At 71.6% G+C, this 49,022-nt stretch carries 40 protein-coding genes and 1 pseudogene; 13 read left to right on the plus strand and 28 right to left on the minus strand.

What is annotated here, in order from left to right; all coding sequences use genetic code 11:
- Positions 1 to 46 precede the first annotated feature (46 nt).
- A complete protein-coding gene (locus AB0D48_RS31095) occupies positions 47 to 2,602 on the minus strand; it encodes a discoidin domain-containing protein (protein ID WP_362404411.1) in 2,556 nt (851 codons plus the stop codon).
- 373 nt (positions 2,603 to 2,975) lie between these two features.
- Here AB0D48_RS31095 and AB0D48_RS31100 point away from each other — a divergent pair, with 373 nt between their 5' ends.
- Both AB0D48_RS31100 and AB0D48_RS31105 read left to right on the plus strand, forming a co-directional pair.
- Entirely contained in the window at positions 2,976 to 3,974 is a 999-nt protein-coding gene (locus tag AB0D48_RS31100; protein ID WP_362404529.1) for a zinc-dependent alcohol dehydrogenase family protein, read from the plus strand.
- A gap of 195 nt (positions 3,975 to 4,169) precedes the next feature.
- Positions 4,170 to 4,445: an isoamylase early set domain-containing protein gene (locus tag AB0D48_RS31105; protein WP_362404414.1), complete on the plus strand. Its 276-nt coding sequence runs from the start codon at positions 4,170 to 4,172 to the stop codon at positions 4,443 to 4,445.
- 157 nt (positions 4,446 to 4,602) lie between these two features.
- Here the strand turns inward: AB0D48_RS31105 and AB0D48_RS31110 are convergent, their stop codons facing one another.
- From AB0D48_RS31110 to AB0D48_RS31130, 5 genes are all read right to left on the minus strand, one after another.
- Positions 4,603 to 4,854, minus strand: coding sequence for a DUF6213 family protein (locus AB0D48_RS31110; RefSeq protein ID WP_362404417.1), 252 nt, complete (start codon positions 4,852 to 4,854; stop codon positions 4,603 to 4,605).
- A gap of 128 nt (positions 4,855 to 4,982) precedes the next feature.
- A complete protein-coding gene (locus AB0D48_RS31115) occupies positions 4,983 to 5,387 on the minus strand; it encodes a hypothetical protein (protein WP_362404420.1) in 405 nt (134 codons plus the stop codon).
- A gap of 103 nt (positions 5,388 to 5,490) precedes the next feature.
- Positions 5,491 to 7,581: a protein kinase gene (locus AB0D48_RS31120; protein WP_362404423.1), complete on the minus strand. Its 2,091-nt coding sequence runs from the start codon at positions 7,579 to 7,581 to the stop codon at positions 5,491 to 5,493.
- 189 nt (positions 7,582 to 7,770) lie between these two features.
- A complete protein-coding gene (locus AB0D48_RS31125) occupies positions 7,771 to 8,028 on the minus strand; it encodes a hypothetical protein (protein WP_362404427.1) in 258 nt (85 codons plus the stop codon).
- Positions 8,015 to 8,323, minus strand: a complete 309-nt coding sequence (locus tag AB0D48_RS31130) for a DUF6400 family protein (protein ID WP_362404430.1) — start codon at positions 8,321 to 8,323, stop codon at positions 8,015 to 8,017. Before AB0D48_RS31130 ends, AB0D48_RS31125 begins: the two co-directional genes overlap by 14 nt.
- A gap of 43 nt (positions 8,324 to 8,366) precedes the next feature.
- Here AB0D48_RS31130 and AB0D48_RS31135 point away from each other — a divergent pair, with 43 nt between their 5' ends.
- Positions 8,367 to 8,687: a hypothetical protein gene (locus AB0D48_RS31135; protein ID WP_362404433.1), complete on the plus strand. Its 321-nt coding sequence runs from the start codon at positions 8,367 to 8,369 to the stop codon at positions 8,685 to 8,687.
- Positions 8,688 to 8,746: 59 nt separating this feature from the next.
- Here AB0D48_RS31135 and AB0D48_RS31140 read toward each other — a convergent pair whose 3' ends face one another.
- Positions 8,747 to 9,139 (minus strand): hypothetical protein, encoded by a 393-nt coding sequence (locus AB0D48_RS31140; protein WP_362404435.1) that lies wholly within the window; start codon positions 9,137 to 9,139, stop codon positions 8,747 to 8,749.
- A 186-nt stretch (positions 9,140 to 9,325) separates the two neighbouring features.
- Between AB0D48_RS31140 and AB0D48_RS31145 the strand changes: the two genes are divergently transcribed.
- Both AB0D48_RS31145 and AB0D48_RS31150 read left to right on the plus strand, forming a co-directional pair.
- On the plus strand, positions 9,326 to 9,946 hold the full coding sequence (locus AB0D48_RS31145; RefSeq protein WP_362404437.1) for a hypothetical protein: 621 nt from the start codon (positions 9,326 to 9,328) through the stop codon (positions 9,944 to 9,946).
- A gap of 9 nt (positions 9,947 to 9,955) precedes the next feature.
- Entirely contained in the window at positions 9,956 to 12,898 is a 2,943-nt protein-coding gene (locus tag AB0D48_RS31150) for a M48 family metalloprotease (protein ID WP_362404440.1), read from the plus strand.
- Between the two features lie 41 nt (positions 12,899 to 12,939).
- Here the strand turns inward: AB0D48_RS31150 and AB0D48_RS31155 are convergent, their stop codons facing one another.
- The 3 genes from AB0D48_RS31155 to aceA all read right to left on the minus strand — a co-directional run bounded on the left by AB0D48_RS31155 (position 12,940) and on the right by aceA (position 16,856).
- Positions 12,940 to 13,818: a 3-hydroxybutyryl-CoA dehydrogenase gene (locus tag AB0D48_RS31155; protein WP_362404443.1), complete on the minus strand. Its 879-nt coding sequence runs from the start codon at positions 13,816 to 13,818 to the stop codon at positions 12,940 to 12,942.
- Positions 13,815 to 15,407, minus strand: a complete 1,593-nt coding sequence (gene aceB / locus AB0D48_RS31160) for a malate synthase A (protein WP_362404446.1) — start codon at positions 15,405 to 15,407, stop codon at positions 13,815 to 13,817. Before aceB ends, AB0D48_RS31155 begins: the two co-directional genes overlap by 4 nt.
- 159 nt (positions 15,408 to 15,566) lie before the next feature.
- Positions 15,567 to 16,856, minus strand: coding sequence for an isocitrate lyase (gene aceA / locus AB0D48_RS31165; RefSeq protein ID WP_362404449.1), 1,290 nt, complete (start codon positions 16,854 to 16,856; stop codon positions 15,567 to 15,569).
- A 286-nt stretch (positions 16,857 to 17,142) separates the two neighbouring features.
- Here aceA and AB0D48_RS31170 point away from each other — a divergent pair, with 286 nt between their 5' ends.
- Entirely contained in the window at positions 17,143 to 18,555 is a 1,413-nt protein-coding gene (locus AB0D48_RS31170) for a short-chain fatty acyl-CoA regulator family protein (protein WP_362404451.1), read from the plus strand.
- A gap of 78 nt (positions 18,556 to 18,633) precedes the next feature.
- Here AB0D48_RS31170 and AB0D48_RS31175 read toward each other — a convergent pair whose 3' ends face one another.
- Complete coding sequence (locus AB0D48_RS31175) at positions 18,634 to 19,362, minus strand: WHG domain-containing protein (RefSeq protein WP_362404454.1); 729 nt, start codon at positions 19,360 to 19,362, stop codon at positions 18,634 to 18,636.
- Between the two features lie 169 nt (positions 19,363 to 19,531).
- Here AB0D48_RS31175 and bla point away from each other — a divergent pair, with 169 nt between their 5' ends.
- On the plus strand, positions 19,532 to 20,452 hold the full coding sequence (gene bla / locus AB0D48_RS31180; RefSeq protein WP_362404457.1) for a class A beta-lactamase: 921 nt from the start codon (positions 19,532 to 19,534) through the stop codon (positions 20,450 to 20,452).
- 26 nt (positions 20,453 to 20,478) lie between these two features.
- Here bla and AB0D48_RS31185 read toward each other — a convergent pair whose 3' ends face one another.
- The 7 genes from AB0D48_RS31185 to AB0D48_RS31215 form a co-directional block, all read right to left on the minus strand.
- On the minus strand, positions 20,479 to 21,618 hold the full coding sequence (locus AB0D48_RS31185) for a substrate-binding domain-containing protein (RefSeq protein ID WP_362404460.1): 1,140 nt from the start codon (positions 21,616 to 21,618) through the stop codon (positions 20,479 to 20,481).
- Positions 21,619 to 21,661: 43 nt separating this feature from the next.
- Positions 21,662 to 22,723 carry an ABC transporter permease gene (locus AB0D48_RS31190; protein WP_362404462.1) on the minus strand — a complete coding sequence of 354 codons (1,062 nt, stop codon included), beginning with the start codon at positions 22,721 to 22,723 and terminating at the stop codon, positions 21,662 to 21,664.
- On the minus strand, positions 22,720 to 24,270 hold the full coding sequence (locus tag AB0D48_RS31195; RefSeq protein WP_362404465.1) for a sugar ABC transporter ATP-binding protein: 1,551 nt from the start codon (positions 24,268 to 24,270) through the stop codon (positions 22,720 to 22,722). The genes AB0D48_RS31190 and AB0D48_RS31195 overlap by 4 nt, the downstream gene beginning before the upstream one ends.
- Before the next feature lie 166 nt (positions 24,271 to 24,436).
- Positions 24,437 to 27,241, minus strand: a complete 2,805-nt coding sequence (locus AB0D48_RS31200) for a SpoIIE family protein phosphatase (protein ID WP_362404468.1) — start codon at positions 27,239 to 27,241, stop codon at positions 24,437 to 24,439.
- 103 nt (positions 27,242 to 27,344) lie between these two features.
- Positions 27,345 to 28,310 carry a cyclase family protein gene (locus tag AB0D48_RS31205; protein ID WP_362404471.1) on the minus strand — a complete coding sequence of 322 codons (966 nt, stop codon included), beginning with the start codon at positions 28,308 to 28,310 and terminating at the stop codon, positions 27,345 to 27,347.
- A gap of 213 nt (positions 28,311 to 28,523) precedes the next feature.
- Positions 28,524 to 29,054, minus strand: a complete 531-nt coding sequence (locus AB0D48_RS31210) for a GNAT family N-acetyltransferase (RefSeq protein ID WP_362404474.1) — start codon at positions 29,052 to 29,054, stop codon at positions 28,524 to 28,526.
- A 61-nt stretch (positions 29,055 to 29,115) separates the two neighbouring features.
- Positions 29,116 to 29,850, minus strand: a complete 735-nt coding sequence (locus tag AB0D48_RS31215; RefSeq protein ID WP_362404477.1) for a DUF899 domain-containing protein — start codon at positions 29,848 to 29,850, stop codon at positions 29,116 to 29,118.
- Positions 29,851 to 30,231: 381 nt separating this feature from the next.
- Here AB0D48_RS31215 and AB0D48_RS31220 point away from each other — a divergent pair.
- Positions 30,232 to 30,929: pseudogene (locus tag AB0D48_RS31220) on the plus strand (DUF5954 family protein).
- Here the strand turns inward: AB0D48_RS31220 and dacB are convergent.
- The 5 genes from dacB to AB0D48_RS31245 all read right to left on the minus strand — a co-directional run bounded on the left by dacB (position 30,908) and on the right by AB0D48_RS31245 (position 36,696).
- Positions 30,908 to 32,539, minus strand: coding sequence for a D-alanyl-D-alanine carboxypeptidase/D-alanyl-D-alanine-endopeptidase (gene dacB, locus AB0D48_RS31225; RefSeq protein WP_362404480.1), 1,632 nt, complete (start codon positions 32,537 to 32,539; stop codon positions 30,908 to 30,910). The pseudogene AB0D48_RS31220 and the gene dacB overlap by 22 nt on opposite strands.
- Positions 32,540 to 32,923: 384 nt before the next feature.
- Complete coding sequence (locus AB0D48_RS31230) at positions 32,924 to 34,165, minus strand: globin domain-containing protein (protein ID WP_362404483.1); 1,242 nt, start codon at positions 34,163 to 34,165, stop codon at positions 32,924 to 32,926.
- Between the two features lie 317 nt (positions 34,166 to 34,482).
- A complete protein-coding gene (locus tag AB0D48_RS31235) occupies positions 34,483 to 35,358 on the minus strand; it encodes an alpha/beta fold hydrolase (RefSeq protein WP_362404486.1) in 876 nt (291 codons plus the stop codon).
- Positions 35,355 to 36,146: a TetR/AcrR family transcriptional regulator gene (locus AB0D48_RS31240; protein ID WP_362404490.1), complete on the minus strand. Its 792-nt coding sequence runs from the start codon at positions 36,144 to 36,146 to the stop codon at positions 35,355 to 35,357. Before AB0D48_RS31240 ends, AB0D48_RS31235 begins: the two co-directional genes overlap by 4 nt.
- Before the next feature lie 193 nt (positions 36,147 to 36,339).
- Entirely contained in the window at positions 36,340 to 36,696 is a 357-nt protein-coding gene (locus AB0D48_RS31245) for a CU044_2847 family protein (RefSeq protein WP_362404493.1), read from the minus strand.
- Between the two features lie 249 nt (positions 36,697 to 36,945).
- Between AB0D48_RS31245 and AB0D48_RS31250 the strand changes: the two genes are divergently transcribed.
- Complete coding sequence (locus AB0D48_RS31250) at positions 36,946 to 37,407, plus strand: YbhB/YbcL family Raf kinase inhibitor-like protein (RefSeq protein ID WP_362404496.1); 462 nt, start codon at positions 36,946 to 36,948, stop codon at positions 37,405 to 37,407.
- A gap of 40 nt (positions 37,408 to 37,447) precedes the next feature.
- Here the strand turns inward: AB0D48_RS31250 and AB0D48_RS31255 are convergent, their stop codons facing one another.
- Together AB0D48_RS31255 and AB0D48_RS31260 are read right to left on the minus strand one after the other, a co-directional pair.
- Positions 37,448 to 38,107 (minus strand): hypothetical protein, encoded by a 660-nt coding sequence (locus tag AB0D48_RS31255; RefSeq protein WP_362404499.1) that lies wholly within the window; start codon positions 38,105 to 38,107, stop codon positions 37,448 to 37,450.
- Between the two features lie 192 nt (positions 38,108 to 38,299).
- On the minus strand, positions 38,300 to 41,161 hold the full coding sequence (locus AB0D48_RS31260) for a peroxidase family protein (RefSeq protein ID WP_362404502.1): 2,862 nt from the start codon (positions 41,159 to 41,161) through the stop codon (positions 38,300 to 38,302).
- 616 nt (positions 41,162 to 41,777) lie between these two features.
- On the opposite strand from AB0D48_RS31260, the gene AB0D48_RS31265 reads away from it, so the two are divergent.
- Together AB0D48_RS31265 and AB0D48_RS31270 are read left to right on the plus strand one after the other, a co-directional pair.
- Entirely contained in the window at positions 41,778 to 43,484 is a 1,707-nt protein-coding gene (locus AB0D48_RS31265) for a thiamine pyrophosphate-binding protein (protein ID WP_362404506.1), read from the plus strand.
- Positions 43,485 to 43,606: 122 nt separating this feature from the next.
- The gene (locus AB0D48_RS31270; RefSeq protein WP_362404509.1) at positions 43,607 to 44,998 is read left to right on the plus strand and encodes a hypothetical protein; all 1,392 of its coding nucleotides are present in this window, start codon (positions 43,607 to 43,609) and stop codon (positions 44,996 to 44,998) included.
- A 77-nt stretch (positions 44,999 to 45,075) separates the two neighbouring features.
- Here the strand turns inward: AB0D48_RS31270 and AB0D48_RS31275 are convergent, their stop codons facing one another.
- The 3 genes from AB0D48_RS31275 to AB0D48_RS31285 are packed head-to-tail and all read right to left on the minus strand — an operon-like array spanning position 45,076 to position 47,799.
- On the minus strand, positions 45,076 to 45,975 hold the full coding sequence (locus tag AB0D48_RS31275; protein ID WP_362404512.1) for a DUF5995 family protein: 900 nt from the start codon (positions 45,973 to 45,975) through the stop codon (positions 45,076 to 45,078).
- Entirely contained in the window at positions 45,972 to 46,547 is a 576-nt protein-coding gene (locus tag AB0D48_RS31280; protein ID WP_362404516.1) for a hypothetical protein, read from the minus strand. The genes AB0D48_RS31275 and AB0D48_RS31280 overlap by 4 nt, the downstream gene beginning before the upstream one ends.
- Positions 46,548 to 46,599: 52 nt before the next feature.
- Positions 46,600 to 47,799: an erythromycin esterase family protein gene (locus AB0D48_RS31285; protein ID WP_362404519.1), complete on the minus strand. Its 1,200-nt coding sequence runs from the start codon at positions 47,797 to 47,799 to the stop codon at positions 46,600 to 46,602.
- A 58-nt stretch (positions 47,800 to 47,857) separates the two neighbouring features.
- Between AB0D48_RS31285 and AB0D48_RS31290 the strand changes: the two genes are divergently transcribed.
- Together AB0D48_RS31290 and AB0D48_RS31295 are read left to right on the plus strand one after the other, a co-directional pair.
- A complete protein-coding gene (locus AB0D48_RS31290; RefSeq protein ID WP_362404522.1) occupies positions 47,858 to 48,592 on the plus strand; it encodes a TioE family transcriptional regulator in 735 nt (244 codons plus the stop codon).
- Positions 48,593 to 48,748: 156 nt separating this feature from the next.
- Complete coding sequence (locus tag AB0D48_RS31295; RefSeq protein WP_362404526.1) at positions 48,749 to 48,910, plus strand: hydrophobic protein; 162 nt, start codon at positions 48,749 to 48,751, stop codon at positions 48,908 to 48,910.
- Positions 48,911 to 49,022 lie beyond the last annotated feature (112 nt).

Raw genomic sequence — 49,022 nt, forward strand, 5'->3', positions numbered from 1 at the left:
CCGGCATCCGGTGCCGGGGCCACCGGCCCGCGCGGCCTTCCGGCAGTCAGGAGATGGTGACGAACCGGGCGATGCTCGGCACCCCCTGGGAGTCGAGGGCGAAGAGCATGTAGGTGCCCGGCAGGACCACGCCGGGGTCGGCGGGTATGGACACCGTGTACGCGCCGGTTCCCGTGGCCGTGGACACGAGGGGGACCCGCCGCTGGTCGTTGTCGGTGGAGTGGGTCGCGGCTGCGGCCCGCATCAGGACGAAGGACGCCACCGGAGTCTGGGTGCTCACCGTGAGCGACGCGCCGGGGGCGGTCCTGGAGGGCACGCCCCCCGTGATGGCGGGACGCGGCTTCGGCGATCCGTCCGCGTTGAGCAGGTACGGCGGTGTGAAGACGGCCCCGTCCGGGTGGTTGGTCGCGCAGTCACCGCACAGGCCCCCGCCACCGGAGAATATCCGCCCGTCCGGCAACAGGTTGGCCACGCTGTGGTAGTTGCGCGGGATGGCCATGGTGGCGAGAGGGGTGAAGCGGCCGGTCGACGGGTCCCACAGCTCGGGCGTCAGCACCGAGGTCGCGTCGCTGAACGGCACCGGATAGGCCTGTCCGCCGAAGACGGCCACTTTGCCGTCGGGCAGGACGACGCTGTTGCTGAATCCGCGGGCGTACTCCATGTCGCCTGTACGGGCGGCCTGCACCTGGCTGCTGCCCGAGATGCCCACCGTGTAGGCACGCCGGGTGGCTGGGGTCTTCTCGTACGCGGGTGAGCCGCCCAGGGTGAGCAGCTTGCCGATGTCGTAGGAGACGGCGTTGCCGGTCATGGCGTCCGGACTGTCGGCCCGGGTGCCGGCGGCGGTGATGCTGCCCCGGCCGCTGGTCGAGATCCAGTTCATCTGCTTGCTCGGACCCAGTTGCAGTACCTTGCCGCCCGAAGTGGCGTGCAGCCACATGTGGTTGTCGGCGCGGTAGGGTCCGGCGGGGTCGGCGGTCAGCGCCGGGGTGGCGGGAACGCCCGGGAGCGTCCGCCAGGTGCGGGTGTCCGGCGACCAGACCTCACCGGCCTTGTCGCCCGCGGTGCCGCTCCAGGATCCGCCCAGGACGAAGGCCTCACCGGTGGAGAGCAGCGTCATGGCCTGGTAGCCGCGGGCGATGTTCATGCTGGTGGTGGCGGACCAGTCGTCGGTGGCCGGGTCGTAGATGCTCGCCTTTTCCGCGTTGCTGCCGCCGGTGACCAACACACGGCCGTCGGCCAGCATCGCTATGCCGGGACAGAACATGTCGTGGCCGGTGTTGTCGATGCGGCGCTGGGTGACCTTGCCGGTCTTCAGGTCCAGGATCGCGGTCTGGGTGTAGCCGTTGCTTCCCCCGAAGCGGTCGACCGCGTAGGCGGACCAGGCCAGCAGCTTGTCGCCCGGCAGGGCGGCGGTGGCCACGGGCACCAGGGGGAAGCCGGTGATCCGGTCCCAGGATCCGTGGACGGCCGGACTGGCCGGTCCGCTCAGGCGTATCTCACCGGCCGAGGTCCACGGACCGCGTCCGCCGGCCTCCGTGGTCACGGTCAGACGTATGAAACGTGCGTTCTCGGCACGGGTGAACGTGGCGGTCTTGACGGTGTCGTCGTCCCGCCAGGTGCCGGCGGCGACCGGCGTGCCGAAGACGGTGCCGTCGGTGCTGGTGGTGATGGAGTACGCGCCTGCCCGCCCGTTGGCCCAGTCGGTGCGGGGGTGGTAGACGAGTGCGGAGACGACTGCCGTGCGGTGCATGTCGATGGTGATGCTGTGCGGCAGGGGAGCCGGGGTGCCGCTCCATTTGCTGTGCCAGATGGTGTTGGCGTTGCCGTCGAGCACGTTGGCCGCGCGACCGTTCTCGCCGCTGGTCTCCTCGTCGCTGGCCGCGGCCGTCCATCCGGTCCGGGACAGGTCGACGGTGGCTTGCGGGGTACCGGGGTCGCCCAGCAGGTTGATCTCGGAGGCAGAGGTCCAAGGTCCGCGGCCACCGGCCTCGGTGAGGGCCGTCAAGCGTACGAACCGGACACCCTGCGGGGCGAACCCGAGCGTCTTGGCGCTGCCGTCGTCCGCGAGCGTGCCGGAAGCGACCGGGCTCGCCCAGCTCTGTCCGTCCGTACTGACGCTGATGCTGTACTCACCGACGCGCCCGTTGCCCCAGTCGGTGCGGGGGTGGTAGACGAGTGCGGAGACGACTGCCGTGCGGTGCATGTCGATGGTGATGCTGTGCGGCAGGGGAGCGGGGGTGCCGCTCCATTTGCTGTGCCAGATGGTGTTGGCGTTGCCGTCGAGCACGTTGGCCGCGCGGCCGTTCTCGCCGCTGGTCTCCTCGTCGCTGGCCGTGGCGGTCCATCCGGTCCGGTCGAGAACAGGGGCCGTAGGTTCCATGGCGTTCGCCGGGGCGATGCCGTGGTGCGGTGACTGCTGCGCCGGCTGCTGGTCGAAGGGCACGGGCGCGGGTCGGGGCCCCGGGGCGCGGCCGGCCGCTGCCTGGCTCGGGACCCCGAGCCACGGCGTCAACCCGATCAGCAGCGAGCCGATGCCGAAGGCGATGAGCAGGTAGGAACGGCGTGGCAGGCGTAGAGAGGCGAAGAAGCGCCTGGACTGCAATCTGACCTCCTGGGGCGATCTGGTGTGCCCCGTAGAAGATAGGTCAGAGCAGTAGCAACTTACCCATAGTCAAAGAGAGTTGGCATGAAATGGCGTGGCTGGCCGGTGGCCGGTGACACTGGGGCGAAGACATGGCTCCCTTGTTCTGACGCTCACTCAATCCGCGGCGTCGCAGGCCGTCGCCAACCACAGTGATGCGGCCGGTCGCGCTGCCGGAGCGCGGTGAACGGCGGTCGCCGCTCAGGCAGCGCTCCGACAGCCCGACACGCAGCCGGCAGGTCCGACGCCCGCGCAGAGGGCCGTGTCACGGTGCATGGGTGTGAAGGAGGTGGCGTGAATGGCCGACAGCCGCAGTACCGGGATTCCCGAGACGATGCGGGCCTGGGTGGCTCCCGCCGGCCGTCCCGGGACGGTCGAATGCGTCGAGCTGCCCGTCCCGGTGCCGGAGGCGGACGAGCTGCTGGTCGAGGTACGTGCGTGCGGGGTGTGCCGGACGGATCTCCACGTCCGTGACGGAGACCTGCCGCCTCGCCTGGAGCGGGTCGTGCCCGGCCACGAGGCGGTGGGCGACGTCGTCGCGGTCGGCGACGCGGTCACCGCTCCCGTGGTCGGCACCCGGGTCGGCGTCCCCTGGCTGCGCAGGACGTGCGGAGCGTGCCGGTACTGCTTGCGGGGCCAGGAGAATCTGTGTCCCTCGTCCCTCTACACCGGCTGGGACGCACACGGCGGCTACGCCGAGTACGCGACCGTGCCCGCGCGCTACGCCTACGAGATGCCGGCCGGATACAGCGCGGAGGAGCTGACCCCGCTGCTGTGCGCGGGGATCATCGGCTACCGGGCCCTGAACCGCGCCGAACTTCCCCAGGGCGGCCGGCTCGGCATCTACGGTTTCGGCGCGTCCGCCCACCTCACCGCACAGCTCGCCCTCGCCCGAGGCGCCGTCGTCCACGTACTCACCCGTGCCCCGGCCGCCCGGACGCTCGCCCTGGACCTCGGTGCCGCCTCAGCGGGCGACGCCCGCACCGGCCCGCCCGAGCCGCTCGACGCCGCGATCCTCTTCGCCCCGTCCGGGGCCCTCGTCCCCGCAGCCCTGGAGGCACTGGACAGCGGCGGCACACTCAGCATCGCGGGCATCCACCTCTCCGACATCCCCTCGCTGAACTACCAACGCCACCTCTTCCGCGAACGGACCGTCAGGAGCGTCACCGCGAACACCCGCCGGGACGGACGCGATTTCCTCGCCGCCGCGGCCGCGCAGCGACTACGCCCGACACTGACCGTGTACGACTTCACCCATGCCGCGACCGCCCTGGACGACCTCGCGGCCGGCCGGGTCGAGGGAGCGGCGGTGCTGCGCATGCCCGCCCGCTGAGGATCACCCGGCGCACTTCGCCGGCCGGCGACCCGTGGGGCGGAAGGGACCGCCCCGCCCGGATGCGCAGCCCCCAGGGCCAGCACGTCACTCTGGTGTGTCACGCCGTGTCGCCGGTTGGCCGTGTCGGCGTGCGCCGGGACGGGGGCCAGGAGCAGGATGGGCTCCCCTTACCCCTTTCCGCAGGAGGCACCCGTGCTTGAACGCAAGCAGCGCAAGGACCGGACCGAGGTCACCTTCGTCCTCCCGGCGGACGTCCCGCCCGGGCCGGTCAGCGTCGTCGGTGACTTCAACGACTGGGACCCGCACGCGCACCCCCTCGTGCCGCGGAGGGACGACGCGCGAGCCGTCACGGTCGCCCTGCCCCCGAAGACCAGTCATTCCTTCCGGTACCTGGCAGCAGGTGACTACTGGTTCAACGAGGACTCCGCCGACGGTCAGGACGGCCCCAACAGCCGCCTGCACACCTGACCGGACCCCGGACCCCGCACCTGACCGGGTGCGGGGCGCAGGCAGGGCGGGCGGCGGCCAGCAGGTCACTGTGCGGGCTCCGGACGGCGGCCTGTTCACCCGACGAGTTACCGGCCGCCCAGTGAGTGGCCCCGTCGGCCCCTGACGGCCGGTCCGCTCAGCGCGGCGGCGAGCCGCCCTGGGCGCTCCGGACCGGCATGAAAGCGATGCACTCGACGTCGATCTGATCGGCGACCTCGCTCAGCGCACCGGCCAGGGCCATGACCGTCCCGGGATCGAGATCCGCCTCCCCGGCATCCGTCGACTGCAGCCAGCCGGCCGCGAGGCGCCGCAGCAGGCTGGTGACCTGTTCGGCGGGCATCAGCAGATGGCCGCCGACGACCCAGACCAGTGGGACCGGCGCGTTCATCGTCCACCACCTCCGCCGATCGGCCGGCGGTTCGTTCCTCTGGCCGCGCCTGCCCGCTGTGGAGCGGGCCACCCGTGTGACCGCGTGCATTTTCGGCGAGCGCCACCGCGCGCGCCGGGCGGTTCGGGTCAGGAGGCGCGGGAGACGAGCTCGTCGTACTGCACGTCGGCGAGGCCGGTGGCCTGTACGCACAGGTCGATCCTGTCGAGCGTGCTGCGCAGGGCCCGATAGCCGGAGGCGAGGACCGTCCTCTGCTCGATGTCCGTGCCTTCAGGGGACCAGGAGATCAGCACGATCTCGTGCCGGCGGGCTCCGTCCGCCGCCGCGAACGCCAGCTCGTACGCGACGAGCCGGGGCTCGCCGGTCGGCAGGGCCTCCAGCAGCTCGTCGTGCGTCAGGTTCCCCTCGAACTCGGGGACGATGCTGGCCAGGTCGGCACTGAGCCGGTAGATCACCGTGTTGACGTCCCGGTGTCCCGTCAGTTCCCGGAACGCGGCGACACAACTCTCTTCCACGGAAATACCACTGCTCACGGCACCACGTTCCTTCCGGCCACCCACGGCGTGCAGATCGAGCGGTTCAACGAGGGGGCCCCGGCCGAGGTTGTGGGCGGGCCGTGGCCGGGCGCCGGAGGTCTCAGCGCCAGGCGGGATGGCCTTCGGAGGAGGTGCCGGTGGTGAGGGTGCGCTCGCCGGTCTTGTCCGTGCGGACGGCCCAGACCACGGGCTTCTCGTAGGGGCCGCGGACGAACGCCACCCAGCTGCCGTCGACGGACCAGGCGGGGTCCATCTCATGGGCGCCGGTGGCAACCAGTTCACGATCGTCCGTGCCGTCGGCGTCCACGAGACGGATGTCGCCCTGAGTGCCCGTGCCGTAGGTTCCCGCCGTGTACGCGAAGGTCGTGCTGTCCGGGGACCACACGGGGTCGAGCGCCGGATGGGGAAGCCGGGTCACCTGCTGAGGGGCACGGTCGGGGGCGGCGGGGTCGACCACGTGGATCTGCCAGTTCCCGGGCTCCGTCTGCAGACAGACGGCGATGCGCTTGCCGTCCGGCGACCACGCGGGGTCCTCGACCTGGCCCACGCCCGAGGTGAGCTGGCGAGCGGCGCCATCGGCGACGCTGACGACGAACAGTTGCTGTACGCCGTCCTTCGTGCGCAGTACGGCGAGCCGGCTGCCGTCCGGCGACCAGGACACCCTGCCGCCGGTGATGGAGGCGATCCGCCGCGCGTTCGAACCGTCGGCATCGGCGATCCAGACGGCCGGGCCGTCGGAAGTGGTGCGGGTGAACGCGAAGGACGTGCGATCGGGGGACCACTGGGGCAGGGTGTCGCAGGCGCCGCCCGTGGTGAGCTGCCGGGGTGCGTCGGCCGCGGCGTCCCGGCGGGCGATCACGCCGTGGCACGTGCCCGGCCAGCCCGGCGCGGTGTCCTGCCGGATCAGCAGGGGGTCGGTGGGGAAAGGGGCAGGGGTAGGGGTCGAGCCGGTGGGTGTGACGGCGCGGGGCTTGTCACTGTCCTCGGGGGAGCCGGTCCAGGGCTGCCACAGAAGCAGGCCGACGGTCGCGAGGGACGTCAGCAGCGCTGCCGCCACCACGGCGCGGCGGCGTCGGGCCGGTACCGCAACCATCGGTGGCACGCCTGCGGGCTCGGGCGAGGGCGCGGGCGAAGGCGAAGGCGAGGGGGTGGGCGCGGGCGCGGGTGTGGGCGGCGCTGCCGGCCCCGTGTCCACCGCCGAGGTCACGGTCCGCGGCTGTTCCGTACCCGGCTCCGGACCCACGATCCGGGGAGCGTCCGGTTCCGGCGCAGGGATCTTCGCCGCCGGGGTGTCCTGTGGCGCATCGGGCGCGGTGGGCTGCGCCGTGGGCTCCTGCCGGGGGAGCAGCTGCGTCGCCGCGTCCGGCAGCCAGCAGTCGCCGGCCGGGTGGCGTACGGTCAGGCCGCCGAGGAAGGCCGACGGTGTGGGCCGGGCAGCCGGGTCCTTGGACAGGCAGGCTGCGATGGCTCCGCGGAGTTCGCCGGGGACGGCGGTCAGGTCCGGCTCCTCGTGGACGACCTTGTAGTGCCTGGCCGCCGACGGGCCGTCGCCGAAGGGGGAGCCGCCCGCCGCCTGGGTGAGCACCACCCCCAGGGCGAACATGTCGACCGCGGGGGTGACGGAGCCACTGGTGAGTTGCTCGGGTGCCAGGAAGCCCGGCGTGCCGATCTGCAGGCCGGTCTGTGTCAGAGCCGTTCCGTCCAGGGCGCGCGCGATGCCGAAGTCGATGACGCGCGGCCCGTCCTCCGCGACGATGATGTTCGCGGGCTTGAGATCACGGTGGATGACCCCGGCCCGGTGGATGGCCTCCAGCGCCTCGGCCAGGCCGGCCGCCAGCACGGTGAGGGTGTCCAGGGGCAGCGATCCGACGCGCGCCAGCACCGCTTGCAGGGTGGGGCCGGGGACGAAGGCGGTTACCAGCCAAGCCGGCTCCCCGTCCGGGTCGGCGTCGACGACCGGTGCGGTGTGGAAGCCACCCACCCTCCGCGCGGCCGAGACCTCGTCGGCGAACCTGCGCCTGAACCCGGGTTCGGTGCTCAGCTCGGGACGTACGACCTTGACGGCCACGGCACGGCCGGACTGGGACCGGCCCAGGTAGACGACGCCCATGCCCCCTTGGCCGAGCCGTCCCACCAGCCGGTAGCGGCCCTCGCCGACCGACGTGGGATCGCCCGATTCGAGCGGCTTCATGGGTCCCCCGTTTCACACCACGCGCGATGACAGCCTCTCCCTACCCGTCGCGCCGCGTACCAGTCAAGCGAGGCCCGATTCCGCCACCGGCTCGGTGCCGCTCGCCGACCCGCTCACGACGGCGACGGCGAACGGCGACGGCGACCGGAGGCCGTTCCGCGCCGACGAAATGGGGTCCTCACGGGGTCCTCAGCGAGGTGACAGGCCGCTGGTGATGCGGTTCCACAGGGAGCGGGTGGCTCCGAAACCGGTCTCATGCACCCAGATGTGGGTGCAGCCCGGGCACTGCAGGTGGAGCAGGCTCCCGGTGTTGGAGAGCATGTAGCGCCAGTGCCGGGAGCAGTTCCGGCCCTCCCCGCACGGCCCGCACTCGCGGGTATCGAGGCAATTGGGGCAGGGCACCCAGGCGCGGCGCCCGACGTCGGCCTGCGGGTCAAGGGGCAGCATGACCGCTCCTGCGCCGGGGCAGCACACCGGCTGCGACCAGATCGTCGTACAGGCTCTGCTGCTGCTCGTCGAGACCGGAGTAGAGCAGGTCGTAGGCGGCTTCCTCGCCGCGCAGCACCTCGATCGGGTCCCAGTCGGGGCCCAGAGCGTCCATCACCTGAGCCCGTCGGAGTACCTCCTGGGAGGTGAGGTCGACGGTGAAGTCGACCAGCCCGGGGGCGCCCGGCCGTCCGGGGGCGGGCGAGCGGCGGTCGGCGGGGTCGCTGGAGCCGGAGGGAGGTGTGGGCTGGGACATGAGGCAGAACTTAGGTATCCCTTCCTTGCCTGGTCAAGGGAGGGTGTGCGGAGTCACACGAGCCGGGCCGGGCAGGGTCCGGCTGCTGCCGCCGGAGCGGCTGGCGCAGGCCGCGGCGATCGCGGTGAAAGGCACGGACCGGATGCTGGTACGGCACCACATGAACGGGCTCGGATACTTCCTGGCCATGCCGGCGACGGACGGCGTGCCGACCGCCTTCGGTCACCACGGCAGCGGCGGCAGCATCGCCTTCGCCGACCGCGGGCGCGGCTTGTCCTTCGCGCTCACCCGCACCCGTCTGGTGCATCCCTCGAACACCACGGCCACGCTCCTGGCCGACAGGGTCCGCGCGGCCGCCTCCTAGCGTACGTACGTACGTGGCCGGCGGACGGCTGGGCGTCGGCGCACGGGCAACGGGCCCGGTCAGACGGGCGTGAAGACGTCTTCGCGGGCGTCGTCGAGGATGAACCCGTTGTCGAAGCGGACGCGGACCGTTACGCGCGGCCTCTGCTCCTGGTAGGCGATCCATTCGGGTTCCAGGGAGCCGACCTGCTCTTCGAGTTGCCTCCTGCTCTCCGTGGGCATGTCCTGGCCGAAGGCGTCGAGGAGCGACTTGAGCCGCTCGTACTCGCGAGCCTCCTGGCTCTGATGCTCGTGTGCGACCACCCGTTCGACGGTGCCCTCGGTGCCCGCTGCCAGGGACAGTGACCCGGCCACGGTCCCCGTCGACGTCGAGGGGTCCTCCGTGGTCGCAACCCAGTCGGTCAGCCTGGTGTCCGCTGCCAGCTTCACCCGCTGGCCTACTTTCAGCGTCATTGATTCTTCATCTCTCGGATAGGTGCAGGCCGTTCGTGTGTGCGGGTGCAGTCCGGGGGGTGGAACGGCAGGTCAACGCGTTGGCGCCGATCCGTTCGGACGACCTCTGTCGGACCGTCAACCTACCGTGTCACAGTGGGCGGTCCCGGCTCGACCGGGGCTGATGGCAGACCTGAGGGGGACGTGATGGCATCGGGAACGGACACGTTCGGCGACGGCAGGACCGCCGGACACGGAGACGGAGCCGGTCACCAACTCGTCCGCGATCTGGTGCGCTCAGCCGTCACCGAGCTGGCACCGGAGGAGCTGCCGCTGTTGGCCGGCCTCCAGCGGTTCGACGACGCGACGGTGGTACGTCGCCCGAGCGGCCGGGGCCGGCGGCGCGAGCCACTGGGGTTCGGGGCCGGTGAGGTCGCGGTGCTCGTGACCCCGGTGGTGTGGCTGGTACTGGATCAGGTCGGCCAGCGGATGGTGAACGCGGCCCTGGACCGCACCGGTGCCCGCGTCACCGCCGCCCTGCGGCGGCTCCTGCGGCGTCCCGCCGCACCGGTCACCGTTGCGCCCCTGACCCGCGAACAACTGGCCGAGGTACGGGCCCTCGTCTGCTCCTCGGCGGTACAGCGCGGGCTCTCCGCCGGCCGCGCCGAGGTGATCGCGGACGCGGTGGTGACCCGGCTGACGCTGGCCGACGCACCCGGCGGGGAGGGTCCGGAGCCGTCCACGGCCCCGGCCGCCCCGGAGACACCCGGGGCTCAAGGGACCCCCGCTCCGGCCCCGGGCGCCGCGCCCGCCGGCGGCCAGGGATAGGCGGCCCGGATGGCCGTCACGGGGACGCGGCCGGATCCCGTACCTGCGCACCCGCCCGCGCCCCCGCCCCGGATCGACGAGCGCGTACTGGGTGCGGGTACGAGCGTGCGCTTCGCGACGCTCCTGTTCCTGCTGCTGGCCGCCAGCGGCTCCATGATGCTGACCGTCATCATCGGTCTGGCCGACGGCGACCGGACCGGCTGCGAACTCGCCGCCGGAGCGGACCCCTCCGACCCCTCCTGGACGCAGTCCGCCCGCGCCGTCAGCCAGGCCGTCGCCTACCACCTCTGTCAGTCCGCATGGGCACCCCCGCCGCCCTGGTGGCAGCTGGCCGGCTGGCCCGTGCTGCTGACCGTGTCGGCCCTCCTGCTCTTCCTGCTCCTGCCCCGGTGGAAGGCCCGGCCCGGCCGGGTCGTCCCGCTGGAGGCGGTGGACCCCGACGGTGAACTGCGCACCCTCTTCGCCGAGCTGGCCGTCACCACGGGCCTCGCGCAGATGCCCCGGGTGGTCGTGGACCCGGCCGCCACCGGGGCCGGCGCGGTGGTGTTCGGCCGTACCGGCCGCCCGGTCGTGTGCCTGTACGGCGGCCTGCTCGCCGGCCGGCACCGCGCCCCCGCACGCTTCCGCGCGGTGCTGCTGCACGAACTGGCGCACGTCGCCAACCGTGACATCACCCTCACGTACGCCACCGTCACCTTGTGGCGGGTCTTCCTCGCCCTGGTGCTCCTGCCCTACCTGCTCCGGGAGGGCTACGTGCTCTACGGCGTCCTCGCGGACGGCCGCCTGCCGGTGCTGGACCGGCCGCTGATGCTCACCGTCTTCACGGTCGCGCTCGTCCACCTCGCCCGGTCGGACGTCCTGCGCAGCCGCGAGGTCTACGCCGACCTGACCGCGCTGCGCTGGGGCGCGGATCCGCACGGCTGGGCCGACGAGACCCACCAGCAGGCCGCCGGGCCCGTCCGCCGCGCCCTCGAACGGTTCCTCGCCCTGTGGCGCACCCACCCGCAGTGGGGCCTGCGCCGGGGCGCCCTGACCGACCCCGCGCCGCTGTTCCGTACCCCGGCCCTGACCTTCTTCCTCACCGGGGCGACCGTGGTGCTCGTCGAGCTGCACCTGCTGTACTACCTGGCGCCGTACAACCTGGCGACGATCGGCGTGACCCAGGCGATCACGATCGTCTCCGCCGCCCTGGTCACCGCGATCACCGGGATCGCGCTCTGGCGGGCGGTGGCGTACGCCGTACTCACCGGTGGCCGGGTGCTCTCGGGCTGGTGGGCGGGAGGGTGGCTGGGAGTGGGCATCGCGGCCGGCACCGTCCTCACCAGTTCGGGCGGGAGCGGGGTGTGGCTGCCGCAGCGGCCGCAGCTCCTGCTGCTGCCCGTGGCCGTGGGGATGGCCTTCGGGTGGTGGATCACGCAGTGCGCCCACCTGTGGACCCGTAACTGGCGCGGCCGTACCCTGCGGCCCGCCCTGCTGCTCAGTCTGCTGGCCGTCGTTCCCGCCCTGGCGCTCTGGCTCGCCTGGTGGCACCTGATGGGGACGCTGTACGCGAGCGGCTTCAGAGCGCGCGCCGCCGGAGTGACCCAATGGGCCCTCAACTGGTTGCCGTCGGCGGCCCCCTCGGGGGACCCGGGCCGGATACCGGGAATCACGACCGTACTGCCGCTCCTGGGCAGCATCACCTCCCTCTACCTGATCCCCCTCGCACTCACCCTCCTGTGGGTCGTACCGCTGGCCGCCTGGGCGGCAGGCCCGGCGACGGCCCGGCCGCGCTGGCACCCCGGTCCGGCCGCGCCGCCGTCCGGAGACGTGGCGCCGCCCCTGCGGCGGGTGCTGCTGCCGGGGCTGCTGGGCGGGGTGCTGGCCTGGGCCGCGTTCGTGGGCGTCCAGGCGTACCTGCACACCGGTCAGCCGGTACCGGAGGCACGAGGAGGGCTGTACGCGCTGCGGTACACGGCCGGCACCCTGCTGGCCCTGAGCGGGCCGGCGGGGCTCGCCGCCCTCGCGGCGGGCGCGCGGACCGGCCGGTTCCGGCTGTTGGGCAGTCTGATCGCGGCGCAGAGCACCATCGTGGTCGGGTTCGCCGGCGTGACCGTCCTCGCCTCCCTCGACGGTTGCGCCGGGACCCTCGGCGTCCTCCAGGACAGCTGCGCGTGGCGACCGGCCTGGCAGCTGCCGCTGTTCCCGTTCCTCTACGTGCTGACCGTCGCCCTCGTCCTCGGGACCGTCCTCGCCACCGCCCTCGCGGCCGCCACGGCCCTGACCTCCGCAGCCCTGCACCGCGTCCGGACGTCCGGGCTCTGCGCGACGGCCCCTCGTACGCCGGCCCGCGTCACCCGCGCCCAGCGCGTCGGCGTCGGTCTGCTCTGCGCGGCGGCCGTGGGACTCGGCGGCACGGCCGACGTCTTCCGGCTGCGCACCATCACGTTCACGGTCGATCTCGCCGACTCCCAGAACCAGGCGCAACTGGCCGCCGTCCCCGACGCGCCCGTCTCCGAAAGCACGCGGTCGCGGCAGGTGGACGCCTGGTACGACCTCGGGGGCTACACCATCCTCGAAGAGCTCACCTCGCTCTCCGGCCGGCTGAACACCGCCATCCGCGCGGCCAAGGGTGCCCCTTGGGACCTGATGGACCGGCAGCTCCGGCCGGTGTGCGAGCAATGGGTGCGAGCCGGACTGTACGAGACGGTGTGGTTCCGGGTCCCCGAGCGGGAAATCCAGGCCGACTGGCACGCCGTCGCCGTCCACGCCGGCCAGGGCGGCCGACGCTGCACGGCGGCCCTGACCGTGCGCGACCAGACCGCGCTCGTGAACGCGCTCCGCGAGCTGATCACGGCGGGCCGGTGCACCGCGTCGGTGAACGCCCGGATCGACGCGGTGCTGCGCGCCGACGGCCGCAAGGGCACGATCCGGCCCGCCGCGCAGGGGACGACCTGCGACCGGGCCGGGTAGAGCCTGGCCGGGCCCCCTCTGCCCCCTTCGGCCCGAGCCGGTCAGCCGGGGTCGTACGTGTGGAACCCGCGGCCGGACTTCCGTCCCAGCAGTCCCGCCTGAACCATCCGCTGGAGCAGTGGCGGCGGGGCGTAGAGGGGCTCCTTGAACTCCTCGTACATCGACTCGGCGATCGCGGCGACGGTGTCGAGGCCGATGAGGTCCGCGAGCTTGAGGGGGCCCATGGGGTGGGCGCAGCCGAGCTCCATGCCGGTGTCGACGTCGGCGGGCGTGGCGTACCCGGATTCGGCCATGCGGATGGCCGAGAGGAGGTAGGGCACGAGGAGCGCGTTGACCACGAAGCCGGCCCGGTCCTGCGAGCGGACCGTCGATTTGCCCAGCGTGTCGCGTGCGAAGCCGTCCACCGCTCGGAGGGTCTGCGCCGAGGTGTGCAGGGAGGAGACGATCTCCACGAGGGGCAGGACGGGGACGGGGTTGAAGAAGTGCAGGCCCACGACCCGGTCGGCGCGGCCCGTGGCCATGCCCAGACGCATGATCGGAATGGCCGAGGTGTTGGAGGCGAGGACGGCCTCCGGGTCTTCGACGATCTTGTCGAGTGCGCTGAAGAGTTCCGTCTTGGCGTCGGCGTTCTCGGTGACGGCTTCGATGACGAGCTGCCGGTCCGCGAGCTCGTCGAGACTGCCGGTGAAGACGAGGCGGGCGAGGGCGTCCTCGGCGGAGAGGCGGTCGAGCTTCCCTCGCTGGACGGCCCGTTCCAAGGACGTGGCGACGCGTTCGCGGGAAGCCCGGGCGGCGGTGGCGTCGTCCTCGCAGACGACGGTGTCGAGTCCGGCGCGGGCGCAGACTTCGGCGATGCCGGCGCCCATCTGGCCGCCTCCGACGACACCGACCCGGCGGACGGGGCTGACCGGGGTGCTCACGAGCGGGCCTCCGTACGGCGGACGAGGTGGCGGGTGTAGGCCCCGGCGGTGAAGAACGACGGCAGGGTGAGGCCGAGCGCGGTCTCCTCCAGGATCTGGCGGGCCTCGGTCACCAGGGCGTCGGGCCGTTCCCCGGCGAGCGCGGCGCACTCGGTGTCGAGGAGGCCGAGGACGTCTTCGCGGGTGATGGCGCGGTGGCGCACCCACTGCCAGAGCTGCACCCGGGCGATCTCGGCCGTGGCCGCGTCCTCCATCAGCCCGTACAGGGCGACCGCGCCGTGCCCGCGCAGCCAGGCGTCGAAGTAGCGCAGCGCCACGGCGACGTTGACGCGTATGCCTTCCGGTGTCGGCGGGCCGCTGATCCGGCGCACCGAGAGCAGATCGGAGGCCTGTACGGCGACGTCGTCGCGCGTGCGGTGCAGCTGGTGCGGCCGGTCGCCGAGGACCGCGTCGAAGGCGTCCCGGCAGACCGGGACCAGGCCGGGGTGGGCGACCCAGGAGCCGTCGAAGCCGTCCTCGGCCTCCCGCTCCTTGTCCAGCCGGACCCGGGCCAGGGCGGCCTCGTTGGCCGTCGCGTCCTTGCCGGGAACGTGGGCGGACATGCCGCCGATGGCGTGGGCGCCGCGCTTGTGGCAGGTACGGACGAGGAGTTCGGTGTACGCCCGCAGGAAGGGGGCGGTCATGGTGACCTCGGCCCGGTCGGGGAGGAGGAAGTCGGTGCGGTGGGCGAAGGTCTTGATCAGGCTGAAGAGGTAGTCCCAGCGGCCCGCGTTCAGCCCGGCGCTGTGCTCGCGCAGCTCGTAGAGGATCTCCTCCATCTCGAAGGCGGCGGTGATCGTCTCGATGAGGACGGTGGCCCGCACGGTGCCGCGGGGGATGCCGAGGAGCTCCTGGGCGAGGACGAAGACGTCGTTCCAGAGGCGGGCCTCGTAACGGTTCTCCAGCTTGGGGAGGTAGAAGTACGGGCCGTGGCCGGCATCGATCTGGCGCTGGGAGCAGTGGAAGAAGTAGAGACCGAAGTCCACCAGCGAGGCGGGGACCGGGCGGCCGTCGCACTCCAGGTGCTCCTCGAGGAGGTGCCAGCCGCGGGGGCGGACCATGATCGTGGCGAGGTCCTGGCCGAGTCGGTACTCCTTGCCCTCGGGGCTGGTGAAGTCGATGCGCCGGTCGATCGCGTCGCGCAGGTTCAGTTGACCTTCGACGACGTTGTCCCAGGTGGGGGCGGTGGCGTCCTCGAAGTCGGCCATCCACACCCGCGCGCCGGAGTTGAGGGCGTTGATCGTCATCCGCCGGTCGGGCGGGCCGGTGATCTCGACCCGGCGGTCGGTCAGGCCCGGAGCCGGCGGGGCCACTCGCCACTGCGGGTCGCCGCGGACGGGCGAGGTGGCGACGGAGAAGTCGAGCGGAGTGCCGGAGGCCAGGTTGGCCGAGCGGCGCCGGCGCTCCTTGAGGAGCTCCACCCGGCGCTCGCGGAAGGCGGCGTCGAGACGGCCGATGAACTCCAGCGCCTCGGGGGTGAGGATCTCCTCGTGACGGTCGCCCGGTGCCCCGAGGACCTGGACACGACGGGGCAGTGCGTGGGTGGACATACGGTCTCCTGAGGGAGAGGGCGTTCGGGGGAGGGGCGGGGCCGGGAGCGGATCCGACCCCGGGCCGGGCCGGGAGCGGATCCGACCCCGGCCCGGGCAGGGGCCGGTGGTGCGGGACCCGGCAGAGGCCCGTGGTGCCGGGACCCGGCAGCGGCCGGGCTAGTGGAACTGCTCTTCCTCCGTGGAGCCGGTGAGCGCGGTGGTGGAGGAGGCGGGGTTGACCGCGGTGGAGACGAGGTCGAAGTAGCCGGTGCCGACCTCGCGCTGGTGCCTGACGGCCGTGAAGCCCTGGGCCTGAGCCGCGAACTCCCGTTCCTGCAGGTCGACGTAGGCGGTCATCCCGTACTCGGCGTAGCCGCGGGCGAGGTCGAACATGCCGTGGTTGAGGGAGTGGAAGCCGGCCAGGGTGATGAACTGGAAGCGGTAGCCCATGGCGCCGAGCTCGCGCTGGAACTTGGCGATCTGGTCGTCGTCCAGGGCGGCCTTCCAGTTGAAGGACGGCGAGCAGTTGTAGGCCAGCATCTGGTCCGGGTACCGGGCGTGGACCGCCTCGGCGAACTCGCGGGCCTGCGCCAGATCGGGCGTGCCGGTCTCGACCCAGATGAGATCGGCGTACGGGGCGTAGGCGAGGCCGCGCGCGATGACCGGGGCCATGCCGTTCTCCACCCGGTAGAAGCCCTCGGCGGTGCGCTCGCCGGTGACGAACTGCGCGTCGCGCTCGTCGACATCGCTGGTCAGCAGGTTCGCGGCGAGGGCGTCCGTGCGGGCGATGATCAGGGTGGGGGTGTCGGCGATGTCAGCGGCGAGGCGGGCCGCGTTGAGGGTACGGATGTGCTGGGAGGTCGGCACGAGGACCTTGCCGCCGAGGTGGCCGCACTTCTTCTCGGAGGCGAGCTGGTCCTCGTAGTGGATGCCGGCCGCGCCCGCCGCGATCATGGCCTTGGTCAGCTCGAAGGCGTTGAGCGGGCCGCCGAAACCGGCCTCGGCGTCCGCGACGATCGGCGCCAGCCAGTCCGTCGCGTCGTGGCCGCCCTCGGCGGTGGCGATCTGATCGGCGCGCAGCAGGGCGTTGTTGATCCTGCGGACCACCTGGGGAACGGAGTTGACCGGGTAGAGGCTCTGGTCGGGGTAGGTGTGACCGGCCTGGTTGGCGTCGGCGGCGACCTGCCAGCCGGACAGGTAGATGGCCTGGAGCCCGGCCCGGACCTGCTGGACGGCCTGGCCGCCGGTGAGCGCGCCGAGGGCGTGGACGTAGTCCCGCTCGTGCAGCTGCCGCCAGAGCCGTTCGGCGCCGCGACGGGCCAGGGTGTGCTCCTCGCGAACGCTGCCGGAGAGCCGGACCACGTCCTCGGCGGCGTAGGTCCGCTCGATGCCGGCCCAGCGGGGATCGGTCGCCCACCGCTGCGCGAGGTCCGCTGCTGCTGCCGTCGTCGTCTCTGCCTGAGCCATGAGGTCACCGTCTCCATGAATCGTTAAGAGTGCCAAGAGATGGCACGTCGTGCCGTGTTAGAGGTTGCGGGTGTCGGCTCCCGCTTCAGTCGCGGGGGCCGTGTGGGCCGCAGCACGACTCTTTCAGCGGCACCCAGTGCGATCAACCGTGGACGGCTGCCAAGTTCTGCGAATCTTCGGAAGGGGTTTTGCCAATCTTGCAAAGGCAGGTACGGCCGAGTCCTGGCGTAGGCTGACGGTTGCTCGGACGGGCAGGGGCGCGGGGAACGAGGGGGCGACGGGCGCGGTGAGCAAGACCTACGCGGGAACGCGGCTGAGGCGGCTGCGCGAGGAACGGCGCATGAGCCAGGCGGAACTGGCCCGGGTCCTCGGCATCTCACCCAGCTACCTCAACCAGATGGAGCACGATTCGAGGCCGCTGACCGTGCCGGTGCTGCTGCGCCTGACCGAGGCCTTCGGTGTCGACCCCGGCTTCTTCTCCGAACGCGACACGAGCCGCTTGGTGGCGGACCTGCGCGAGGCCCTCGCGGGGGAGGTGGCCGAGGCCCGTGTGTCCCCTTCCGACCTCGCGGAACTCGCCTCCCGGATGCCCGCCGTCGCGCAGGTCCTCCTGGACCTCGGCCGGCGCGGCCAGGTGCTCGCCGAGCGGCTGTCGGACGCCGCGGAGAGTCGGGACGGTACCGGGGACGCGCGCCGCCCCCGCTCTCCGCACGAGGAGATCCGTGAGTTCTTCTACCGCCGCCAGAACTACCTGCACGACACGGACCTGGCCGCCGAGCGCCTCGCCCGCGAGATCGGCATCCGCCCCGGTGACGTCCTGCCGGCCCTCTCCCGGCGGCTCACGGAGCGCCATCAGGTGCGGGTCACCTCCGACACCGACCGGCTCCACCACTACGACCCCGGTGCCCGCATCCTGCACCTCTCGGCCCGGCTGCGTCCGGGCCAGCAGGCATTCCGCATGGCCACCCAACTGGCCCTGCTGGAGTACGGCGACGAACTGGACCGGCTGGCCGCGGAGGACTTCCCGGCCGGCTCCACAGAGCACGCCCTGGCGCGGATCGGGATCGCCAACTACTTCGCCGCCGCGCTGATCCTCCCGTACACCGTCTTCCACGCGGCTGCCGAGGAGCACCGGTACGACATCGAACGCCTCGCCGACCACTTCGGTCTCGGCTACGAGACCGTCTGCCACCGTCTGAGCACGCTCCAGCGGCCCCGGCTGCGCGGCGTCCCGTTCTCCTTCGTCCGGGTGGACCGGGCGGGCAACATGTCCAAGCGGCAGTCGGCCACCGGCTTCCACTTCTCCCGCGCGGGCGGCACCTGCCCGCTGTGGAACGTGTACGAGGCCTTCGCCGCGCCCGGCCGCATCCACGTCCAGATCGCCGCCATGCCCGACGGCCGGCGTTACCTGTGGACCGCCCGGGCCGTCACCCGCCACCGCGGCGGCTGGGGCGAACCCGGCAAGACCTTCGCCATCGGGCTGGGCTGCGAGATCCGGCACGCGTCCCGCCTGGTCTACTCCGACGGACTCGACCTCGACAACACCGCCGCCGCCACCCCGATCGGCATGGGCTGCCGCCTGTGTGAACGGCTCGACTGCCCCCAGCGCGCGGTGCCTCCGCTCGGTCGGCCGCTGGCCGTGGACGAGAACTCCAGTACCTTCGTCCCGTACCGGATCGTCGACGACGCGCCGCGGTAGCCGGGCGTGACGCGGACTCCAGGGCCACGCCACGCCCACGGTGCGTCCGGTCGGCAGGCCTCCCGATCCGACGGGCCGTCAGTCGGTGTCCGCCCCCAGGGGGACGACGAGCCCGATGCTCTCGGCCGCCACGGCGACGGCGTAGTCGAAGAACGCGGCCTCGTCCCTGACGCTGTCGTGGGTACGGCTGAAGACCTGGAACACCAGGAGACCGATCAGATTGCTCCACAGGACGATGCCGCGTTCGAGGATGTCCGAGAACGGAGCCTCGGGCACGCCGCCGAAGAGCTCCGTGGCCGCCGGCAGGAGCAGCGGCGGGCCGGGCACCGTCCGCCGGGGCGGGGTGAGTTCACCGCCCTCCAGCGCCGCCCGTACAATGCCGGCGAGAACGGCGGGGGTGCGCGAGGCGGGCGGGACCGTGTCCTGCGGGGCGTGGTAGCCCGGCACGGGCGAGCCGTAGATCAGCGTGAACTCGGCGGTGTGGTCGAAGGACCACTGCCGCAGCGCGCGGGTGACCGCGAGGAGCCGTGCACCGGCCGACGCACCGGCGCCCGAGGCGGCCTCGTCAGCCTCCTCCATCGCGGCGCCGCTCGCGTTGTAGGCGTCGATGACCAGAGCGGTCAGGAGGTCGTCCCGGTGGGGGAAGACAGCTTCCACCTCGGTGACGGCAAGACCGCTGTCGCGTGCCACGGCTTCCAGGGACAGCCCTCCGGCACCCAGCTTCACCAGCTGTTGACGCGCGGTCTCCTTGATCACCGTCGACGGCATCAGGCTGTCGGCGGTCGAACTCGTCGTGGAAAGGTCCATGCCGAAACCGTACCCGCCGGCCACAACTGCCGTGATCGCGGCCTCCGGAGCACCTTGACGGCACCGGCGCCGGACCTTGCCCCAGATGCCGAGGGGCGCGAGTGAACCACCGGGTCTCCAGATGCGTCCTCGCTCTCACAGCGACCAGAGCAGAAGTGGAGATCGCATCGTGGAATTCGCAGGGGTCCGCCCGACCCGCCGCGCCGTGCTGGCCGTCGGGGCCGGCGCGGCGCTGGCAGGATTACCTCTCAGCGGTACCGCATTCGCAGCCCCCCGGCCCGGCCGGGACACGATCCTGCGCGAGCTCCGCACGCTCGAACGGGGGCACTCCGCCCGCTTGGGAGTGTTCGCCCGGAACACGGCCAGCGGCCGGACGGTGCTGTACCGGGCGGACGAGCTCTTCCCGATGTGCTCGCTCTTCAAGACCCTCGCGGTCGCGGCGGTACTTCGTGACCTGGACCAGGACGGAGAGGTGCTCGCCAAGCGCCTCCACTACACGGAGCAGGAAGTGAGGGATTCCGGATACGGGCCGGTCACCGGGCTGCCCGAGAACCTGGCCCGGGGAATGACCGTCGATGAGCTGTGCGCCGCCACGATCTGCCGGAGTGACAACGCCGCCGGGAACCTCCTTCTCCGTGAACTGGGCGGCCCCGGCGCGGTCACCCGCTTCTGCCGTTCGGTGGGGGACCGGACCACCCGGCTCGACCGCTGGGAGCCCGCCCTGAACTCCGCGGAGCCCGACCGGCTGACGGACACGACCAGCCCGCGGGCCATCGGCCGGACCTACGAGAGCCTCGTGCTCGGCGACGCGCTCGCACCCCGGGACCGGGAGCTCCTGAGGGGCTGGCTGCTGGCCAACACGACCAGCACGGACCGCTTCAGGGCCGGCCTGCCGGCGGATTGGACCCTGGCGGACAAGACCGGTGGCGGGAGGTACGGGACGAACAACGACGCGGGCATCGCGTGGCCCCCGCACGGGGCTGCGCCCATCGTCATGGCCGTCCTGACGACCAAGCGCCGGCCGGAAGCCGGAGCGGACAACCCGCTGGTTGCCGAGACTGCCGCGCTCCTGGCAGCGGCGCTCGCCTGACAGCCACCAGGCCGGCCATGAGGACGCTACTTGCCCCAGATCTTCTGGTACGCCTCGCGGTAACCGGCCGGGTCCCAGGAGGTCGCGCCGCTGCTGTTGCCGGCCGTGGCGATGTGGACCGGAGCGACGTAGCCACTGGCGGGCCGGCCCGCGAAAGCGCGGTTGAACTCGTCGATGATCTGCCAGCCCTGCTGGGACAGCGGCTCGGGGACGGTCGCGGCCTGGAACTGCTTGCTGTTGATGCGCTGGAAGGCGGAGGGGTCGCCGTCGCCCGCGCCGATGTTGAACGGTGGTCCGGAGCCCGGCTTGCCGGCCGCTCGCAAGGCCGGGGCGGCGTCGGCGAAGTAGAGGTCGTTGATGGCTGCGGAGTACGTCCACTCGTCTTGGAAGCGGGACAGGAGGGAGGAGACCGACTGGGGGGTCCGGCTGCTCGCGTCCGGGATGGGGATGTTCTCGTACGCCAGGAGCCGCACTCCGGAACAGGTGGCGAGCTCCTTCTTGATCAGTTCGGACTTGTTCCTGGCGAACGGGATCGAGTCGTCGGTGAACAGGACGACGCCGGCGTTGCCCCGGGACCGGGCGATGATCCAGTCCGCACTGATCTTCGCCACGTCCTCCACGTTCGTGGTGATGTTGGTGAAGAGCCCGGCGTTCTCGCTCGGGCCGGGGGAATCCACCGCGTGCCAGCCGATGAGCGGGATCCGCGCCGCTCGGGCCCGTGCCACCTGCTGCGCGGTGAGGTGGGGATCGAAGCCGCCGATGACGATGCCCGCGGGCTTGAGGGTGATCGCCTGGCTGAGCGCGGCCTGGATGCCGGCGGGGGTGCCCTCGCCATCGATCACCCGGGCCTCCCAGCCGATGACCTTCGCGGCTTCCTCCACGCCCTTCGCCACGCCTGCGACGCCAGGGTTGGTCATGGTCTGCGCGACGTACACGACCGTCCTGCCGGAAACAGCCGCCGGACCGCTGGTGGGGCCCGTCCACGACGCATCGGTGTTCTCGGCCTGCTGAACGGCCGTCCCGGCCTTCGCGAGGGTGCTGGGGCAACCGCCGGCGTCGGACGGCCCGGTGCCGGTCGACGGGCCGCGCTCACAGCCGGCGGCCAGGGCGGCGGCTGCCGCGAGGAGGGCCGCGGCCCGGACGACGGTCTTGCGGTTCGAGTACACAGTGCTCCTGACGCAGGTGCGCGTACGAAGTGCGGGAACGGTTCTAGGGATGGCTGTCGTTCGCCGGTGCGGCCGACGGCTCCGCGAGCGACCGGCGGGACGTGGTGGCGCCGCCGCGCAGACGGCGGCGGGCGGAGTAGCCGGCCAGGCCGACGGCGATGAGCAAGGTCCCGCCGTTGAACAGCGGCGTGGCCCAGAACTGGGCACCGAGCTGGCCGATTCCGGCGAGGCCGATGGCGAGGACGGCGACGGCCACGACGGTGCCGAGGGCATTGGCGCGGCCCGGTCTGATCGTGGTGGAACCGAGCAGGGCGCCGACGAAGGCGGGCAGCAGGTAGTCCAGCCCGACGCTCGGATTGCCGGTCTGCTGCTGGGCGGCGAGCAGGACACCGGCGAAGCCGACGACCAGGCCCGATCCGGCGAAGGCGTAGACGGAGTAGGTGCGGGTGGGGATGCCGATGATGCCGGCGGCCCGCGGGTTGGAGCCGATGACGTACAGGTACCGGCCGAGCGGCAGCCGCTCCAGCACCACCCAGAGGACGGCTGCGACGGCAAGGACGTAGAAGGCGGGCACCGGCAGCCCGAGGAACCGGGAGTCGTAGAGGCCGGTGAAGGAGGCGGGCAGGCCGTTCGGGCCGGGGACGATCCGGGCGCCGTCGGTGATCCAGCCGGTGAAGGCGTACATCATGCTGCCGGTGCCGAGCGTGGCGATGAAGGAGGTGATCTGGCCGAATTCGACGATGACACCGTTCAGAGCCCCGATCGCGGCCCCTCCGCACACCACCACGAGGCAGGCGAGGGGCCAGGGCCAGCCTTCGTCGACGATGAGCTGCATCACCATGACGTGCGCGAGGCCGAGACCGTAGCCGATGGACAGGTCGAACTTGCCGGTGGCGATGGTGATGGTCGCGCCGAGCGCCAGGATGGCGGGGATCGATTGGTTGGAGAGGATCGAGGAGATGTTGTCCCGGGTGGGGAAGGTGTCCGGCAGAGTGAGGGAGAAGACCAGGAAGAGCAGGGCGGCGAGGGCCAGCAGGCCGTAGGTGCCGAGGAGGTGCCCGTGGAGGCGGTCCAGCTGGGACCGGAGCGAGGGAGGGATGGTCATCGGCTCGTCGCGGCTCCGGTGATGGGGGGCATGGCCGAGGCGGTCCGGGTGAGTTCGGTGACCGTGAGGGCCGCGCCGGTCAGCTCGGCGCGCACGGTCCCGCGGACGAACACCAGAGCGCGGTGGCACACGGTGGCGACCTCTTCGAAGTCGGTGGAGATGAGCAGTACCGCCAGGCCGGAGGCCAGCGCGTCGTCGAGCAGCCGGTAGACCGTGGCCTTGGCGCCCACGTCCACGCTGGCGGTCGGCTCTTCGAGGATGAGCAGGCGCAGGTGTGCCCGGAGCCACCGGCCGACCATGACCTTCTGCTGGTTGCCGCCGGACAGGGTGGCGATCGGTACCTCGCTGTCGCGGGGGTGCACCGAGAACCGGTCGATCAGGGCGGTGGCCTCGGCGCGTTCACGCCGTGGGCTGATCCAGCGCAATGCCGGCACGCCGGCTGCCCGGGGATTCGCCAGGAAGTTCTCCCGTACGGTCAGTTCGGCGGCGCAGCCTTCCTCCTGACGGTTGCCCGCCACGAAGCCGACGCCGGAGTCGAGCGCCGCCCGGACCGAACGCGGGTGGTACGGCAGGCCGTCGAGCAGCGCCAGCCCGCCGGGGACCGGCCGGGCACCGGCGAGGGCGCGGCCCAGTTCCATGTGGCCGGCGCCGGTCAGGCCCACCATGCCGAGGATTTCTCCCCTTCGCAGGTCGAGGCTGACCTGCCCGGTGTCCGCGGTCCGCACACCGGCGAGGCTGAGGAGGGGCGGGCCGGCGGCGGGTGGGGTGGCCGGGACGTAGCCGGCCTCTTCGCGGCCCACGATGGCGCGCACCAGACGGGCGGGGCTGTATCCCGCGAGCGGCCCTGTCTCGACCAGGTGGCCGTCGCGCAGGATGGCGACCGTGTCGGCGACCTTGTACACCTCGTCGAGCCGGTGGCTGACGTAGAGGATGCCGTGTCCACGGTCGCGCAGGGTGTGCAGTACGTGGAACAGCCGGGCGCAGTCGGCAGCGGGGAGGGTGGCGGTGGGCTCGTCGAGGACGATGAGCTCGGCCCGTGTCGCCAGGGCGCGGGCGATGGCGACCAGCGAGCGCTCGGCGGGGGCGAGGCCGGCGATCCGGGCGTCGGCCTCCAGGTGCCCGGCGACGAGCCGCAGGGCCTCATCGCAGCGCTCTCGGGTCTGCCGCCAGGAGACCAGTCCGTAGCGGCGCGGGTAGCCCGTGCCCAGGGCGATGTTCTCGGCCACCGTCATCCACTCGACGAGACCGAGGTCCTGGTGGATGAAGGACATGCTCCGGGTGGCGCCGTGGGAGCGGAGCGAGTGGCCGGCCACCGTCACCTCGCCCTCGTCGGCGTGGTGGACGCCGGCGAGGACCTTGATGAGGGTGGACTTCCCGGCACCGTTGGGACCGAGCAGGGCGAGGACGCTGCCTCTGTGGATGTCGAGGTCGACCGCGGTCAATGCGACGGTGCCGCCGAACCGCTTGCCGAGACCGCGCATGCGGACGAGAGGTTCTCCCCCGGAGCGCGAGGGCGGGCTCATCGAGGTGTCGGGAGCGTCATGCACAGACTTCTCCGGGGGTCGGCCTCCGAGTTCTTCCCGACTGCAGGGGGATTCTATGCGGATCTGACGGTATATATCCGGCATTTACCCGGCCCGAAATGCTCAGGTCACCGGTCCACCGGTCACCGGTCACCGTGCCCGGTGCCGGTCACCGATCGTCGGTCGCACGTCACGCCGCCTCCAGGGCGCACTCGGCCCAGATGACCTTGCCGCCGGTGGTGTAGCGGGTGCCCCAGGCCTGGGCGAGCTGCGCGACGAGGAACAGGCCACGGCCACCCTCGTCGGTGGTGGCGGCATGGCGCATGCGGGGCGCGGTGCTGCTGGCGTCGTACACCTCGCAGATCAGGGTGCGGTCGCGGATGAGGCGTACCCGGATGGGCCCTGTGCCGTAGCGGACGGCGTTCGTGACCAGCTCGCTGAGCAGCAGTTCCGTGGCGAAGGCGGACTCGTCCAACCCCCACCGGCTCAGCTGGCCCATGGCGCCGGCGCGGACGTCGGAGACGAGGGCCGGGTCGGCGGGCAGGTCCCAGGTGGCCATCCGGTCGGGGGGCAGGGCGTTGGTGCGGGCGACGAGCAGGGCGATGTCGTCGCCGGGGTGTTCGGGCGCCACGGCGTCGAGGACCGCCTGGCAGGTTTCCTCGGGGGCGCGGTCCGGGTGGGCGAGCGCGCGGCTCAGATCGTCGAGGGCCACGTCGATGTCCCGATGGCGGTCTTCGATGAGCCCGTCCGTGTACAGGACCAGCTGGCTGTGCTCGGGGAGCTCGATCTCGACCGACTCGAACGGCAGACCGCCGAGGCCGAGGGGAGGCCCGGCGGGCAGGTCGAGCAGCGTCACGGTGCCGTCGGGACGTACCAGCGCGGGCGGCGGATGGCCGGCGCGGGCCATCGTGCACTGCTGTGAGGTGGGGTCGTAGATGGCGTACAGGCAGGTGGCGCCGACGATGCCGGCGCTGCCGACGGCGGGATTGTCGCCGCCCTCCTCCCGGTCGAGGCGCACCATCAGGTTGTCGAGGTGGGTGAGTAGTTCGTCGGGGGCGAGTTCCAGTTCGGCGAAGTTGCGTGCGGCGGTGCGCAGCCGGCCCATGGTGGCGGCGGCGTGCAGCCCATGGCCGACGACATCGCCGACGAGCAGGGCCACGCGGGTGCCGGAGAGGGGGATGACGTCGAACCAGTCGCCGCCCACTCCGGACTCGGCCGGCAGGTAGCGGTGGGCGACCTCGACGGCGCCCTGCTCGGGCAGGCCCCGCGGGAGCAGGCTGCGCTGCAGGGCCAGGGCCAGGGTGTGTTCGCGGGTGTAGCGGCGTGCGTTGTCGATACAGAGGGCGGCGCGGGCGGCGAGTTCCTGGGCCAGCGAGCGGTCGTCGTCCCCATAGGGGGCCGGGTCCTGCGAACGGTAGAAGCCGGCGATGCCCAGGAGGACACCACGGGCGAGCAGGGGGACGGTGATGAGGGAGTGGATGTTGTGGGCGAGGAGCAGCTCGGCGCGCTCGGGGTCTTGGGCGATCCAGCCGAAGGCGGCCCTCAGATCGGGTTCCAGCACGGGCTGCCCCGTGGTCAGGCAGCGCATGTGGGGCGTGGTCGGGCGGAGGGTGATCTGCTCTCCCACCGGGGAGAAGGGGCAGTCCTCGCGGATGCCGTGGACCACCGTGCGGTGCATTTCGGTGGTGGGGTGGGGGGACTCCTCGCCGCGTAGCACGGCCTCGGGCAGGTCGATGGTGACGAAGTCGGCCAGGCGCGGGACCGCCGTCTCGGCGAGCTCCCAGGCGGTGCGGCTGACGTCCAAGGTGGTGCCGATGCGGTTGCTGGCCTCGGCCAGCAGCTCCAGTCGGCGTCGCGCCGCGACGGCGTACTTCCCCACCTCCGGCTCGCCCACGAGCACCAGGCCTCTGACCCTGTCGTCGGCGGAGTCCTCGGCGCCAGGTGCGTCCGGTGCGCCGGTTGCGCCGGGTGCACGGACCGTTGTCGTGGCCGGGCCGGGTGTGACGCGGGGGCGCGGGCCGGGCGGCGGGACGGCGGGGGCGCGGGCCGGGCTGGGTGCGGGGGCATGCCGATCCGAATCCGCGGGGAGGAGCGCCTCGATGACGACGCCCTCCACCCCGGACAGGCTCCTCACGGGACGGCTCACGAGGGTGACCCGCCGGTCGTGGGACAGGGACACGTCGACGGCCGCCCGCCGGGCGGAGGACATCAGCTCCGTGGCCCTCTGTTTGAGGAGCATCTGATCGCTCTGGTCCAGGTCGCTCTGGAGCAGCTCGTCCATCCCCACGGGGTACCCGTTCCGTGCGCTGTCGCTGGTCCGGGCACGGCTCCCGGCGTCGAGATACGCCTGCAGCAGGCCGCGCTCGCGCGCCGAACTCTGGTCCATCAGCCGTCGTTCGATGGCTTCGGCCGCCCTGCGTACCAGGGGGACCAGTGCGGGGTCCGCATCGGTGTAGGGATAGCCCAGGCACAGTACGCCTTCGATGCGTCCGCTGAGCTGGTCGCGAACGGGGATCGCGGTACAGGCACTTGACTGGGACCGTTCGGCGAAGTGCTCCGCACCGTAGACCTGGCAGAGCCGCCTCTCCGCGAGGGTGAGACCGATTCCGTTCGTCCCCGCGACCGGCTCGGCGAACACGAAGCCAGGGACGCTCTGGATCGCGGCAAGCCGGCTGATCATGGACTTCTCGCCGAAGCGGCGTTCGAGGACCGTGCCGCGGCCGTCTGCGAGACAGATGTTCATCTGGCTGCCCGCGAAAATGGACTGCAGCCGGTCGAGCACCGGCCCGGCGGCGCGGACGAGCGGACCGTCCGCGTCGAAGTCCTGGGTGAAGGGAAGCTCGGACTGGTCCGGCGACAGCCCCAGCAGCATGCTGCGCTCCCACGAGCTCAGGATCGGACTCCTCACGCTCCCCGCGACCGACTCGACCGACTCGCCGTGCAGAAATCGGTCACGGGAACGCACGGGACCTATGCGGCCTCCCACGACCCCCATCTGCACCACTTCCCTCACCGGAACGGTAGCGATCGCCAGATTTGAGTATATTCCCCACATTTTCGGGATGAAGAGGAGAGCAGGTGATGGGCGGGGTCGGCCGTCAGAGGATCGCGACCGGATTGACGGGCGAACCCGTCCCACCGGGGACGTTCAGCGGCGTCACGACGAGCATGAACGCGTAACGGCCCGCCTCGGCGCAGGCGGCGGAGAGCGCTTCGAGGTCGAGGTTGTCCAGCAGCGGCACCCCCATCGCGGTGACGGCGAGCGCGTGGACGGGGGAGTGCAGGCCCTCGACCGGCGACGGCCGCACGTCGCTGTCCCCGTCGCCGCCGAGCAGGGCGATGGCCCGCTCGGCCAGCAGCGGCACGGCGTCCACATGCAAGCCAGCGCTCGCCGCGTCCGGGTCCCAGGGGCCGATTTCCAGGCGGCGGCGGACGTGGCCGGAGCGCAGCAGCACCGCATCGCCGTCCCCGATCGTCACACCGAGGGCCTGCTCCGCGGCGACGATGTCCTGTGCGTGCACCGCGTGCCCGGGTTCCAGCCATCTGACCCCGAGGGCGGCGGGCAGGTCGAGGAGTACACCCCTGGTGGCCAGGGGGCCGAGCGCCGACACGGCGCCGAAGCGGGCGCCCCCGGCATCGATCACCTCGCGCGCCGGGCGGCCGTCGTACAGTTGCCCCCGGTAGGCGATGTGTGACAGCGCGTCGAGATGACTCACGCCCTTGCCGTGGTAGTCCACGCCGAGGAAGTCCTTGTAGGTGGACGGTTCCGGGGCCTCCACGTCGCCGAGGTCGACCATGTGGTGCAACGCGGGCTTCGCGTTGTCCGGTCCGGGCCGGGTGTCCCAGGGCCGCCCCATCGGGACGACCGTTCCGGACCGGATCAGGGCGGCGGCCCGCCGTACGTGGCCCGCTGTCACCCGGTTCCACGCGCCCCGGTCGGCTGCGGCCCACCGGCCCCACGTGCGGACCGCCTCGAAGAGCGCGTCGAACTCCTGGCGGGAGACGGCCCCACCGACGGGACCGGCCGGTGGGGGAGCGGGGGCGTCGGCGGGGTTGCTGCTCATGGGTACTCAGCGCTCCAAGGTGCGTACGGTCGCCCGAGACGTTTCCCTGCTCGCGCCCCTGGGGAGACCACGGCGAGTCACGTGAAGTGGCTGATCCGAGTGGAGGAGGGCAGCCGTCGAGGTGGGCCCGAAGAGGAACCCCGACCCCTCCCAGCATGGCGTGGACCACGGGAGGCCGCCACGTACCGGTGCTCTCGCCCCGCCCGGCCGCCGTCAGACGACCCGCCGGGCCAGCACCTGTCCCGGCCAGGCTCCGGACAGGAAACGGTCGGTGCGGGTGAAACCGTTGCGCTCGTAGAACGCGACCAGTTCGCCCCCGCCGCCCGCCCAGCAATCGACCCGCAGCAGCTCCACTCCGGCCCGCCGGGTTTCGTCGGCCGCATGAGCCAGCAGCGCCGCCCCGATGCCCTGACCGGCGTACCGCCGGTCGGACACCAGCAGCCGGACGTACCGCTCGGGTTCCTCAGCCGGCGCGATCGGCATCTGCGGGCTGGGCCCGGAGTCCAACACCAGGGCTCCGACAGGCGTGCCGTCCAACTCCGCCATGTAAGGGGCGTTCTCGGTCGTGTACCGCTCGACTCGCGCCACGCCGCCGGGCTTCTGCGAATACGGTGTCGTGCCCCACTGCTCGGTGTTGCCGCGCTCGTTCATCCAGACCACCGCGGAGTCGAGCATGTCCAGAATGGCCGGTGCGTCGGCCGGGCCGCCCGGTCTGATCCGTATGCCAGGTGTGCTGTCGTCCACGGGGAAAGCTTAGGCACTGTCGGGTGGACCCACGCGATGAATACGGGGAGGAGACGACCTCTCAGGTCTTGCCGTACTCGTCGTGGCGGCGCAGCCAGAAGGCCTCCTCGCCCTCCTCGTGGCGGCCCATCGGCGTGCGGTCGAGGAGACCGTAGTACGCCATGGCAGGCTCAAGGCCGCGCGCGGTGGTGACGTACGTCCGGTAGACGGTGCCGTCCGAGAGCGCGTACGAGCTCAGCCCGGGCCCCTCGGTGACGTACCCGAGCACGTCGGTGCCGGACGCCCGCGCCATCTGACTCACGGTCGGCGGGATCTCGCCCTCGAGGAACGGCCTCAGCTCCTCGTCCGTGTACAGGAAGCCGAGGTCGCGGTGGAAGTCGCTGCCGACGGTGGAGACCCAGTTGAAGCTCCAGCCCATCCGCTCCCTGTAGGCGAGGAGCTTGTCGAGCGGTGCCCGCGAGGAGCAGATCAGCGTCACGTCACGGGCCTTGAGGTGGACCCCGTTGGGGTCGAGGGTGTCCGCGATCGAGGAGCAGACCGGGCATCCGGCCTCGTACGGCGGGCCGAACATGAAGTGGTAGACGAGCAACTGCGAGCGCCCGTCGAAGAGGTCCGCGAGCCCCTTGGCCCCGTTCTCGGTCTCGAAGCCGTAGTCCTTGTCGACCGGCACCCAGGGAAGCTCCCGCCGCTTGCGCGCGAGCTCGTCGCTGCGCCGGGTGAGCTTCTTCTCCTCCGCGAGCAGGTCCGCTCGGGCTGCCTCGAATTCCTCCTGTGTGCCGACCGTGTGCTCGGGCATTTGCCTTCCCTCCTCTGTGGGAGCAGGGCACGCATCGAGGCGGGGTGGTCGCCCGCAGCGGCTGTCAGCAGTGCCTGCACAGGCGTCCCCGTCCGGCCATACGTCCACCGTACGCGCGCGGCGGCGGTCCTTCGACGGCACGGGCGCACGGCCCGGTGACAGGGCCACGATCCATGGGAGGGTGCCCGGGCGCCTGTTATCGCGACAGGTAGTTGGCGGTGTACCGTCCGTCACACGTGCGGTGTCAGATGCGGCACGTAGGCTCACCGCCTGCGTGACCGGCGACGCCTCGTTTCATGACGGCCGCCCGCCGAACTGCCAGAGCCGGTGGAAGCCGCAAGGGAGGCCGACGCGGTCGACGCCGTGACGCGTGCGGGCCATGTGGTGGTGCGCGGCCCGTTGTTCGGGGTCGCGGCGCAGTGCGCCGGGGACGGGCCGAGGTGGCGGGTGGTGCTCGCGGTCACGGCCGGCTGCCCGCAGCAGGCACGCGACGGGCTGAACTCGCGGTTGTGGTTCCGTGCGAAGGACGAGGCCCACGACAGGGCGGAGCGGCGCGGGCTGCTGGCGGCGGTCGCCCGGCTGGAGAGCGAGCGGGTCGACGAACTCGCCGTGGCCGGGACCCGTTACGGATCGTACGAGCCGAGGAGTACGCAGGTGCGGGTCCGGACGGCATGGAACAGCCGCGCCCGACCGATCCGGAGCCCCTCGTACCCGACTGGGACCGTGCCGCCAAGGGGCCGGCGATCGATGACGGCCTGGTCCTGGACCCGGACGCGCCCGTCACGCCCTCCCAGGCCGTTGAAAAGCTGGCGCTGCGCGGCCTGTGCTACACCGGTGAACGGTTCCCGGAGGACGTGCGCGCCGACGCGCGGCGGGATGGGACACGCACCCGGACGTCCTGCTGCTGCCCGCGACGTTCACGGTGGTGGAGCGGACGGCGAGCAACTGGGAGCCGGTCACGCGGTCACGCCCGCCGTCGGACGCGATCGGCCCGGCTTCGCCCGGCCCCGGCGCCCGTACCCGCCCCTCCCGCGCCCCCTGCGTACGCAGAGCGGGGTCAGGGCGACTCCTGGAGGTAAGCGGCGATCAGGGCGAGGTCGTTGGCGATGGCCAGGACGCCGGCCGGGTCGGCGGTCGGTGTGGACGCGCCGTTGACGCCCGCGTAGAAGGTGTCGAAGCGGCCGCCGCCCTTGTCGAGGTAGCCGGCGATGGTGATGGCGCCGACGGCGAGCCGGTCGTTGAGGGAATCCACTCCGACGGCCGCGCCGGACTTCGCGAACACCTTCCCGCGCGCCGGGCAGCTCCGGCAGTTCTCGGCCAGCAGCCCGTCGACGCCGAGGATGGGCAGGGCCTCCCGGAAGCGCCGCGCGTCCGGGGTGCGCTGCCAGTACGCCAGCATCTGCACCGTCGCCCGGGGCGTGGCCCGGTCGGCGGGGTTGCCGCCCCGGCCGTCCATGAGTTCCACCTGTTTGCGGTCGACGCCCGCCCGGTCCAGGAAGCCGGCGAGCACCGGGAAGCCGTCGGCGCACTGGTGACTGCCGGTGGTGACGGCCATCAGACAGATGCTCAGGTTGGCGCCCAGGTTGTGGCTGACCTTGAGGATCAGCTTGGCGTACTGGTCGTACGGCGGGGAGGTGTACGCGGCCACCCGCGGACGGCCGTCGTAATCGCGCGGCAGCCGCGCGACCGTGTTGGGACCCGTCGCGGCGGCGGTGACCTCCACGCCTGCCCGGGCGAGCGCTTCGATCAGCGCCGTCCGGCCGAACGCGGCCGGGTCCGTGATCGGGGAGGTGCGCAGCAGCGGCTCGGTGCCCGCCGCGATCGTGCCGGACAGCCGGATCCGGGTTCCGCGGTCGGTGGCCGTCACCGTGATGTTCGTCGGCTTCCCGGCAGCGACGGTCTTCACCGTGGACGTGACCTCGTACGGCGCGACCTTCGGACGCCAGTCCAGGCGCGCGTTCGCGCCCGGCCGGTCCCCGGGTGTGGTCAGCAGGTCGATGAGGTTGTCGTTGATGATCAGGGGTGTCGGAGTGGGGTCGAGGACCGGGTCCGGGGCGAAGAGCCGGTTGTCGACGATCACGTCGCCGTCGACGCGGGTGATGCCGGAATCGCGGACCTGCCGGGCAAGCCGGTCGATCCCGGCGAGCGGGTTCTCCGGAGTGAGGGTCGCCCCGGGGAAGTCGTTGGCGTAGGTGTGGTCGAGGTCCGTGTACGCGACCGTACCGTCGGGGCGGGTCCGGCCGCCCAGGGTGAGGTCGCCCTGGGCGACGAGATCGAGGTCGCCGGTCAGGGTGGCCCCGGCCCGCTTCCCGACCGCGTAGACGGGGGTGACGAAACGGTGGTCCGCGCCGAGGGTCTGCCACGTGCCGGAGATGGGGAACAGTTTCGCGGTGGAACCGGGGATGAAGAACTGCCCGGGGAACTGAGCGTGCACCACCCGCTTGCCGGCCGGTTCGGTCTGGAGCAGTCCCCACTGGGCATTGCGGTACTCCGGCTTCCGCATGATCTCCGTGATGCGCGGGTCGAGCCGCCCCGGATCTCCCGCGCCGGACGGCAGCGGGGAGGGCGAGGGTGAGGGCGACGGGGCCGCTCGGGCGCCCGTACCCGAGGCGAGCGCGACCAACAGCAGGGCGGCGCAGGCGGCGGCCACCCGGCGCCGCAGCGCCGCGAAGCGGATCGGATCTTCCACAGCGCGCTCCGTTCGTCGCGGCTGCCCTTCTCCCGAGGCCTCGTCGATGTCTGTGAACAGGGTGGCACGGCACGTTACGGCCCGCATGTTGCCCGGGCGCCGCCACCTGGCTGGCAGCTGCCACCCGGGAGGCGGAGAGAGCCGCCCGCCACCGACCGGGGGGACGTCACCTGGGCACGGAGTCGCCTCTGCAGTGGGTCGATTCGGGCGAATGGTGGGGTGTGCGACTTGTTCGAGGAGGGACGCGGCCCGACTACGTGCCCCTCCCCAGGGGGCCGGTATGCGGGCATCGATCCGCCGCACCCTGCGGGTCGGAGCCAACTCCGGCACGCCCGTGGAGGATCTCGGGATCACGCCCGACGAGCTCCACCGGATGACCCAGCGTCAGGGAACGGACAGGACAGGAGTGTCGAAAGGGTCGTGGTGGATGTGCTCGGGCAAGGTGCCGTGGAGCGTGAGCGCCTCGCTGGCGGAGACGACCATCGGTACGGGGCCGCTGAGGTAGACGTCGTGCTGGTACCACGGCCCGTACTCGGTCAGAACCTCCGGCAGGGACCCCCGGATCCCGGGGACGTACTCATGGGAGACCGCGCCCCTGAGGGCCAGCCAGTGGTGCCGCTGGGCCATCCGGAGCATGTCGTCGACCCCGTACAGCTCGGCACCCGTACGGGCGCCGAGGAACAGGTCCACCTGGTGGCGCCCGCCGCGACGGGCTATCTCTTCGACGAGCGCGCGGATCGGGGCGAGGCCGGTGCCGCCGGCCACGAAGAGCAGATCGTTGTGGACGGCGGCGTCCAGCACCATGTCACCCATCGGGGGACCCAGGTGGACCACGTCGCCCACCGCCGCTCTGTGCACCAGTGCGTTGCTGACCGCGCCGCCGGCCACCGCGCGCACGTGGAAGGTGAGGGTGCCGTCCTCGCGGGGCGCGTTGGCGGGTGAGTAGTAGCGCCACTGCTTCGGCCACCAGGGGGTCTCGACGCTCACGTACTGTCCGGCGGCGTACGCGTACGGAATGTGGGGCCGCACGGTGATCTCGGCGATGCCGTGTCCGCGAGGGACGCGGTGCACCACCGTGGCGGCCCACATGGCCGGCCGTACCGCCTCGTCCTGCTCTGCCGCGCTGATCATGACATCGGCGACTGCGCCGTAGGCCTTGGTCCAGGCGGCGGCGATGTCCGGGGTCCAGGCGGGACCGGCGTAGCGGGCGAGGGAGTCGAGGAGGCACTCGCCCACGGCCGGGAAGTGCGCGGCGAGAGCGCCGAACTTTCGGTGATCGCGCCCGAGGTGTCCGCAGAAGCGGACCAGGTTCTCCGGGTCGTCGACCAGGTCCACGATGCGCAGCAGCGCGCGCAGCAGGCGGCCGCGCTGGGCGTCCATCCCGGGCGGGAACATCGGACGGACCTCGGGGTAGCGGGCGAAGAGGATCGCGTAGAAGTAGACCGTGATCTCTGCGGCCATTGGCTCGACCACTGCGACGGAGGCGCGCACGAGGGCCGTCTCGTGGGCCGACAGAGGTGCCTCGACGGCCTCCGGCTCGAGGGTCTGTTCGGCCGGGGCGGGTGCCGGCTCCTCCGGAGCCGCGTACGCGGGTGTGCTGCTGGAACGATTGATCCGGAATCTCAAGAGGCCGACGCCCCTCCATCCGGTATCCGAGATGGCTTCCCTCCGGCGGGGCGTGGGGCGGCATCGCCCATGGAGCCATGCCCCGGGAGAGCGGTGATCGGGGCGTCGAAGGTGGCGGGCATGAGTCCTCATCGTGGGGCGGGAACGCTGAAGCGGATCAAGCGGTTCCGGACGCTACCTGATCGTGGCGGTGACTCAGAAGTAGCTAAAGGGTGCGACCTGCATGTATCCGTTCCGCTCAGGCCGGTATGTCCGTGAGGTGCTTCGCGGGCAACGTCCTCCTGGCGCGGCAGGCGGCCCCTCCTTGCCGGCCCGCCTCAGGGCGCCAGGAACGCGGTGAGTGCTGCCGCGACCGCCTCGGGATCCTCCAGCTGCGGGTAGTGCCCGACCGCCGGCGGCCCGGCAAGCTCCACGACCTGGGCCTTCGGCATGCGCGAACGGATCCGGGAGAGCACGTGGGCACCGCTGATCGGGTCGCCGGGCCCCCACACGAACAGCGCGGGCCCGGGGAACTCCTCCAGGGCCGACGTCCAGCGCGCCGCGTGACGGCGGCGCTCGTCGATGTAGCGCAGCAGTCGCGGGGCGAGGCGGTGGCCGTCGGCGCGGGACGCGGCCGCCCACAGGTCGCGCACGTCCTCCTCGTGGATCGGCCGTCCGAGCACGGCACGCAGGGTCGCGGCGAACCGCCGCTGAGTGGTGAGGGGCGCCAGCAGCGGGCCCAGCGGGCCGTGCAGCAGGCGCTGGATCCGCACGGGGCGGTGCAGGTCGGGATAGAGGCCGCCGTTGAGCCAGGCCATGCGCGTGATCCGGGCCGGGTCGCGGGCCAGCAGCTCCTGGCCGACGCTCACCCCGTAGTCGTGCGCGACCAGGGCGGTGCTGCCGATCCCGTGATGACGCCAGACGTCCTCGACCAGAGAGGCCTGGTCGAGCACCGAGTAGCGGTGGCGTCGGGGTTTGTCGCTCTCCCCGAAGCCGAGCAGGTCCAGCGTGGTGACCCGGAGTCCGGCTGCGACGAGCGCCGGGACGACGGCGGCCCAGTCGTGGGAGGAGGTGGGGAAGCCGTGGACGAGGGTGACGGGCGCGCCCTGCGCGGGCCCGTCCTGGCGTACGAAGACCGAGTGACCGCCGATCCGCAGGGTGCTGCCGCCCGCGGTCCAGCGGCGCAGCGGCGGCAGGAGGCGTCCACCGGTCATGCCGGGGCCTCCTCGGCATGCAGGTGGCCCAGTCCGAGCAGCAGCGTCCGCAGGCCGAACTCGAACTCGGCCTCGGGGTCAAGGGAGTTGAGCAGTTCGGCGTGGCGGTGGACCACCGGGTGGGTGCGGGGGGAGAGGGCGGCGAACAGCTCGGCCATCGCGGCCCGCTGACCGGGGGTGCGGGCCGCGCCGCCGGAGTCGAGGACGGCGGCACCGATCACGAAGTGGGTGACGGTGAGGTAGACGTGGACGGCCGACCGAGGGGCCCACCCGTGGGCGAGGAGCTGTCCGAGGGCGTGCTCACGGGCCCGCAGGGCGTTGGGACCCAGCAGCTGACCGGTGGTCAGCAGGGGAACGACTGCCGGGTGCGCCGCGAGGACCCGGCGGAACTCCCGGGCTCCGCGCTCCAGGCCGGCCCGCCAGTCCCCGTCGAGCGAGGGCAGCCGGATCTCGCCCAGCATGTGGTCGACGGTCTCGATCAGAAGCTCCTCCCGGCTCGCCACGTGCCGGTAGAGGGAGGTGTGGCGGACCTGGAGATGGTCGCCGAGCCGGCGCATCGTGAGCGCCTCCAGGCCTTCGCGGTCGGTCAGTTCGAGCGCGCCCGCAGTGATCCGAGCGAGCGTCAGCCCGCCCTGGCGGGGTCTGCGCCGGTCGCGTTCGGCGTACCGGGCCTGCCACCAGGCGGGGGATCCGGGCTCCACGGGGGCGAGGACCGGTCCGGCTTGGGCTCCGGTTTCGGTTGCAGCTCCGGTTTCAGCTCCGGCTCCGGCTTCGGGGGAGAGTGTCATGGGCGGTGCCTACTCGTTGTCTGGTCCACGCCCCGCCCCACTCCACTGTGCGTCCGTTGGACGCATATGATGAGTCCATTGGACGCTCAAAGCAAGACCCGCGGCCGCCCGGAGCCGGAGCCGGAACTGAGGTCGGAACTGGAACCGGGACCGGGATCGCCGCAGTCCGGGACACCGGCGCCGTTCACGCGGGTCACTCCGGAACCTCGGATGCGGTGCGAGGATGGCCGGGAAAGCCTCGCTTCCACGCCATGGTCACCGTGAAATGGCAGCCGGCGCCGGCCTTGGTGATCACAGCCCCGGCGGCGACCGAGAGGTCGATGCCGAACTGGACCGTGATGTCGTCGGGCCGGGCCTTGCGTAGTTGGTCGAGGGTCACGCGCGCGGCCTCGGTGACCGGACCGAGCGCCTCTTGCAGAGTTTCCGGCAGGTCATGGATGGCGTCGCCGATGCGGCCGGCCTTCACGGGCCCCTCCGTCGTGGCGGACGGAGCCTCCTCGATCAGGACGTAGCCCCCGCCCTCCAACGGAATCCGAGCAACAGCGGCCACGGCTCCTCCTCCGACTGCCGTACACGGCGACGGCCGCGGACGGGCCGGCACCCGGGTCTCGGCCAGCATCACAGGACCGGGAGCCTGCCGCATGACGGAGTGGGCCGAATGCGGCAGGACGTGTCCCCGCCGGTCAGCCCCGAACAGGGAAGGCTGCCGAGGCGCAGGGACGGGCGGGGGCTCGGCCGGCGGGGTTGCGCGGGGGTTCGATGCGGTACGGGGACGGCAGGGGCGGGTAGGGCCGCGGCCATGACCCGAATTCAGCTGACCAGCTCGGCATTCGCCGACCACGCGGAGATCCCGCGCCGGTACAGCGGCGAGGGCGAGAACATCTCGCCGCCCCTGACCTGGACGGCCGCGCCGGAGGGCACTGCGCAGCTGCTGCTCCTGTGCGAAGACCCGGACGCGCCAGGAACCAGCTTCCTGCACTGGCTGGTCACGGGCATCGATCCGTGGACCGGTGGGGTGGAGGAGGGCCAGGAGCCGCACGGCGGACGGTCCTGGCCCAACGGGTTCGGGCGGACGGGCTGGGGTGGGCCCATGCCACCGCCCGGCCACGGGCCGCACCGCTACTTCTTCCGTCTGTACGCGCTGTCGCAGCCCGTCCGGCTGAGCGAGAGCGAGCGGCCCGGCGTGGAAGCGGTGCACAGCGCCGTGCAGGGCAGGGAGCTCGGGAGCGGCACCCTCGTGGGCACCTACCAGCGGCTCTAGGAGCTGCCCGCACGGTATGCAGGGGTCCCGCACACGTGACCTAGACGACGAACTCTTCGTCCCCGTAGCGGACTTCGGCGGTGTTCCAGTCGACGCCGAGATCGGCGGTGAACTTCCGGGCCAGCGCCAGGTCCTCGAGCGGGGCGACGAGGATGAGCCGCCCGCCGAGGGCGACCGAGCCGCCGCTCAGCCGGTCGCGGGCCTCGGGGTCGGCGAGCAGCGCGTCGTGCAGGCGGGTCGCGCTGACGCCGTCGGCCCGGATCTCGACCGCGTCGGTGTCAGGGGCGGTACGCGGCAGGCACCGGAACGTGAGGACCGACTCCTGGTCGTACTGCTTGGCGATGACGCCTGCGATGTGGTGCAGCCCGTCGCGGCCGACCCTGTCGACGGCGAACTCGCGCGACCGCTCGTACGTGGTCTGCTTCAGGTCACCGGACCAGAAGACGCCGTCGAGCAGGGTCGAGGCGCCGGGCCGCGCGCCGTTGGCGTGGATGATCTGCCGCACCTCGTGGTCGAAGCGCGTCAGGCGGGTCCGGAGCCGGGGGTCGGCGGGATCCGTGATGATCGCGGTGTTGTTGGTGGCGAAGATCTGCGCCGTCGGGCAGCCGGGGGACGCCGGTCCGGCCTCGGCGGTGCCTCCCGCACCGACCGATCCCAGCGCGAGGACTCCGACCGCGACCAGGATGCGCAGCTGCTTCATCCGTCAACTCCCTTTCCATTTGTATGGCATCGCATCGCCGCGCCGCCGACGGCCGCAGCCGGATCATCGTAGGGCGGGGGGACAGCCGGGAGGCGTGCGGAGTCACACGGATGGCGGATGGCGGAGGGTTGCGGATGTGTCGAAGTCAGCGTCGGCGACCGGCCGTGCCGGCGTCACCTTGCCCCGGCCCTCTCAACCGCGACCGCCTTCGGCGCCCTTCGCCGTAGCCAGGCGCCACGGCGCGAACGCGCTGGCAGTGCGGGGCAGGAGGCCCGCCAACTCCGGGCAGTGCCGCACCACGACACTGGTCATGCCGTTGCGCTCGATCCAGTCGATTCCCAGCGGGGTGTACACCTCGGGCCGGAAATCGACCGTGAGGAAGCGATCGCTCTGCAGACGGCGGGTCGCCATCAGGATGAAGATGCGGAAGGCGGTGTCGCTGAAGCCGAAGCCCTGGGGCGGGTTCTCGGCGAAGAGACCGACCATGGTGTCGATCTGATCGACATCGCGGTAGACCTCCTTCAGGCGTGCGACGGTCTCCGAGTCGGAAGAGACGTCCTCGAACCGCCGCACGCGTGGCTTGTGCAGACCGGCCCGGAAGTCGTTGTAGCGCGGTACGCCGCGGCGCCGGGTGCGCACCAGGTCGACCACGGACAAGTCGATGATCTCGCCGTCCCGCTCGAACGCCTGCAGGGTGCGGGGGTAGTTGTGCAGGGTGATCGCGCCGGGATGAGCGATGCCGAGTGAGTACAGCGAATCGGCCAGACCGACCCTGCGGATGAGCGGTTCCGCCGCGGCGCCCTGGACGTCGTTGAACCCGAGGGTGTCCAGACGCCGGCCGAGCCGGTGGTCCACGATCTCGAAGTCGTCGGGGAGCAGCGGGTGCATGCGGTAGACGGTGACGAAGTCCTCGGTGAGCGAGTACGGAGCGGCATGGTGATCCGGCTGGGTCTTGGGGATGCCGGTCAGCGAATGCGCCTCGAAGAGCCACAGTCCCAATTGTTCGAGCCACTTCTTCGGCGGCCCCTGCCAGTTGGTCTTCAGCCCGATGTCGATCACTTCGGTGGCGAGGATCGCGGGAGTCCATTCCACCGTGTGGATCTTCGCGATGAGTGCCGAGACGACCAGGCGCGCCGTGTGGTAGACGCGGTCCTCGCTCAGCCTCGGATACTCCTGCCGCAGCGCTTCGCACACGGCGTTGTGCTCGCGGGCGAAGAGGGTCTGCATGGCGCTCAGTCCGTACCACCAGCTCTCCGAGAATCCCGTCAGCGGCAGGCCGTCCGGCCCGATCGGCAGGTGGCCGTCCTCCAGGCGCAGCCCGGCACCGCCGTCCGGCTCGCGCAGCGAGATCCCGGTGTCCTTGTTGCCGCCGTAGATTTCGGATCCGTCCCACCAGTGGGACGCGGCGTTGGCGAACAGCGTCGGCGGGCCGTTGCCGTCGGCCGGGTGCAGCCCCTCGTTCTCGGCGAAGCGCATCACCTTCTCCGGACGTCCGCCCGGCGTGTTCGTCCACGTGACACCGGGAGGGAGCGGCACCTCGACGGACTTCGTTCCGGTGGGGTAGCGCTTGTGGTTGACCCAGTCGTGCACCTGGAACTGGATCCAGGCGGCGGCCAGGATGTTGAGGGAGCGGGCCGGGAGGAAGACGTCGCGGTGCAGCAGCTCCCTGCTCACGGTGACGGGGTTGGGTACGTCGAACAGCTCTGGCCGGTAGACGGGCGCGAGGTTGCGGCCGAAGGCGGACCCGACCGCCCCCATCTGCGGTGCGGACAGGTCGTTGTAGGAGCCGTCATAGCTTCGCGAGAGCCGCATGTCTTCGTCGATCGGCTCGGGTACGGGCTGGGCTCTGGGCGGCGCCTCGCGGACCTCGGTGTCGATCAGGTTGTCGTGCCGCAGCTTCTGCCGGAAGGCCACGAGGTTCAGCAGACCGAGGCGTGTGGGCAGCCGGTGCCAGGGGACGAACCGGTTGAGGCCGTGGAACGCGGCGCGCAACGGCACGCCCAGTACGGCGTTGCGTCGGGGCTCGGCGCTGGCGAACCGGTGGCCCAGTCGGTGGGCGCTGCTGGCCTCGTAGGCGACCTTGCGTGCACGGTTGAGGTTTCCCAGGGGCCGGAACTCCTCCGTCGTGTTCCACGGGTTGAAGGCGAGCTGATCGACCCGTGCCGCTGCGGCGCGCGCTTCGGCGGAGCCGATGTCCTGGCAGGGGACGGTCAGTGTCGCCACCCGTACGAGAGGAGTGTCCTCCTCCTTCCACTCGGCCGCGCCGTCCTCGATGGGTGTGCGGCGGGCATCCAGGTAGCGCTGGACGTACAGGTGGAAGACGACGTCGGCCTTCTTCAGGCGTCGTGCGAGCTCGTGGTGCAGGTATTCGGGGTCGGTGCCGGAGGGGGCGGGGGCCGACGGGGCGTCGTCGGCGGGGCCCAACTGATAACGCACCGGCCCCGCGTCACCCCACAGGACGGCGCCGCGGCTCCAGTACGTCTCCAGCGCCAGGCTGGGCACCGTGCGGCTCGTACCCGCACGCACGTTGCGCCGCATGCGCGCGGCCGTGGACCATCCGACCGCGAGCGGCAGGGTGACGAACAGCGCGAGCGCCTTCCGCGGCGTGGAGTCGGCGCCCGCCATGGCCTTCGCGAATTCGACGAACTCGCGCGCGTTCCGCGCATGCGAGACCGGATGGCTCGTCATGAGCAGGTCGTGCGCCTCGTCGGCCCCTGCCTCGATGCGCAAGGCCGCTCCGTGCAGATCGGGGGCGTGGTCGGGCTGCCGGGTGCCGTTCGCATTGGAGAGCCGCACGGTGACCGGGTACTCGGCGCCAGGCTGCGCGAAGCCGGTCCGCAGGTCGGACGGCAGGTCGTCGGCGAAGGTCAGTCGTGCGTTCTCCGCGCCGAGCACGGCCTTGGCGTGGAACGTCCGCGCGATGTCGGCCGCGCCGCTGCGCTTCCTGGACCTGAGCTGGACCCGCATGAGCTCACGGGCAAGCCGCTCGAAGACGAGCCGTTCCACCTCCGGATCGCCGCCCACGTAGTGCTCGTACTGCCTGATCTCGACCATGTGTGCCTCTTCGCCAAGGCGCAACCCCGCTGTCCGGACGTGATGCTGCCGGACGACGGCGCGACGCTGTACGCCTGCCCGGGACTGCGTCCGCGGGCACCTCGGTTACTCACGGCAACCCTGACTCAGTGAGGGGGCCGCGTCGCGCGGAACAAAGCAGACGGGTGGCGCCGCCTCGCGCACCGGCAGGGACCCACCGCACGAGTTCCGCGGCGCCGGCAGGAGCGCCGTCGGCCCTGCCGGGGTCCCGGGGCCACCCGTACGGCCCGCTTCACGTGCGGGAGCGGGATGCGTCGAGTACTGGCAAACTGGTTTCCGGAAGACAGCGCAGCAGGGCTGTCCGGCCCGTGCGAACACTTCTTCCCGCGGCCGCGGTGCGGTGAACGGGCACGTCCAGGCGGCGCGCGACACGGACGGGTGCCGATGTCGCCCGAGATCACCAGGCAGGCGCCACCGCACCACGACTTCTCGCCCGGGGCGTCATACCCCCATCCAGGGGACGGGGACGTTCGAGGAGACTCCGTCATCCGTGAATGCGACGGGACGGTCTCACCGTGTGCCGAGTCGACAGCGCGATTGCCGACAACCTATGCGGGGGAGTGGACGAGGGACGGCGATGAGGGTTTACGAAGCCATAGTCAAGGGGCTGGAAGGCATCGGAGTGCGGGCCGCGTTCGGCGGTGCCGGCGAGAACGCCGCGGGGCTGATGCTGGCGCTGAAGCATTCGCAGCAGATCCGGCCGGTCATCACGCGGCATGAGCAGGCCGCGTCCTTCATGGCTTGCGGCTACGCGATGTACACGAACCAATTGGGCTTCTGTTTCGCAACGGCCGGGCCCGGTGCGTTCAACCTCTTCTCCGGGCTGGCCGTGGCGATGTCCGACTCCTACCCCGTCCTGGCGGTCTCGGGATACGCCTCAAGGGCATGGCAGGGATGGGGTTCCCTCAACGAAACCTCGGGCTTGAACCGGACGCCCGACTCCCGGGCCATGTTCGCCGCCACGACGAAGAGGTCGTTCTTGCTCACCGATGCCGCCGACACGTGCGACGTGCTCGAGGAAGCCGTCAACATCGCCTTCGAAGGAAGGCCGGGGCCGGTGCACATCCACGTACCCGAGGACCTCACCCACCGCGGTGTCGAGGTGACGGACTTCCGGCCCCTCCGGCTCGACGTAGCACCGGTCGTCCCGGATCCGGTGCGCGTGGAGGAGATCGCGTCGATGCTGGCCGACGCCCTCAAACGGCGCAAGCGGGTCGTGGCACTCGTCGGATTCGGGGCGATCCGCAGCGGAGCGGGAGCGGAGGTCCGGCAGTTCATCGAACGGTTCCAGATCCCCTTGCTCACCACGCTGGACGGCAAGGGCATCGTGTCCGAGGGCCACCCGCTCTCGGTCGGCGTCTTCGCGGACAGCGGACACTCCAGCGCGTGGAAGGCCTTCCGTGAGGCCGACGTCGTGCTGTGCATCGGCAACTCGCTGAACCAGCACGCCACGTTCAATTACCGTGAGGACCTCTTCGAGAACAAAGTCCTCGTCCACGTGAACATCTCCGAGGGCGAGTTCCACAAGGCGTACCGGCCCGACCACGCGCTCCACTCCGACGCGCGCCTCGGGGTGGCCGCGCTTCACAAGGCGCTGGACAAACGGGTCGGCGACGTCCCGGCGGCCGAGGTGGACGGCCGGGACTACGAAGCCCGTCACATCACGCACCTGACGGGGAAGATCCACCCGGGGGAGCTGGCCCAGGCGATCGGACGGATGCTGCCCCCGCAAAGCGTGCTGCTCGCCGACGCGGGAGCACACCTCGCCTGGCTCAGTTACTACGTCGAGCTGGAGGAGGGACAGAATTTCCGCAAGGCCGGTTCGTTCGGACCGATGGCCGGCCACGTCAACGGCGCCATCGGCCTGAAAGTCGCACACCCGGAACGGACCGTCGTCGTCGGCTGCGGTGACGGGTGCTACTCGTTGTCCGGTTTCGAGCTGATGACCGCCGTCGAGAACGACATCCCCGTCATCTGGATCATCTTCGACGACCAGGAATTCAAGTTGATCAAACTCTTCCAGCTCGTCACCTACGGAGAGACCGGGCTGGTCGAGTTCCAGAATCCCGACTTCGCCGCGTACGCGCAGGCGTGCGGTGCCGACGGCTACCGCGTCGAGACGCTGGAGGAGTTCGAAAAGGCGTTCCGTGAAGCGCTCGCCTCCGGCCGGCCCTCCGTCATCGACGCCAGGATCACGCGATGGGCCGTCCCCCACTACAGCCCCTCGCCCGACGGCGTGATCGCCAGCCTCGTCGAGACCATCGAGGCACGCTTGCGCGACTGACAGCGACCGTGCCGCCACCTCCCCGCGCGAGCTCCGCGAGCCCCGCGCCCACGGTGACCGGCACGGTGCGGACACGCCCGCCGGGGCGGACCGGCCCGGTCACGCCGTGAAGGGACAGCAGTATGAAAGACCCGCTGAGCACCCACAGCCGTGCCGGGTTCGAGGCCCTTGTGAACCGCCCGCTGCTCACGTCGATCTGGCACCGCCGCACCCACCGGGTCAGCCGCGGCAGCTCGGTCGAGGCCGGCTCGATGAGCTGGGCATCCACCGAACCGCGAGCCCCGCTGACCGAGCTCGAAGAGGCCGTCCTCATCGCGATGACGGGCTGCTCCGGCCTCACCATGCCGGACCGCCCCTTCGCCGACCCGCGCGACGGCAAGCCCATCATGGCCAAGCCGAACCTCAACATGGTCGGACGGACCGCGGGCAGTCCCGACAACGCCCAGGGCACGCACTTCTTCCTGATCAACGACACCGGCACCTACTTCCTGCGCAAACTGCCCCCTCCGTCCGATCCCCGGGCGGCGGCGTTCGACGCGGAGACGCTCTGCTCGCGCGCGGCCGAGGCGAAGGTGCAACTGCTCGACCACCGCATCGACGTACCGGAAGGGCAGAGGGACTTCCCCGCCTACCTCGACTCGAACCGGTTCCTGTCCAACCTTCCGGGCACCACCATCCTCTTTCCCGTGGTGGACCTGTCACGGCAGTACATCAACGGGCTGATGTACCTGCTGACCCAGCCCGAGGGGGCACGGCCGGCGATCGTCGACGACCGGAACCTCTACCGCTCGGCGGGCGTGCGCAAATGGGTCAAGTCAGGGTTCCTGAACAAGGACATCAAGCTGCCGCTGGGCTTCATCTGGGCCATGCGCACGCAGATCGAGGCCGACCTGCTGCTCCAGAACCTCATGCTCACCGCCGACGCCATGGGTCTCGGAGCCTGGATCCACGCCTCCATTGCCCCGTCGATCATGCTGGGCGACCCGAAGTTCCGTCCCGCATACGGCCCCATGCTCGATTTCGACTGGACCGTCCCACGGTGGCGACCGGCGGACATGCTGCGCTGGCAGGTGCCGCTCCCGCGCTACTCGACCCTGCGGGCGACCCCCGTCGGCCTGCGGCACGGCGGTGAACACCTCATCAAGGCGATGTGTCCGCCCAACTACGGCAGCATGGGCGAGGCGGTCGACGCCGTCGTGGCGGGCAAGTTCGGGCCGAACGGCATCTACGCGGACGAGGGGGTGTTCGCGCGGATCTACCGGGGGGACTTCGGAAGCCAGTACCTGCACCAGGCCAGCGACTACTCCGCCGACGTCATCGCGTGTACGCGGGACATCTGCACCTACATCTACGAGACTCACGGGCGGTTTCCCGCACACTGCGACACGATCCACGTGCCGGGCGTGTGGCTGCAAGCCCATCACATCGAGAACGCCTACTACGAGCGGTACTTCCGCGACGGGTTGACCGAGGCACACCGGACGCACGACCAGTACTGGCACGGGGAAGGATGACAGGGGACGTGCCCCGGCGCTGTCGTGCCACCCCTGTCATGCCGGGACCGTCATGCGGCGCTGTCATGCCGGCCCCGTCATGCACGATGCGAAGCGTCCGGCTCAGCCGGGCCGCCCGGCCGGCTCGACGGCCGTCTGCCCGACTCGACGGGTGTGCCCGGCGGCGGCCACTGCCGGCGGGAAGGGACCAGTGCCCGCAGGACCTGGAAGGAAAGGCGGCGCCTCCAGTCGTCCGGGGAGCGGAACTCGGCGATGAACGCGGCCGTGGATCTGCTGATGGAGCCCAACGCCTCGCCACTCGCATCCGGATCCATGAGCCTGTCGCAGTTGAACCAGGCCAGGCCCCGGGCGACCCGGATCCCGTAGCTGGTGAAGAGTTCGTCGTCCTGGATGAACAAGCGGTCCAGTGAGTGGAGCCGACGGCAGTAGCGGGCGGCGATCTCGTCCTGGACCACGTCGATGGAGGAGGCCAGCAGGTCGTTCATGCGGTGGAAGTCGGCGACTCGGTGGTGGACGTCACCGCGCGCGGCCAGGGCCCGCAGCGCCAGCGGCAGGTCGTAGGACATGTGCGCCATCATGGAGAACAGCACCTCCTCCAAGACGTAGGAATGCCGCACGGTCGAGGCGGCGTAGACGTCCCGCCAGGGCTTCGGGACGGTCTCCGGAAGGTCGGCGGAGAGGACTTCGCCGCCGGGCCGGGCATCGGGGACGGGGCCCAGCCAGGTGTCGATGGCGTCCATCGCCGTGAAGTACGCCGCGGCGAGGGAGACGGACAGGTCGGCGACCCACTCGGGAGCCCTGAACGACAGGTCGTTCGTGCGCAGGCTCGCGGCGAGGTCGGAGGTGAGCCGGAAGTAGGTGTAGGCGAACACCGCGCGGGGGTCCCGCACGGCGTCGTACCGCTTGACGCGGGCGGCGAGCTCCCCGGCGACCCCGGCGACCTTCTCGGCGGCAACGGCGGCGGCGTCCCCCGTCATGAGACCCGGCGGGCGTTCTCCGTGGCCCTCGCCCAGTCACACACGAGTTCCCCGGCCAGGCTCTGCCGGTCGGCTCCCACCTGGTAGGTCGCCGTCCAGGGGCTGCCCAGCAGTGGCATGTGGTAGGTGGACCCCATGCCGGAGGGCTGGATCTCCGCGGGGTAGGTGAACTTCCGCGTCAGGATGCCCGGCACGGGGCCGAACTGCTCTCTCGCCTCTACGGTGACGCCCCTTCCGTCGGGGGCGAGCAGATAGCGCTCCTTCAACAGGTACAGGGTCACCCCGAACCTGGAGATCCTGACCACGTTGTCGGCCACGCCGAAGGCGCCCGCGGACGGGGATGCCACGATCGTCGACTCCAGCCGGGACGCGCCGGTCAGCCGCTGGGTGAGGGCCATCGCGACGACGAGGGCCCGGTTCCGCAGTCCGGTGCCGGCGGTGTTCCGGAGCCGTCGCCACGAGGTGACCCGAAAGGTGAACTCCCCCTGCCAGTTCCCCGCCCCCACGTCGAAGTAGTAGATGTGACTGGGGGCATCTGAGCGGGACGGCGCACTGCCGGCATTGTTCGTCACCCTGTGTAGTCTACTGTCGGCTGCCTGCACGGAACGTAAGCGGGGGTCGTGTCTATCGCGCGACCTCCTTGACGAACACGATCCCGTCGCTGTCCGCCAGGTGGGCCGGGTCCAGCGGGGCGTAGCCGAACCAGGGGGACACGCGGGGCACGGGCCGCGCGTCGCCGAGGGCGGCGGCCAGCCGCGCTGCGTCGATGACGCAGCGGTCCTCCGGGAGCGTGTACAGGAGCCCTTCGAAGGTGTCCGGCGGCGGCGCGTCCACTCCCTGGTGCCGGATCGTGCCGAGGGCCGTGGCCACGAAGGCGTACCGCTCGCCGAGCTGGGCGCTCACCAGCGCACCGGCGCTCCACCACTCCAGCGGCATCCCGCCCATCCGCATCGAGCTCTTCTCCCGCTGGAGATGGGAGTTGTGGGCGTGGACGAGTGCCGGGCCCCGAGCGGCGAGGGCGAGGAGGTTGTGGGCCATCATCTGGTCCCGCAGGCCCACCAGCCGGGTCATGCGGGCCGGTGAGGTGTCGGCCATCCAGTGGTGGTAGCGCAGCAGGCCGGTGACGGTGCGTCCGTACAGGCGCGCCCGTTCCCAGTCGTCCCGCGAGGTCGCCTTGATCAGGTGCGGCGTCTGCTCGTCGAGCAGCGCCACCAGGTCGTCGGCGAGCAGTCGCAGCTCCCCAGCCGCGGCCGAACGTCCCACGGACCGGGTCGGGTCCATCATCGCGGCAGGATCGGTCCACCGGTCATCCGTGCCCAACAGCCGGTCGAGTGTTTCCGCGGTGCAGGGGAGCAGGTCCGTGTCCACCCGGGCCGCGAGGTAGCCGTGGAGTGCGGTGAGGGACTGCCGGGGGCTCGCGGCGCCGGTGATCTCCAGCGGGCCGTCGAAGCCGGCGAAGCGGAGCTGTTCGGACGCGGGCCGGCCGTCGTTGTACGTCCGGATCCACCGCACGAGTTCGCGGTTGGCCGCGGAGGCGCCCCAGCCGTGGCTGAATCCGCGCTCCATGGCCTCGTCGAGGGTGCCCGTGCCCGAGGTGACGTAGTCGTCCACGACCAGGCCCCTCATGCAGTCGCTCTCGATCGCGATCGTCCGGTAGCCCTCCTGCTCGACGAGCTGCCGGAAAAGCTCGTTGCGCAGGTCGAGCAGGGCGTCCTCGCCATGGGTGGGCTCGCCCAGGGCGAGGAGGCGTGGCCGGGCCGGAAGCAGCTTCATGACGGCGGCGGCCTCGACGGGATGGGCGGCGTCCGTGATGTCAGTAGGCATGCCTTCAACGGTATCGTTGAACCTTCGGTGGAAACTTTTCCGCGATATCGTCGGGCCCGTGGGACGAAACCTTCAAACCGGTGGGCAGCTCAGGCCGATCGATCTGGCGCGCGGGCACGGTCTGTCCACGCAGGCCATCAGGAACTACGAGGAGGCCGGCATCCTTCCGGCCGCCGGTCGTACACCGCACGGTTACCGCACCTATACCTCCCTGCACGCGGGGGCCCTGGGCGCGTTCCTCGCGCTGGTGCCCGGCCACGGTCACCGGACGGCGACGTCGATCATGCGGGCCGTGAACGGGGGCGCGATCGACGAGGCGGTCCGCCTCATCGACGAGGGCCACGCCCAGCTGCTCGACGACAGGCGGACACTCCAGGCCGTGGAGGGCGCCCTGCGGGACCTGGAGCCCACTACGGCGTCCCTACCCGACCCGGCGGTGTCGGGGGCCGCCGGTACGTTCATCGGCCCGCTGGCAGCGGAGCTCGGAATCCGGCCCGCGACGCTGCGCAAATGGGAGCGCGCCGGGCTGGTACGCCCGCGCCGTGACCCCCTGACCGGCTACCGCGTCTACGACGAGGCCGATGTACGGGACGCCCGGCTGGCCCACCAGCTCAGGCGGGGCGGCTACCTGTTGGAGCACATCGCCCCACTGATCGCCCAGGTACGGGCGGCCGGCGGGCTGGAGCCGCTGGAGGCCGCACTGGGCGACTGGCGCGGCCGGCTGTCCGCCCGCGGGCGCGCGATGCTGACCGGGGCCGCCGAGCTGGAGGCGTACCTCCGCGCGCGCGGATGACACTTCGGCCCATCCGAGGCTGCGGGAAACGCTCGAACGCGGTTCAGCAGGTCAGGGGCCAGACGGGTGCTTCATCGTCGGAATGCAGGTCGTTCGTGGATTCGTACGTGTGAGTGGGCGGAGTCGGGGCACAAGGATTTTCGGAGGTTGATAATCATGGTTCCCCTGCTTCTCGTTCTACTGCTGGTGCTGATCCTCTTCGGCGCGGGTTTCGCGCTGAAGATTCTGTGGTGGGTCGCAATTGCCGTACTGGTGCTGTGGCTTGTCGGTTTCGTCGCCCGCCCCAAGAGCGGTAGTGGCCGCTGGTACCGCTGGTAGCGGGCCCGGGTACGACCGGAGCCAGGTGAGACGTGGGGGGGGGGGGCGCCCCCCGGGGGGGGGGGCCCCCCCGGCGCCGCCGGCCGCCCGCCCCGGACGCGGCGGGGGGGGT

It is taken from the genome of Streptomyces sp. NPDC048269 (assembly GCF_040652395.1).
Taxonomy (GTDB): domain Bacteria; phylum Actinomycetota; class Actinomycetes; order Streptomycetales; family Streptomycetaceae; genus Streptomyces.

Bases quoted from the DNA above. Each gene is read 5' to 3' on its own strand.
- AB0D48_RS31270 (WP_362404509.1), top strand. From the start codon at position 43,607: ATGAAAGACCCGCTGAGCACCCACAGCCGTGCCGGGTTCGAGGCCCTT.
- AB0D48_RS31150 (WP_362404440.1), top strand. From the start codon at position 9,956: ATGGCCGTCACGGGGACGCGGCCGGATCCCGTACCTGCGCACCCGCCC.
- AB0D48_RS31175 (WP_362404454.1), bottom strand. From the start codon at position 19,362: ATGGACCTTTCCACGACGAGTTCGACCGCCGACAGCCTGATGCCGTCG.
- AB0D48_RS31100 (WP_362404529.1), top strand. From the start codon at position 2,976: ATGCGGGCCTGGGTGGCTCCCGCCGGCCGTCCCGGGACGGTCGAATGC.
- aceA (WP_362404449.1), bottom strand. From the start codon at position 16,856: ATGGCTCAGGCAGAGACGACGACGGCAGCAGCAGCGGACCTCGCGCAG.
- AB0D48_RS31240 (WP_362404490.1), bottom strand. From the start codon at position 36,146: ATGACACTCTCCCCCGAAGCCGGAGCCGGAGCTGAAACCGGAGCTGCA.
- AB0D48_RS31120 (WP_362404423.1), bottom strand. From the start codon at position 7,581: ATGAAGCCGCTCGAATCGGGCGATCCCACGTCGGTCGGCGAGGGCCGC.
- AB0D48_RS31295 (WP_362404526.1), top strand. From the start codon at position 48,749: ATGGTTCCCCTGCTTCTCGTTCTACTGCTGGTGCTGATCCTCTTCGGC.
- AB0D48_RS31255 (WP_362404499.1), bottom strand. From the start codon at position 38,107: ATGAAGCAGCTGCGCATCCTGGTCGCGGTCGGAGTCCTCGCGCTGGGA.
- AB0D48_RS31205 (WP_362404471.1), bottom strand. From the start codon at position 28,310: ATGAGCAGCAACCCCGCCGACGCCCCCGCTCCCCCACCGGCCGGTCCC.
- aceB (WP_362404446.1), bottom strand. From the start codon at position 15,407: ATGTCCACCCACGCACTGCCCCGTCGTGTCCAGGTCCTCGGGGCACCG.
- AB0D48_RS31140 (WP_362404435.1), bottom strand. From the start codon at position 9,139: ATGACGCTGAAAGTAGGCCAGCGGGTGAAGCTGGCAGCGGACACCAGG.
- AB0D48_RS31285 (WP_362404519.1), bottom strand. From the start codon at position 47,799: ATGCCTACTGACATCACGGACGCCGCCCATCCCGTCGAGGCCGCCGCC.
- AB0D48_RS31235 (WP_362404486.1), bottom strand. From the start codon at position 35,358: ATGACCGGTGGACGCCTCCTGCCGCCGCTGCGCCGCTGGACCGCGGGC.
- AB0D48_RS31250 (WP_362404496.1), top strand. From the start codon at position 36,946: ATGACCCGAATTCAGCTGACCAGCTCGGCATTCGCCGACCACGCGGAG.
- AB0D48_RS31125 (WP_362404427.1), bottom strand. From the start codon at position 8,028: ATGCTGCCCCTTGACCCGCAGGCCGACGTCGGGCGCCGCGCCTGGGTG.
- AB0D48_RS31145 (WP_362404437.1), top strand. From the start codon at position 9,326: ATGGCATCGGGAACGGACACGTTCGGCGACGGCAGGACCGCCGGACAC.
- AB0D48_RS31190 (WP_362404462.1), bottom strand. From the start codon at position 22,723: ATGACCATCCCTCCCTCGCTCCGGTCCCAGCTGGACCGCCTCCACGGG.
- AB0D48_RS31275 (WP_362404512.1), bottom strand. From the start codon at position 45,975: ATGACGGGGGACGCCGCCGCCGTTGCCGCCGAGAAGGTCGCCGGGGTC.
- AB0D48_RS31200 (WP_362404468.1), bottom strand. From the start codon at position 27,241: ATGGGGGTCGTGGGAGGCCGCATAGGTCCCGTGCGTTCCCGTGACCGA.
- AB0D48_RS31260 (WP_362404502.1), bottom strand. From the start codon at position 41,161: ATGGTCGAGATCAGGCAGTACGAGCACTACGTGGGCGGCGATCCGGAG.
- AB0D48_RS31110 (WP_362404417.1), bottom strand. From the start codon at position 4,854: ATGAACGCGCCGGTCCCACTGGTCTGGGTCGTCGGCGGCCATCTGCTG.
- AB0D48_RS31130 (WP_362404430.1), bottom strand. From the start codon at position 8,323: ATGTCCCAGCCCACACCTCCCTCCGGCTCCAGCGACCCCGCCGACCGC.
- AB0D48_RS31215 (WP_362404477.1), bottom strand. From the start codon at position 29,850: ATGCCCGAGCACACGGTCGGCACACAGGAGGAATTCGAGGCAGCCCGA.
- AB0D48_RS31265 (WP_362404506.1), top strand. From the start codon at position 41,778: ATGAGGGTTTACGAAGCCATAGTCAAGGGGCTGGAAGGCATCGGAGTG.